Raw genomic sequence first — 56,761 nt, 5'->3', positions numbered from 1 at the left:
TCAATATGTAAAATCGGCTCAGTCATACAGCCTTCCTCCTTTTTCACAAAAAATAAACAGTGCCCGTACATAGGCACTGTCTGCATTATAACATTAGTCATATATTCGTGAAGAGCCGGAGCCGACGTTATGTCTTATCAGGAGCCGGTCCGTTTTTTTCCTTGTCCTCATTATTGACGACATCCAGAATATCAAGCAGGAACACAAAAATCGGAATTCCGATAATCAAGCCCCAAATGCCGAAGAAATGTTCTGAGAAAATCAGAACCGTAAAGGTAAAAAAGATTGGCAGTTCCGTTTTCGCTGACATCAGTTTCGGATTAAGGAAGTACGTCTCAATCGCATGGATGACGAAAATGACCAGCACGATGTAGATGACATACGCTGCGCCGCCCGTCGTATACGCGATGATGCTGAGCGGAATGAGCGAAATCACCACACCCGCAACGGGAATAAGCCCGAGGAAAAAGACCATGATGGACAGGCCGAACAGCTGCGGAAAATGCAGAATGGCCAATGCGATCAAGGTGAGGATACAGTTCACCAGCGCGATAATAAATTGGGCTTCAAGCACTTTGCCGAATGTTCTCGCAAATTTGCTGCCGAAATAAGCAAGTTCGTAGTAAAAAACAGACAGCTTGCTGTGCTGAAATTTTTTCATAAACTCCGTGAGCCGCTTTTTCTCGAACAGGAAAAACATGCTGAGAATCAGTGACATCACGACCTGCAAACCGAAAGTGCTGATATCGGCCAAGTATGTATACAGTACATTAAAACCTTCTTTTACATAGGAACCGATATTGATATCGCCGAACACGCTCGATATCTCATCATAAAACGGAATGACATCGGGATGATACGCGATGTGCTTGATCTGCTTAATCAGCTGTTCAATCTGCTTGGCAACAATCGGGTAAAAGACAAAGCCTCCGACAGTCGCCCCGACAGCCAGCGCAATATATAAAATGGTGATGACCACCCTCTGGCTGATCCGGAAAAAATGGTTCAACACATGCCGGATGACAGTCTCCAGCCGATCCATCAGAAAAGTAAAAATAAACGTAAGCAAAATCAAATTAATCATACTTCGGAATACAACTAACACCCCAGTCAAAACAAGAAAAACGGAAAAACGTCTGACACCCGGATGCTGAAAAAATTTAAAAATAGCCGCCATTTATACACTCCTGCTAGGACAAAAAGCCCTTAGATTTCATCTTTCACTCTCTAATTGTAAATTATATAACAAAATGACGCTAAGGTCTTTGTCCACCTCCTAATAAATTTAAACAAATTTATCTTTTTTACTCATGGCAGCCGAAAAAAAGAACGGCATGCCGGATGCATGCCGTTCCTTTCCTTTTATACCGCCGTTTTCATTTCTTTTACGGCCTGTGTGCTTTTCGCTTCGTCAAACTCATTTTCGCTCTTGGCTACGATGATGGTGGCGATTCCGTTTCCGATCAGGTTGACGATCGCCCTTCCTTCACTCATAAAGCGGTCAACGCCGAGGAGCAGCGCCAGTCCCTCCAGCGGAATAACCTGAAGCGCCGATAAAGTGGAGGCGAGCACGATAAATCCGCTTCCGGTTACGCCCGCCGCGCCTTTTGATGTCAGCATCAGCACGAGAATGATCGTAACCTGCTGGCCGATGGTAAGATCAACGCCGAACACCTGCGCCAGAAAAACCGTCGCCATGGACAGATAGATCGAGGTGCCGTCCAGGTTAAAAGAATATCCCGTCGGAATGACAAGGCCGACAACCGATTTGGAACAGCCGTAACGCTCCATTTTATCCATCATCCGCGGAAGGACGGACTCAGAAGAGCTTGTGCCGAGAACGATGAGCAGTTCATCTTTAATAAAACGGAGATAGTTCCACAAGCTGAAACCGAATAGTTTGCAAATGATATTCAAAGCGACAAATACAAACAGGAACATCGTAACGTATACAGACAGCATCAGACTCGCCAGCGGCTTGATGGAATCAAGGCCGAAGTGCCCGATCGTATAGGCCATGGCCCCGAATGCGCCGATCGGCGCCGCGCGCATGATGTAGCCGATGATTTTGAAAAAAACGTGCGACAGTTTATCGAAGAAATCAATAATGCTTTTGCCTCTTTCACCGAGCGCCGCCAGGCCGACACCGAATAAAACAGAAAAGAATAAGACCTGAAGAATGTCGCCTTTTGCGAAAGCGTCAACCATATTTGACGGAACGATGTGAGTGATAAATTCAATCCAGTCAATCCCCTGTCCCCCGTTTTGGGTGTACTGAGAGACATCCCCTTTTTCAAGCTTGCTGTAATCAAGGCCCTCACCGGGTTTCATGATATTGACGACCAGAAGCCCGATAATAAGGGCGATGGTGGTCACGACTTCAAAATAAATAAATGCTTTTCCCCCGACTTTGCCGACTTTTTTCATGTCTCCCATCTTGGCGATGCCAAGCACGATCGTCAGGAATATGATCGGTGCGATAATCATTTTTACCGCATTGATAAATGTATCGCCGAGCGGCTTCATCTGCTTCCCGGCCTCAGGCCAAACGAGTCCGACAATGACGCCGATGATCACCGCCGTGATGACCTGCACCGTAAGATTTTTGAAAATTTTCATCCCTACTCCCCCTTGCCTCTCGCTGCGTCTATACAAAAATGATAGCGTTTTCATACGAAGAGGGGAAGCTTATGATCATAACGGACATTTTGGTCTTTTTGGTCTCGGCTAGCGGACGAATTTGTAGCGGTTAACCGGCCGTCCCACTCCCCCGTATTGAATGTCGAGCTTAATCTGGCCGTCCTTCTCAAGAAAATCAAGATAACGCCGCGCCGTCACCCTTGCGATTCCGAGCGCTTTGGCGGCTTCTTCAGCTGAAAGCGGCTCCGTCTGCTGTTTTATATAGGTCAAAATTTCATTCATCGTAAAATGATTTAACCCCTTCGGCAGATCCCGGGACGGATTTTGCGGAATTTTAAGCAGCATGTCAAGCTGCTCTTGCGACATGGTGTCATGCTCTTCAATTTTCCGTTTATATTGTTTATAGTTTTCGAGCGCCTGCCTCATCCGCTCCAGCTTAAACGGCTTCAAAATATAGTCGGCCGCACCGTTTTGCAGCATAAGCTGGATTGTTTCTTTGTCTTTTGCGGCCGAGACGATGATGACGTCCACTTCGAGCTTTTGTTTTCTGATTTCCTGGAGTGTTTTAATTCCGTCTTTTTTCGGCATGTATACGTCTAATACCACGAGCCCGGGCCGCAGATCTTTTATAAGCCTGATTCCCTCGTCTCCGTCAGCGGCCGTGGCGATGACGCTGAACCCCGAAACACCGGTGATAAATTCTTTATTCACCTCCTGCACCATCGGATCATCTTCAATAAGCAGCACCTTGATGTCCATCGAATGATTCCTCCCCCTTCATCGGAAATAATATAGAAAATGCCGTTCCCTGTCCCTGCCGTGTGTCGACTTCAATCACGCCCATCCCTTTGTCGACGATTTGTTTGACGAGGTACAAGCCGTATCCCGTTCCTCCCGTTTTATTGACGGTAAACCCTTTGTCATAAAGGCGCGGGATGTGCTGATCGGAAATCCCGCTTCCGTTGTCTTCTATTAATATAGCAAGCACTTCATCATTTTGCTCGATACTGATGTCAATATGTTTGTCCTCCGTGTCCGCTGTTTCGAATGCGCCGAACGCATTTTCAATTAAATTGCCGAGCAGGACGACGATGTCATGCTGGTCGACATGCTCCGGAAATGCCGAGAAACTGCTGTTTTCATCAATTTTCACAGAAATGCCAAGCTCTTTTCCTCTTTTGATTTTGCTTAACAGCAGCCCCGCCGCAGCGTCATTCTGAATGGCCTGATGAAGAAAATCAGTGACGCTTTCTTGTTCTGATGATTCCTTAAAAGCAAGCTGGAGCGCTTTTTCTGATTTTCCGAGCTGAATCAGCCCCGCGATGGTGTGAAGCTTGTTCATATGTTCATGATTTTGGACTCTGAGCGCATCGACAAAATTTTTCACACCTGTCAGTTCTTCCGCCATTTTCGCCGCTTCCGTCCTGTCCTGAAAAATGGCGACGGCTCCGATGACCTTCTTTTTCATGACAATCGGAATTCTGCTGCTCATGATCACCTTTCCGCTGACTTGGATTTCTTCATTATATACGGCTCGGTTCCGCTCGACGATTTCAGGGAGCCGCGAATCTTTTAACACGTCCCAGATCAGCCTGCCGTCGGTCTCTTGTCGTACATTGAATATCTGCTTCGCTTTTTCATTAAAAATGGTGATGTGATGCTGATTATCGATCGCAATGACGCCCTCATTCATCGAATGAAACGTAGCTGTCCGTTCCTCATACATTCTCACGATCTCATGGGGCTCGAGCCAAAACATTTGTTTTTTGATGTGGCGGGCCAGCAAAAAGGAGCCGGCCAGTCCGAACCCGAGCGCCAGCAGAACGATAAACAGTATTTCATGTTTCAGCTGAAGAAGAATTTCACCGAATCCGGGCAGCGTTTTACCGGCAAGGACAACGCCGATCTGATTCAAATCCCGGTCTTTGATGGGATAAAAAGCGCGGACGGCGGTGCCGATCTCTCCCTTTGCTTCGGAAAAATAAATGTGCTCGGCGAACGCCGCGGCTTCGTCCTCACCCCTTGAACGCTTTCCGATCATTGTGCTGACGGGATGTGAATAGCGGATATGATCCATATCCATGACGACGATGTAGTCCGCTTCATTGATGATCCTTATTTCTTCGACCGCATGGCGCACGTCTTCCCTTTGTTTTTTCTGCTCCAGGGCGCGTTTGACATCGGTCATCTCAGATACCGTCCGCGCGGTATTCATCAGCCGTTTTTTCAGCTCGCGCTCCTCTGTATGCTGGATATTGCCGACCAGCACGATGCCGACGATCAAAAAGGTAAAAAGCACGACGATATAAGAAAGTATGGTGATTTTCCAGCGGATGGTAAGCTTTTTTTTCGTCATTGGCCTCTTCCTTTCCGTCTCTTTACGAAAACGGCCCGCCCGATTATGCTTGTTATAGAAAATGGCGGAGGGGGTTTTCGATGAAAAGCTTGCTGACTTGTCTCAGCCTGATGGTACTCGGTATCGGAACCGCTTTATTCATCGGCTTTCATGATCGTTTCTCAACGGAAGAACCGTATTATGATGACGAACAGGAAGGCCTGAAAGATCAAATGGTTTTCAAATTCAGCCATGTCGTGGCTGAAAACACGCCTAAAGGGCGGGCGGCGAATAAATTTGCCGACCTGGTCTATCAAAAGTCCGGCGGCACCATTAAAGTAGAGGTATTTCCAAACGGGAGCCTCTATTCAGATAATGAAGAAATAAACGCCCTCCAAAACGGGGACGTGCAATTCATCGCTCCCTCCACCTCAAAGCTCGGATCACTGTCTCCCGAATGGGGTGTTTTGGATCTGCCGTACGCGTTTACAAACTATAAAGCCGTGCAAGAAGGCCTCAACGGCAAAATCGGCACGCGCCTGTTCGCTTCTTTAGAAAAGCATCATTTGAAAGGACTGGCGTACTGGACGAACGGGTTTAAGCAGCTCACGTCAAATAAAGGGCCGATCTTCACTCCGGACGATTTGAAAGGGCAGGCGCTCAGGATCATGCCGAGCAGCGTGATCGAAGACCAGTACCGCCTGCTCGGCGCGCACCCGCGGCAGGATTCCTTTAATTCCACGTTTCAGCTTTTGGAAAGCAATCTCGTAGACGGAGAGGAAAATACGATTTCAAATATCTATTCTAAAAAATTTTATAATGTTCAAGATTATTTGACAATCAGCAATCACGGGTACCTCGGTTATGCCGTGATGACCGACGAGCATTTCTGGAATTCACAGACAGAAAAAACGAGAACCATCTTAACGGAGGCGATGAGAGAAACGACGGAATGGAACGAAGCCTCCGCTGAGAAAATGAATAAAGACCAGCTTGAAGAGATAAAGAAGAATTCATCCATTCATATTCATGTGCTGAGCAAAGCGGAAAAGAACACATGGATGAAACGCCTCGACCCGATTTACGGACAATATGAACAGGTGATCGGCCGCAGGCTTGTGCAGGATTTGTTATCCTTGCGCCGCGAGCCTTAGCAGGACCAATACGCCCATCTCCGTTTCATCCCTTTTCCCGCCGGGGAAGTAAATAGGGACAGAGCAAAAAAGGAGATGGAGACATGTTTACACATACGAAAAAACTGCAGCATCCGGCTAAACCGGATCGTCCTGACCCGCTGTTCGCAAAAAAGATGCAGGAAATTTTAGGGGGACAATACGGGGAAATATCCGTCGCCATGCAATATTTGTTCCAAGGATGGAATACACGGGGCAATGAAAAATATAAGGATCTTCTGATGGATACCGCGACGGAAGAAATCGGCCATGTCGAAATGATCGCGACGATGATTGCGAGACTGTTAGAAGACGCCCCGCTGGCAGAGCAGGAAAAAGCGGCTGATGATCCGGTCATCGGGTCCATTTTAGGCGGGATGAACCCGCATCATGCCATTGTCTCAGGACTCGGCGCAATGCCGGAGAGCAGCACGGGCGTTCCGTGGAGCGCAGGCTATATCGTCGCAAGCGGAAACCTTCTGGCAGACTTCCGCGCCAATCTGAACGCCGAATCACAAGGAAGGCTTCAAGTCGCACGCCTGTATGAAATGACCGATGATAAAGGCGTGAAAGATATGCTCAGCTTTTTATTGGCCCGCGATACCATGCATCAAAACCAATGGCTTGCGGCCATTAAAGAATTAGAAGAACAGGAAGGTCCGATCGTTCCTTCCACATTCCCGAAGGCGCTGGAAAAACAGTCATTCTCCCATAAGCTTATTCATTTCTCAGATGGAGCAGAAAGCGCTGAACAAAATTGGCTGAAGGAAACAGCGCCGGACGGAGAACCATTTGAATACGAAAAGGAACCGAAAGCGCACGGCGAAATAGCTAAGCTGGACCCCGTCCCGCCGTATGTCCACAACACGCTTCCCGGACGAAAATAAAAAAGCCTCTAAAGGGGCTTTTTTTATGTGCGCACAACTGTCCAGTCCGGTTCGTACCGGATGTCGGGGTGATGTAACAGCTCGTGAATGACAGGTTCATCCCCCTCGTACAGCATCACTTCTATTGAAAGAATCGCAGCCTTCTGCTCGTTTTCTTCGTATATGCGGTCATGTTCGTTCTCCATAAAATCATCATAGGCCTGTCTGTCCTCCCAAACGCTGATGATCTCTGCGATGAACAGGCCGTCTGCGTTTTTCCGCCAGCCGCCGGCCTGTCTGACGAAGCCATTTACACATGATAATGCTCCCCACCTTGACTGTGCTTGCGCAAATGCTTCAGCGTTTGCAGCGTCTGTTTCACATACAATCTTTTTGATCAGCATGACCGTTCCTCTGTGATGACTGTTTTCGCATGCGTATGCTCGACACAGAGATTCACGGTTCTGACGTAAGAGCGGGTGCGGTGAATCGTGCCTTTCGGGATGAGCAGGCTGTCATTTGCTTTGAGCACTGCGGTTTCTTTGTCCTTAAAATCGATCAGCAGCTCACCTTCCAGAACGATGAACCATTCATCTGAGTCAGGGTGATGGTGCCAGTCATATTCTCCCGTAAACACTGCGAGGCGCACACAGTGGTCATTGATCTCCGCGATTGAAAAATTGTCGTGTTTTTCTTTGACTTTATTGGCGATTGCGAGCAAATTCAGCATGTCAGACACGAGTGAAAAACCCCTTTTTCATTTTATTGTATCGTAACGGCGGCTCAGATCAAGATTTTCCCAAAATCAAAAGCGATCCGGCTGATGTGCCGGATCGCTTTTGATCTGCAGGTTGTCTGCCTTTTATGCTTTTATTAGCTGCTTCGTCTGTTTCCGCCTTTTTGGCCGATTTCTTTATAAAACTCTTTGTCATGATTTTTACTTGTAGCTTCTCCGCCTTTTTGGCCGATTTCCTGATAGAATTCCTTGTCATGGTTATTGCTTGTGGCTTCTCCGCCTTTTTCACCGATTTCCTGATAGAATTCTTTGTCGTGATTTTTGCTTGTGGCTTCTCCGCCTTTTTCACCGATTTCCTGATAGAATTCTTTGTCGTGATTTTTGCTTGTGGCTTCTCCGCCTTTTTGACCAATTTCCTGATAGAATTCTTTGTCATGGTTATTGCTTGTAGCTTCTCCGCCTTTTTTACCTGCTTCTTCTCTGCTCATTTTGTTATTATCTTGTGCCATTTTTGAATTCCTCCTTTAATTGGTGTTGGTTGTTGGTTTCCCGATTTCAGAACTGATAAACAAAGAAAACACATTGAATGTGTTTTCGGGTGTTTTTTTATCATTCTGTATCGTTCATGCGTTTTAGAATCCGGCGTTTTTTATAAAGCATGATGCCTGTTTCCGCGATGCTTTCTAAAGCTGAACGGTTGGCGGACGCGCCGAAGATGATGCCTGCGGCCGGAACCATTTGCAGCAGTTTTTTCGCGGCGAACGTATCGCGGTAGCTGTAAACGACTTCCCGCCAGCCTTGGATTTGCGAGGCGACGCGCTGATAGGTTTGGTCGTTTTGATCATATTGCCGTAAATCTTGCAGGATCGCTTTTTTTCCGATGACGTCACTGGATGCAAGCTGAAGCAATTTGACGATAAACACGCGTTCTTTTTTGTCTTTCGGATCAAAGCCGTAAGCAACCGCGATATCTTGCAGCGTCTTTAAGGACAGGCCGAGCATCGCCGGAATGTCTGCCGCAAGCGTAAACACGCCGCCGACTCCCGTTGCGGCTCCCTGCACCGTCGCGGCCTTTACGCTTGTACGCGCTATGGCTTCTGCGATTTCGTCCATGACGGCAAGCGGCGCATTGCGGATGTCGTGAAGCGTTTGACATGTACCGTGCGGCAGCCGTTTTTGAAACTTTTTCATGATGCGCTTTTCTGATGTAAGGTACTGTCCGCCTGACTGAATAAACGTTCCCGTTTCATCGAGTATGAGTCCGATTTTCCTCTTAATAAATTGCGGTGTCAGCTTGTCCAAAAGCTGAAACGGCAAGCGGGTGAATGTTTGCCAGAACATCGCCCTCTGCTGCGCCTTTTCCCATTTTTGAATGTCTCTCAGTTGTCTTTCCAGGTCTGTCCGCTCTTCTGTCACCCGTCCTGCACGTCCTTTCTGATTTCTTTCTACATAGTATACCTTTATGGCGTTTTCTTTTTACACCCGGCCGGACTTTTTATCCGGAAAACATTCCATTGTTTAATTTTCTTCAAATTCTATATATTGTATAATTTTGAATAATACGATTGAAGGAGAATGCTGTATGCAATGGATTTATTTAAGTTTAGCGATTATTTTTGAAGTATTGGGTACGGTCAGCATGAAATTATCAAATGGATTTACAAAACTTGTCCCAAGTATTTTATTGTTATTGTTTTATATCGGCAGCCTTTGTTTTCTTACTTTGACTTTGAAATATATAAGTGTCTCCATCGCGTATGCGGTCTGGTCGGGAATGGGGATCGTGCTGATTTCCATGATCGGAATTTTTTTCTTTCATGAACAGTTCTCTGTCATAAAAGCCGTCTCTGTTCTTCTGATCATCATCGGTGTCGTTTCCTTAAACTTTATTTCTGAAAGTGAAACGTCATCAAACGGCATCAGCGTTCATACGGACAGAAACAGATGATGAAAGGATTAAAGGTTCTCTTCTTCATTACAGATATTGGATTTATCGTTTATTGGATTGTTACTTTTTTTGAGTGGATTCCAAAAAACATGGTGTTTAAAGATTATGATAACGCCATGATAATGGCCTGGAACTGGTCATTCTTTCCCTTAGATATTTTCATTTCGATAACCGGGCTGTACAGCTTGTTTCTTTATAAACGGAAACATGCATTATGGCGCCCTTTCGCATTAATATCACTTGTGCTGACCTTTTGTTCAGGCCTGCAAGCGATTGCCTTTTGGGTATTTATCGGTGATTTTGATCTGATGTGGTGGGCATTCAATTTGTACTTGCTTCTTTATCCTTTATATTTTATTCGGAAATTGCTGGTCTCTCGTAAAAATAGCTGTCATTCTTTTTGATGAGGCGGTTTTCTTTTTCTTCAGGCGGGAAACACTTTTCATAAAGGAGTGATAGACATGCCTTGGTCTATGAAGGATTATCCGCAATCATGGAAGAATCTCGAGGAACCTGTGAAGAAAAAAGCGATCGAAATCGCGAATGCGATGGTAGATGAGGGTTATGAAGAAGGACGGGCTATTCCCATTGCGACAAGTCAGGTGAAAGAGTGGAAAAAAAGCGCTTCTAAGGAAGAAATCGATCAGCTGATGAAACACGATGATGAAACGAAACGCGGAAATTGAATCGGAATAAAGGAAAAACCCCGCTCTCAAGAGAACGAGGTTTTTCTGCTTATAAACCGTAATAATAAGATAATGTGGTGACTGAAACGTAGCCTGTCGCTCCTGCATACGTGACTTTCAGCCATTTATTAGAATTGGTGTAGTGGCCTTGAACATATTCTCCGGTGACCCAAGAACCTGTAATTTTTTTACCGCTTGAGAATGTTGTGATCGTTGAACAGCTGACCTTAGAGCATGAGCGCATATTAGCACCGTAAATACCGACTGTACCCCCGCTGGCTAAAATGGAAACGTCCGGTTCAGCTTTAGGTTTGAAAGCTGCTGCTGATGCAGAGCCGCCAAAAGCGAATAAAGAAACAGCAAAAATCATGGCTAAAGAAATGATCGACAAACGACGTACCAAGAAAATTCCCCCTCTTTTATCATATGGCTGGAAAGCTTTCCTGACGTTATTATACTTTTTTGCCCGGGAGACTGAAATAAGTCTAATGCTCCAACTTCTTTTCTTCGCAAGTGACCATGCCGATTCTTTATTTGATAAATAACAGCCGTTTATTGGACTGGAATCACTGATATATCGTTGATTCAAACGTTTATTCAGAGCAGCCGGAGTTTTTACGGAGGTCATTTGAATGGTACAGAAAGGTTTTATCTTCCAATGGAAAGAAACATTATTATTCTATTTACCCTGGAAAACGGAGGAAATACTGCGTCTTTTTCTCAGGATCAGTTGCACCGGACAGAAAGTTGTGAAGTGATATGAGCAAGTGTCCTCTTTTCACCTTTTTAAAAGAACGCTCAACGCATCCGCGCATGATCGGACGCGGAAACACGCTTTGCGAACGGCATCGCTTCTTTCCCGGAACGATGCCGTTTTCATTTTCGGACCTTTCTTCGGCGGGATACATACCATAGATAAAACAGGGCATCAATGTACCGGTTTATTGAACATAAAGAACTTGACATCTCATAATAGCGGATTTATGATGTAGATAAAATAATTTGCATCTAGGAAACTTTTTGTTATTTAGCTAAAAATCTATCAGAATTTAGGTGAGACATAATGAGCAAAGACATCTCAGCACAATCACTGCAAGCAAAAGCCGTGCAGGATGCACTTGACGGCAAAAGCAAGGGATTCAAGCGGCTTCTGCCTTTCTTAGGCCCAGCCTTTATCGCGGCGATTGCCTACATTGATCCGGGAAACTTCGCTACGAATATCTCAGCTGGTTCGAAATTTGGGTATATGCTGCTGTGGGTCATCCTCTTTTCAAACTTGATGGCTTTTTTAATCCAAGTTCTTTCCGCGAAGCTCGGCATTGCCACGGGCAAAAACCTTCCGGAAATCGCCAGAGACCGGTATCCGAAATGGGTATCCGCCGGGCTGTGGATACAGGGTGAACTGGTGATTATGGCAACTGATCTGGCAGAATTTATCGGGGCGGCGCTCGGGCTCAACCTGCTGTTCGGCATACCGATGGTTGAAGCGGCCATTATCGCGGCGATCGGATCATTCGCGATTTTAGAGCTTCAGCGCCGGGGTTACCGGGCGCTGGAAGCGGGCATCGCCGGACTTCTGTTTGTCGTGGTGATCGCCTTCGCTCTGCAAACCTTCTTTGCCAAACCTGACGCCGCCTCCGTTCTCGAAGGGCTGTTTATCCCGAAAATTGACGGAATGGACAGTGTGCTCTTGGCAACCGGTATACTCGGCGCAACCGTGATGCCGCATGCCATTTACTTACATTCCGCACTGACACAGCGCCGTGTCGTCGGAAAAACGGATAGTGAGCGGAAAAAGATTTTTAGATTTGAGACGATTGACATTCTGATCGCGATGGTGATCGCCGGGGCGATTAACGCAAGCATGCTCATCGTCGCTGCCGCGCTTTTCTTCAAGAACGGGCTGTATGTAGAAGATTTAGACGTGGCTTATCAGCAATTCGGCCACTATATCGGACCGGCTTCAGCCATTCTCTTCGGGATCGGGCTGCTGGCCGCAGGGCTTTCAAGCTCTTCTGTCGGCACATTGTCAGGCGATATTATCATGCAGGGCTTCATCCGTTACCGTATCCCGCTTTATTTGCGGCGTTTCATTACCATCATTCCTCCGATGATCATCATTATCTCGGGGGTCAACGCCACAGAAGCGCTCGTATGGAGCCAGGTCGTTCTTTCATTCGGCATCTCCTTTGCACTCGTGCCACTGATTATGTTTACAAGCAACAAACGCCTGATGGGCGCCCTGACGAACCGAAAATGGGTGACGGCTCTCGCCTGGCTGATTGCGGTTTTGGTGATCGCGCTTAATCTGTTTGTGATCTACGATTCATTCCGTTAGAAAAAAACCGGCCATAGCGGCCGGTTTTTCTTTTGGCACCGGGTGCCGTTCGTATCTTTTTCCGGGCGTTTTTGGTATGATAGAAGAAAAATCGGAGTTTTGCTTATGTCAGTATTTATCCTTTTTTATCTGTGGATTGTGCCGATTGTCATCGGTATCTTCTGTTCTCTTTTTGCTTATCGGACAACGGGTAAGAAACGTCTGGTTCCCGGCTTTGTGATGATCGCATTAAGTATCATTTCCTTAATCACGGGGCTTTGGATCGGCGGTGTGAACTATCATGTGTTCATCGGAGGCATGTTTTTATTCGGTACGTTATTGGCCGGTTCCGCCTTTCCGTTTTTCTTCGCTCTCTCACGCAAACGAAAATAAACAGGCATGCTGCCTGTTTATTTTTTTACCTAAGCCTGCATTATAAAAATCGCTCCGATAATGTGATTCCGCCTCAATCAGCCTATACATGCAGGCTCCAGCCCATGTTCTATTTCACGAAACTGCAGCTAAAATAAATCCTGCCAAAGAAGATTTTGAATTGCGAGAAAAATATCGTATTAAAATCCTATTTACCCAAAAAATACCTATTGATAGAATGGTATGTGAGAGGGAAAAATGTTCAAAGCGGATCATACAGGTCCCGCCTAAATACATAGTCTTTCATTTCTCTCTACACTACATTTCTAAAGGAGGATTTCCCATTAGACACGCAGCTAAAGGCATTCTGTTTGCCGCATCTTTAGCCCTTGTAACTACTACTTTTGCCCCCGCATCCTTAGCTAAAGAAAATCATAATAATACTGCCAATGCCACTGAAACGACAAAATCATTTTTTTATCAGACTGATACGCAATTTTCCTACGGACTAAAAGCACAAAGCGATGCATCTGTGTCAAAACCAGTCAAAGATGCAATCAGAGAGGTGCTGAAAAATAAAACAAAATTATTCAATCTTGTTGAAAAATTAGCAGGAAAGAAAATAAGAAATGAACTTGAATCCGTTTTCAATGAACACATAGAACCGGTTTTGAAGAAAATGCTGAACGAGTATGTCGCCTTAAGCTGGACTGATGTGGAAAAGAATCTTTATCTCTCACTTAAAAAGTCCGGACTTTCTGACAGCCAGGCTAAAAACCTCGCTCATTTGACAACTTTAGCAATGAAAGCATTTTAAACTCATTCATCAATGATCAGCAGGAAAATACGTATGAAGTAATGCAAAGTGCTGTTAGATTCACTCTAATAGCACTTTTTCATTGGAGATTTCACATGACTGTCTTTTTTACTGTTTTGCTCACTTTCTTATGCTGCCTTGTGATTTCATCTCTTATTTTTATGATTCTATTAAAAAAAGAGATCGCAGATACACCGCCAAACCGCTTAGCTCATACAGCATTCATAGGGCTTATTGGATTCTCCCTGTTCTTCGCTATAACTGTACCCAGCCTGATTATTTGTTTTGCAGCTGTAACAATACATCATTTTTTCGGAGATTACATCATATATGATTCTCTATCAGACTTATACATATTTTCTGTCGTCGTCAGTATTTTAGCTTTAGTTTATATGCTAATCCTTACGGCAATTGTTAAAGGAATGACTCATGTTTTGACATTGCCTGCTTGGTCAGCCTATATCCTTGAATTCATTTTTGCATGGGCTGCTGTTTACTTCTCAATTCAATACGTTTCCAATCATATCATTGAGAACATATCTATATTTCAAGGCGGAGAAGTGCTTCTTTCATTGTTCATCACTTTCTTATTTTCGGGATTGGATATCCTTTTTACTAATTTGGATAAGATTTCAAAAGAGAAATTAGGCTAATAAGGGGGCAATGGGTATGAAGAGCATTAAATATATATCCTATTTTTCTATTTCTTTAGTTTTGCAGGTGGTATGGCTGCTACTCATAAAAGAAACCTCTAATCTATCTCTGATAGATATGATTACGGTGTCCTTCTTATTCACTCTCTTTATGTTCATCTTGGATCAAATTTTCAAAAAAAAGCGGACAAATTAGGGTCTGTTTTTTTATAATCCTAGGGCTTCTCTTTCATTTTGAAATTGCTCCGGATTTGGGGATGTTGCGGGAACCGTTCATTAATGTTTAACACCGGCCTCTGTAAAATACTTCTCCTTTTATATAACATCCTGACTTCTCCGTCATATATTCAAACGAAAAAACGGCAAAAGGGAGTAATGAAACATGATATTGTTTATTGGCAAGTTCATGTTGCTCTTTTTATTCTGTTCGCTGGCATATTATTTGTTTAAAGTTGTTTATTACAATATAGGGAAGAACATTGCGCTTAAAACCCCGGAAGGGACAAAGACAAACCGGACGGCACGTATGTTTGTCAAAAATGGAACTACACTGAATGATGGAGATTACTTTATGATCGCTGTTGTGACCGCTCTCTGGCTGTTCTTCAGATGAAACCGCGCTGATCCATCACGAGTTTTTTGATCAGCCATCGCTCGCCAGCTGCGGCTTTTCACAATCTCCGTTTTCGTTTAGGACGGCTATATGCAAGCCAAGTCGCTCAACAAACAAAAAAATAAACAGGCATGCTGCCTGTTTATCAAGCTGTCGAGATCTTCTCGATAGCTCCTTTGTTTTTCCTTGAATTATTGAAGAAAGGCTTAAAAATGGACGGCGTTTTTCTCATGCATGCATCGTTCAAGAAATCATCACAGTAAAACGGAAAAGTGAACGCAATACAAGTAACGCTTAAGAACCTTATGAGGCTGCGTATGTTGATTACTGGATTAGAAAAAGAAATCCCCCAGTCTTAAAAGGTGGAGGTCAAAAATTGGAGAACACTTTAAATATTTATAGCTTTTTCAGCGATGTGGAAAGTTCCAGAAACACTCATTTCAGCAGTATAAACATTTGTTACACTTAATAATCCAGTAAAAAGAATACCGATTAAAGCGGAGCTGATTATAACCTTCTTCATTATATAGCCTCCGTAACCTTAAAGATTTGTGTTTGGGCATGTATAGTTTTCTTTAAAAAGGTTCTTCCCTCTGCATAGTTTCTCTTTTCAAAATGAAAGTCACCTAATTTTTCAGTCAGCTCTGCGAAATCAGACCAAAGGCGCTTCTCTTCTAAGTAGCGTCTATTGCCTTTTTAAAATTCTCTTCAGCGGCACTCAAACTTTCCCCTCTTAAATAAACTAAGCCTAAGTTATGAAAGATCACTCCGATAATTCTTTTCACTTTTTCCTCATCCAACCCACGGGCGATACTTAATGCTTCCCGATAAACCGGAGATAAATAGCTCCCCGTCATCATAGCCATCCACCTGAAAAATGTCGGCTCGGCACCTATTACAATAAACATAAATGTCAATGACAACGAATACAACAGCCATAATCCATACTTTTTTGAAGATGAGATACCCTAAAATCCCCAACAGAAAAGAAACTGCCGGAAAAATGATGAGAATAATATAAACAGGACTCAATGGCATGCTAATATAAACACCTTCAACTTATTTTAAAATTTCAAAACGTGCAATTTCCCACTCTTTTTTTGCTTTTAGCGGGATTGTTTTTACCTTTTTGCCTGATTTCAAATCATAAGACGTGATATCTCCAAGCTTGTTATCACGCTGGATATCAAAGTTTTTGAGTAAAACATACATCTCTTTGTCATTGAATTGAACATCATTCATTAATTTGTTATCATCCCCAGCATAAAAATCAAAAGATTTTTTCTTAACCATTTTTTTATCAAACACCTGCATCTTCCCATCAAAAGAAACAGCTAAGATGCTATCTTTTAATATTTTCAATTTTGCAGGATGAAACCCTTTCTCCATCTCGACTTCTTTTTTTACCTTAAGAGTCTCTCTGTCTATTAATATGAGCTTAGAATTCTCTTTCTCATTCACGTTATCATTAACTGCCAGTACAAATGTATTTTCATCTAGAGCTTGGAATGCATCCTTTTCATCCATGAAGTATATCCCTTTATTCGGTATGGATGCCTTGTTCTCTTGCTTTTTTGTCTCTGGGTTAATTGAAAGGATGGACATACTTTCTTCACCACTTGAAATGACATAAATTTTATTTTTGGCGACGATTGCTGATCCAAGTTCTCCGTCAAGCTTTATTTGTTTCTTGTTTTTTCGGCTGTTTCCCTTCCAATATACCAGTTCACTTTCCAGCCCTTTGTCTGTATATCCAACGTTAATGTCATGGATGATATAACCGTCAGAACTATTTATAAAGAAAGCACCTTCATCCTCAGTTGTTTTTGACAAACTCTTTTCATTTATTTTGTTTATTTTTCCGGTTTTATTGTCTATCATCAAGTGATTATTGCTTCTATTTGATGAGAAGAACGTATCGTTTTTGTTATATGAAGACATCGTGAAATTTATACCATCTTTCAATTCCAAGCTATCAATTTTAGTACCATCTTCACCGTAAACCCCAATCTCACTTCCCCTATCTAAAGTGTTAGAAAAACCAACAATAAATTTTGCATTGTCAATATCCTTTAATACAGTCTTTTTATTGCTGCTTCTTTCCTCTTTTTCATTCCCAGTTGGGATGAGACCGCAAGAGGTTGTGACTATCAGTATGCAAATGAAAATAAACAGGGTCTTAAGTCTATTCATATTTTCCTCCCTTTGAAATGACAAAACAACCGGTGCATCACCGATTGTTTTTGTCAATTTGTTTAACCCTTATGATAAAAGATTGTTGTGTTATTGGATTTTACAAGCTCCATTGGTGTTACAACGGTGTCCCATTTGACATTGTCAATATCAATACCTTGGTTTTTCCAAGAACGCCAAGCTAATTGAGAACAATAAAATTTAGCAGTTGTCTTTTTATTCAAAAAGTTGAAATTATATTTCTTTTTATTATTTGCTTGCTTTTCCGCATATTTTGCAGCGTTTATATACTTATTGTTATTCGATCCTTTAACCCATAGACCATAAACTTTCTTTTTACTTCCCCAGTTATTATTATATCTGCGAACTCCATCTTGGTTTATAGGGCTCCAGCTTTTCGCCCATGCTTCAACTGTTTTTGATTTGTTAGTTGAAACAATCGCAGCATGTCCTACACCAATAGACCAACTTCCAGAATTAATTTCATAGCTTGTAAGAACATCACCTTTTGTACCTAACGCTTTTGCTGCAATTTGGTTCTTGGGCTGATATTCAGGCTCCTTGTATTTAGGAAGAACTTCATCAATTTGACCAGAGGCTTTCAATTCTTTGATTTCTTTTTGGGAATCCTTATACAAGTCTTCTGCATGTTCTTGTACATACGCATACTCTTCTTTACTCATTTCATAGAATTTCTGTACTTCCTCACTTGTCATGCCGGCATCTTTCATTTCCTGTATTTCCGTTTGGACTTTTTCATTAGTAAGTTGCGGAAATCCTTCAGCATGTGCACTTTTCCCAAATCCCAATCCTAAACCGGAAATCAACATAGTTGTAGAGAACATGGTGGTAAGTAAAAATTTAATCTTTTTCACATCAGTATCCCCCTACTATTGAATAATTTTTCCTTCTATTCTAAGATATAGGATGTAAATAAGGTTGTAAACACCTTTTTTGAATTATTTGGGATATTTTAATCATTTCTATTGAGTGTATAATGTCACACAAAATCGGGACATGTAGTGCCAACTGAACTATAGGATTTGGGCTTTAAACAATGTTTACCAGGCAATGTGTTGTTTCACTATTTCTTCGTAAGGTTAACCTTCAAATTTTACATAAATTCACAAGCATTCAAAATATCTTTCTTAACAAACATATTCTACCATTAATGCGAACCGCAATTCTATATACTTCTTTATTTTTATGAAATATATAGAATTGTGGTACAGCCTTATTAAAGGGTTGTTTCATTTATTTCAGAAGAGGCAACATTTTTTCTTTCGTTTTTGGCCTGTAAATGCCGTTATCAGATAGGCCATACATGGACTGGAACCGTTTGACTGCATTTGCTTTCTTCGGTCCGTAATAGCCGTCTATTCTGTTGTTCTTTGCCCCTTTGTCCGGATAATAATAGAGAGCCGCTAACGCCGATTGAATTTGCTTTACGGACGTTCCCTTAGTTAAGGGGCTTTGTCACTTTAAAAATGTCTGGCGGCAGCGTGTAAGATGATGTCTTTTTACCGAATGGAGAGCTGGACGAGCCAGTCAGCTTTAATACTTGGCCAACTTTGATCAGGTTCGGATCCTTGATGCCATTCAATGCTTTGCAGGGTTGCCATGCTTACGCCTGACTCCTATGCAATGACGATAATATTCCACCTTTTTTGACAGTGGACGTCGTCACCGGTCCTTTTTCCTGTTTTTGCTGATCAGGGGGGCTGACGGCGCTAATGTGCGAACCACGTTTGGCAGGAACTGTCCTGGCCCTTCAAAAGCTTTTTTTATCAGCCATCGCTCGCTAGCTGCAGATTTTATGATCTCTGTTACCGTTTCAGCAAATTTGAATATGATAGACTTCCTGTGTCCAAGCGGGCTCGAACTGCTGACCTCTTCCTTACCATGGAAGAGGTCAGTAAAACTGATAAGAACTAATCTTCTCAATAAATCAAGGCAGACAGCGAATACTGGCTGAAGCCTTTTGCTTAGCCGTAGTGATTTTTCCCGGAAGCGGCGGCTCGTCGCCGATGACCGCGTCGATGATGGCCGGCTCATTTGAGTTAAGCGCTTCATGAGCATGATTCCGCCTTCTTATTTTTTCTTAGGCAACAAACCGGTTCAAAACCAATTTAAAGTATTGAATAATTTAGAATGTTTGTGTAAGTTTTGTATAACAAAAATTAAAAAAAGAGTGAGGAGGGAAACATTTGATAATCAGAAGCGCAGAACACTATGATGTAAAACAATTGACCGATTTAATGTATTTATATATCGTGGATTTTTATAAAAGACCTAAGCCACCGATTGAAAAGATACATCATTTGATTGAAATGTTATTTGAGAAGAACAGGGGTATTCAATTCGTTGCTGAACAAGATGGGGAACTTATTGGCTTTGCAACATTATATTTTAGTTTTAGTACGACGAAAGCAGATAAAATAACAATAATGAATGATTTATTCGTGGCAGAAAAAGCAAGAGGCACAGGAGCAGCCCAAGAACTGTTTAAAAGATGCGAAACTTTTACAAAAGAAAACGGGTATGCGCATATGTCATGGATAACTGCATCTGATAATTACCGTACACAAAAGTTCTATAAAAAGATGGGTGGCTCCCTTGGGAATTGGCTGACCTATTCCATATAACCCGGGAAGACCTTATTGAAGAAAAAACTAAAATAAAAAGCCGGGCTTTTACTATGGCTTATCTGGGTAAATAAATAAAAATAAACAGGCATGCTGCCTGTTTATTTTTTATAAGCGCCGGCTTCTTAAAACAGCCGTTTTAAGCTTTTCTTGAGTGACGGCATTTCGATTTTTTGGTTTTCAAAGAAGTTTTTCAGCATGTATTTGCTGAAGCCCTTCGCTTGGCCGTAAGTGATTTTTCCCGGAAGCGGCGGCTCGTCGCCGATGACGGCGTCGATGACGACCGGCTCATTTGAGTTGAGCGCTTCATGAAAAGCGGGAGCCAATTCCTCGTGTTTCGTCACTTTGATGCCTTTTGCTCCGCAGCTTTCTGCAAAAGCGGCGTAATCCATATTTTGCAGCTGGGTGACGTAGTCAATGTTGCCTTTGACCCGCTGTTCATATTCAATCATGCCTAAATTTTCGTTGTTTAATATGACAACCGTAATCGGCAGTTTATATTTAACAGCCGTCGGCAGATCCTGCATCACCATTGAAAATCCGCCGTCTCCGCAAATGGCGATGGACTGCCGCTCAGGTTCGGCAAGGCTTGCGGCAATCGCTCCCGGAAGCCCGCATCCCATTGTGGCGAGCCAGCTTGAGACGATAAAGTCCTGCTTCTTCATTTTAAAATGGCGGGCCATCCACACCGTAACCGTTCCGACATCCACTGACAGGACGGCGTCCTCTGCGGCGGCATCCTGAAGCCGGGCAATGACCTGCTGCGGCTTGAGCGGATGAGTCGCTTCGGTTTCATCCTTCTCGATTTCCTTCCACCAATGCTTCATGTGCTCGGTGCAGGCGTCTAAAAATCTTCTGTCTTCTTTATATTCAATGTATTCCGTCAGATCTTTCAGCCCCAGAGCCGCATCACTGACGATTCCCGCATTGACGGGATAGCGCTTGCCGATTTTCGCCGGATCCGAATCAAGCTGAATGGCAGGCGTATCGTCCGGGAGATAATCCCTGTATGGGAACGATGTGCCGAGCATGATCAGCAGATCGCATTCCTCCATGGCTTCGTAGGCGGGCTTTGTGCCGATTTGCCCGAGATTCCCGAGAAAGTGGGGATGGCTGTCAGGCACGACGCCTTTTGCCGGAAGGGTAATGACAATCGGGGCGGCCGCTTTATCGGCGAATGCGAGCAGCTCCTCTTTTGCCGATTTTAACCCTTGGCCGGCGAGAATGACCGGTTTTTTTGCGTTGTTAATATATTGCGCGCATGTGACGAGATGTTCTTTTTTCGGCTCTATATCGGCTTTGAGGTATATCGGCGATGTGTAAACCGGCTCCCGTTTGATTTTTTGCGCGAATAAATCATCAGAAACGGTTAAAACGGCAACGCCTTTTTTGCTGTAAGCCGTGCGGATCGCCTGATTCAGAAGATCGGGCAGCGCTTCTGCCGTATGTACTTGCTGGTTGAATACCGCCACGTCCTCAAACATTTGCTCTAATTTGATTTCCTGAAAGCTGTCACGGCCGATTTCATCGGAAGCCACCTGTCCCGCAATCGCCAGCACCGGAACGCCGTCCGCTTTGGCGTCGTATAAACCGTTCAGCAGATGAACGGCCCCCGGTCCTGCGATTGAAAGGCAGACACCAATCTGTCCGGTCAGTTTTGCCTCAGCCGCGGCAGCCAGGGCGGCGACTTCCTCGTGCCGGGTTTGGATGAATGTCAGGTTATTTCGTTCATGTCTCAGTTCTTCGATAAATTCATTAATGCTGTCTCCGGGAATGCCGTATATATGACCGACTCCCCATTGTTCAAGCAGCTCCGTCATTACGTGTCCTGCTGTTTTACTTGGCATACTGCATCCTCCTTTTACCTGTATTCATCCCCTTTTTCATACGGGTTGAAACACGGGCTATACTCTCAGCTTTTTTCTCAGCCGATCAAGGATGGATAACAAATTTCGGTCTTTAAGGACTGCCTTACGATTTGCCGCCCCATTGAGTCCGTCTTTTACTTGCCGTTTTCTGTTCGGCACCATGAACAGCGGCAGCCGGTTTGGGGAAAACCAGCGTAATGCGGCGGTTTCCGGCCCGTTCATCAGCGGTGTTCCTCCGGTAATGGCTCCGATGAATACATGCTGTGTATCTTCAAATGCCGGCCTTTCATACTCACCGGCTTTATGCAGGATGGTCACGTTATAACCGGTTTCTTCGAAGGCCTCTCTGACGGCTGCGGCTTCAGGTATTTCACCTTCTGCGATCCTGCCCCCGGGCAAATCCCATAAGGGAATGTCTTTTCGTTTTACGAGCAATATGTCCCGCTCCTCATTTTGTATGATGACAAACGCGCCTTGTGCCATGTCGTCCTCCTTTACAAAAAAGACCGCGGCATTTTAGCCTGCGGTCTTTACCGTTACTTTTTAAAATGATACGGCAGGGTGGCGACAATGATGTCCTTCTTCCAAAACAGCCGGACGCGGAGCAAGAAGGCTGATTGGTTGTGAAGGATGGTCTGCCAGCGTTTTTTCGTAATAAATTGCGGAAACAGCACCATCACGGAGAACTGTTCTTTTTTCGCTTTTTGTTCGACCGTTTCCAAAAACTTATCAAACGGGTGAACCAGACTGCGGTATGAGGAATGCAGGGTGACGAGGCGGACGCCGTTATGAAGCTCTTCCCAGCGCTTTTCCATCTTTTTTTCGTGTTCTCTGTCAAAGGAAACATGAACCGCAATGACCTGATCCGATAATGATTTCGCATACTGAATCGATTTTTGGACGACGGTGGTGACACCGGCGACAGGCACGATGACGACGGTTCCCTTGATTTCCTCAGGCTGCTGATCAACGACCCGCAGCTGTTCGCCGACCGCGGTGTAGTGATTTTTAATGACGAAAAACAGCATGACGACAGCAGGCATGAATAACAGCACCGGCCAGACAAGATTGAACTTCGTCGCGAATAAAATACACAGCACCATAAATGAAATGGCGGCGCCGCATGAGTTGATCAGCATTTTTACCGCCCAGCCCTTCGGCTTCTGCCTGATCCACTTGATGCACATTCCCGTCTGCGACAGCGTAAACGGAATGAACACGCCGACGGCATAAAGCGGAATTAAATGTTCCGTGCGGCCGCCGAATAAAAGAATGAGCAAGATGGACGCGATACCGAGAAAGATGATTCCGTTTGAAAATCCTAATCGGTCGCCTCGTACCGTAAACATTCTCGGCATATACTGATCGCGCGCTAAATTAAACGCCAGCTGCGGAAAAGCGGAAAAGCCCGTATTTGCCGCAAGCACGAGAATCAGGGATGTAACGCCTTGAATGAAATAGTACACCGTATGCCGTCCGAAAGTTTCCGCTGCGATTTGTGAAATAACGGTCTCGTTAGGCTTCGGACCCGTGCCGTAGCCGTACGCCAGCACCGTAATCCCCGTAAATAAGATCGCCAGCAGAATCCCCATCATGGCCAAAGTGCGGGCCGCGTTTTTCGCCGGAGGATTTTTAAAGGCCGGGATCGCGTTTGAAATGGCTTCCACACCGGTCAGTGCCGAGCAGCCGGATGAAAAGGCCTTCAGCAGCAAAAACAGCGTGATGCCCGCCACGGGTGTGCCGATCGGTGTATGCTCGGCCGGATGAACCTGCCCCGTCATGAGCTTAAACAGTCCGACGACGATCAAAAGGACAAGCGCCGCCACAAACAGATAGACGGGATACGCCAAAATGGACGCCGACTCTGACAGTCCTCTCAAATTTAAAATCATAATCAGAATCACAAGCAAAACAGCAATGAGCAAATGATACGGGTGCAAAGCCGGAAATGCCGATGTAATCGCATCAGTTCCGGCAGAAATGCTTACCGCCACCGTCAGAATATAATCAACAAGCAATGAGCCCCCCGCAATCAGGCCCGGCTTCTCACCAAGGTTTTCTTTTGACACCATATAAGCGCCCCCGCCTTGCGGATAAGCGTAAATAATCTGTCTGTAGGACAGAATCAAAGCAAGCAGCAAAATGAGAACACCTGCTGCGATCGGAATGGAATACCAAAACGCGGCCGCGCTTACCGCAGCCAAAATGATCAGAATCTGTTCCGTTCCGTAAGCAACTGATGACAGCGCGTCTGAAGAAAGCATGGCGAGCGCCTTGAGTTTCGTGAGTTTCTGCTCTCCGGCCGCCTGTGATTTCAGCGGTTTCCCAATCAAAAATCTTTTGATTGAATGGTACATTTTTTGTCTTCCCCTTTTTTTCATTTTCCGTTTGATTTACAAACCCTTACTGCTATGATGTCTCTGAATAACGATTGCATGCCATATTTCGGCACAGCAAAAAGACACAGAGGCAAACGGATGCCCCTGCGCCATAATCGTGCACAGGTTTCATTCATCTCCTCTCATGAACGCTTACGAGGTTAGCTGTCGGATTCGGGCTGATGAGAGTTGGCCCTACCTGAAAAAGGATTCACCCCAAGCGGCATGACGCGCCGCAAATTGGTTCCCCCGCTCTGATTACAGATTAAGCGATATAGATTATAAAAGAGATCATACTCCCGTCCCGTTCAGTTGTAAAGGGGCTTTTATGCTGTTTCAAAAATAAAAAAATCACCGCCAAAAATGGAAATAAAAATACAAAAAAAGAGGCCTGTTAACGGCCTCTTTTTCCTTCATTACTCTTCACTTTTTTCATTGTCCGCTTTTCTTTTTTTCCTTCTTGCCGTCAGCCAGATCAGACCGGCCGCAATAATTATAAGCGCCGCGAAAACAGCGATATACGTGACGTTCAGTGCTGCGGAACGGCTTTTCGTATCAGCCGCCGGACTGCTGTCATCGGATTTGATTTGCTGATGGTTTGAAAACAGCTGCTTGCCGGCCGTTTCGTTGACGACGGTTGCGGCATCGTTTGTGCTGTCTAAAAAGCTGATCAGCTCTTTTGTGACAGACGCGCCGCTGCCTGATAACGGAGCAAAAACAGCGATGCTCCGGCCGGAGTCCCAAGGTGATTCCTGTGTAAACGCGACTTGTTTCGTTGTCTCATTCAGCATCTGAAACGGAGAAACATCGTACGCGCCGCTGCGGTCTGACGGCACGAGAAGCTTAGAGGCGTTTGATTTCAAAAGCGGAATTTGCGGCAGGCCTCCGATAAACACAACATTCCGGCCTTTGGCATCCGCTTCCTTCATGTCTGATGCCGTCTTTACGGTAAAGCCGTTTCCGAATGAATCCGCCACCAGAGAAAGTTCTTTCAGTGTCTGTATGTTTACGTCATCCGGGATGACGATCACTGTTTTCTCTTTCACGCCGCCCGCAAACGGGAGCGGCCATTGCCCGAAATCCGCTTTCTGCGCCGCATCACTTACCGGATACGTCAGCATGCTGCTTTTATCAATATAGACCCATTTATTTTCGTCACGGTCGATACACGGGTTGTTATGTTTCAAACCTGACGTGACAAATTGCAGATCAATGTACCTGCTGCTTCGCAAAAGCTTCGGATCAATCGGGATTGAGACGTGGTAAAAGCCGTCTTTATCTTGATTGCCGAGATCGTCAAGACGCACCGCATTCGGCTGTCCGTTGACCATGACGTTCAGCTCCGCTCTCTCGGCGTCATTAGCTGAATCCGCCTTCGTCCGAATCGATTCCGACGTTTTTAATGTAAGTGAAAGCTTAACCTTACCGTCTTTATCAACAGCGGCCGCCGCAGGGTAAAAGAAGTGCTCTGACGCCGTTTTGTTTGATCCGACCGTTACATTTCCCGCGCCGAAGTCCTCTAATGTCAGTTTATTGCCTGTTTTTTCCGCAGCGGGCTGAAGGCGGCCGATTGTCAAAGTATCTCCGCCCAGCTGGCTTGAATAAGCGCTGTCTGTGATGACGCGGATTTTATCCGCCAGCGTTTTGTCTGAGTGCGCCGTGACAAACAGGACGGGCTGCCGTTTGTCCCCTGATGTCAGAACCCGTTCAGCGAGAAGGAGTTTGTTGTCTTCCGCTTTGAGGTTCCCGCGATCGAAAAGCTCTTTTATTTTCCCGTTCCAATGCTGATCAGCGCCGATGACAATTGACGGATTGCTGATTTTGCCGGCGTCGGATTCTTTTACATAGGATACCTTCAGCCTGCTGTCAGCCGTTTTCAGAAATCCTTCTGTTTTGACTGCGGCTTCAGCTTCAGCAGAGGTCGGTTTGTCAGGAAGGATAATATCGGTTTCTTCACCCGTATTGCCTGATTGGGCAAACGGATACGGGAAATGGCCGAGATCCGCTCCCTTTGACTTGCTTGCTTCTGAAAGCACAAGGCGGCTGTCCGGATAAATTTTTATCCAGTTGCCTGACGTATCCTGCCTGACGCAGACGCCCTCTTTTAATACGCCGTAAAACCGTAATGATACATTGTGATAGCCTTGGGCGGATTGGCTTTTGCTGAGATTGAGCTTCACCGTTTTCCGCTTGGAGCTGCCGTCAAGCTTTATGGATTTGACGGGTTCATCATCAATGGCGATGGTTAAAGAAGACGGGGCAATTAATAAGTTTGACGCCTCGTAATCAATCAGAAGCGACTGATCGGCATTCGAAGCTCCCGCAGGAATCTGATAGGTCAGCTCTGAGCTGTCTTTCGCCCCGTACAGTGTCATCAGATCGCCAGTCAGCGCCTGCTGCTCTTTTGCGCCGGCGCTTGTCCCGAGGGCGGAACCGTCCGTTTTCAGCTCCCGGGCCGCGGCCGCCTGCCCGTTATACATCAATAGCAAAAGGCCGGTTATCAATATGATCGCTTTTTTCAAAAAGGTCACCCGCTTTTATTTTGATTGTATCGCTCCGTTTTGTACCACTTGACTTCCTGCTTGAACAAGCGGTGCTTGATCTCTGTGAATAATGACCAGATGACGAGCACGATCCAAGCCTGGGAGTATGTAAAGTACATCAGAAATACGATAAAGAAGTTTTGTTTGTTCATTTCTGTTTTTTCAATGCTCAAAGTAATCATGACCTCAGTCATAAACAGGAAAAAGGCCAGTATCCACAAAATCATCGCCAAAAACCCGACTGCCAGATGCAGGTCGTAAAAAAGATTGATGATAAAAATCGTGTTTGACATGATCACACCGAAGAAAAACAAAAAATACGTAAAAAAGAAATAAAACAGATCGAAGATGATCCGCTTGCGTTTCAGCTTGAAAAATTGGGATAAAAACTTGAGAACGACGTATTGGTTGCCGCGCGCCCATCTTGTCCGCTGACGCCACCAGACCTTCCATGTCTCAGGCTCCTGCTCCCATGTCACAGCCGCCGGGAAAAAGCGGATATGATAGCCGAGATTATACACGCGGATGGTCAGCTCGGTATCCTCCGCCAGCGCCTTATCATCCCAGCCGCCGAGCTGTTCGATAATGCTCCGCCTGATCGCGAAGTTCGTTCCCGGGATGGTGGCGATTTTGAACCATTTCCATCTGCCGCCCTGCGCCATCCACTGAAAACAGATGGTTTCAATATTGATAAACTTCGTCAGGATCGTTTTGGCCGCATTGATAACACGGAATTTCCCGACAACCGCTCCCGCTTTCTCATCATTCATCAGACCGAGAACCAGGTAGTACACCGCCATTTTTTCCGGCGTATTGTCCGCATCATACACGCAGATCACGTCTCCGTTCGATTCCGCGAACCCTGAGTTCAGCGCCGAAGATTTTCCTTTTCCGGCGTTAGGGGGCTTTGTGATAACCATTTTAATGAAGTCATACTGACGGGAAAATTCATTGACGATATCTCCCGTCCGGTCGGAGGAATTATCATTAACGACAATGATCTCAAGCCTGTCTTTCGGATAATACAGGTTCACCATCGCCTTCAGCGTCTGCCTGATGACGACCTCCTCGTTATGCGCGGGAATGAGCACGCTGACCTTCGGGAGCTCCCCCATCTTTGCGCGCCATTTCGGAATGTTCCGTTCGAAGGTCATATAATGCCTGAATCCGCCCTGCATCAGAAACATGTGATAGAGAAGCATCACCCATATTAAACTTAATGAGATAAAAAACAGAATGTTACTCAAGGCTTCTTCTCTCCTTAAAGATTCGTTTTTTTAATGTGGCGCGCAAATAAAGAACGTAGCAGGCGAACATGATGATAAACAATAACACCACGCCGGAGAGAATCCAAAGCGCTTTTTCCAGAGGCGTCTGCTGATGGTGATTGAAAAAGGCCGTTACCGGATGAATCTTGTTTTCCACATGAATGGTTCCGTCTCCGTCCGTTTTGATCCTGACGCTGTCCGACGTTACCGTTTGCTTCGTTTTCTTCAGATCGAGCCACTCGCCGCCGGGAATCCGCTCCATCTGATTGACGAGCTCGGGAAGGTATTTCATGCCGAGATACGGATGGTAGAAACCGCCCGCCGTTCCGCCGCCGAAATCAATCATCTGCGAAATATGATTCTCCATATCTCCGAGCGGATTTTCCTTTGAGTTATCGGCATAACCGATTGTTTCAGGGTACAGCGTCATCCCGTCCAGCATAGCCGGCTTTGAGACGAACGGAGGGGCGCCCGAGGTTTTCCACGTCGTGCCGCTGAGCTGCACTTGTCCGAAAATGCTTGAGAAATAAGAAGATGCGATTTTGTAGCCTTCTTCAGACATCGTATAGTGCGGCGCTTCGAATGACAGCGGGTAAAGGCCGAGCTCTGTCAGATCGTCAATCGCCTGCTCCAGCTTCGTTCTCGTGTAGATGTTTTCTTTTTCACGGAAAGGCTTCACATACGCCCGGTACGCTTTTTCATTCGGAAAATCCTGTTCCTTTTCAAGCTTGACCGGAGTATCATCCGCATTTTCTGACGTAATCGGCTGATCCGCTTTGGCATCCCAAAATTCAAAGCCTTCTCCCGTTTCGCTGTATCGGTATGCGTGCGTGTAGCCGTGAATAATGATGCTGCCGCCCATTTGCTGAAGTTTTTTCAGGACGCGGACCATTTTCGGCTTGTCCGCCAGGTATACTTTTTCTCCGTTTTCCGGATTGAGATAGACCGGAATGACCGCCAGAATAAACGGAATGTGTCTTTTATGCAGGTAAGCGCCCGCTTCGTAAAGCAATGTTTCATCTGACATCGGACTGATGTCTTCAAGCCGCAAATAAAGGAGGGTGCCGCCCTCTGATTCTCCGAATGCGTTGCGCATCGCTTTCGCCGTCAGAAACGAATCATTTAACAGGCTCGTCACACCGAAATAATAGTCAGAGCGCGCCGTTTTCCACATAAAAGGGCGGGTGCTGCCGTCACCGGACCGGTATGTATAAAGGGACTTTCCTTTTACTCCCGATACGCCGAGCACGGACATCCCTTTTTCAAGCGGCATGTCTGTTTTTCCTTTCTTGCTGTAAATGCGGTATACCGTTTCTTTTTCTGTCAGGGACAACCCCGCAAATTGGCGGAACTGTCCGGCGTTATAGCCGATGCTGATAAGCTGCTGCGGCATGCTGCTGATCAGTGACACAAATGATGTGCTGAGCTTTTTTTTCGTGACACCGTAATAGATGACGCGCCGATTCTTTTTGAGGTCCGCGGCTGTGATGTCTCCGTCGCTTTTCACAGTCACGGCGGATGAGAAATGGCCCGCAGTCAGATCAAGCATTTTGACCTCAGCGGTTTCTTTGCCGTCCGTGCTTGTATAAATAATGAGAATGCCGTCCTTTTTGTCTTTTGCTTCCGCCGGACGGGGAACATAAACCGCCGAAATCATGAAGAGCGCCGAGAGTAAGAGACGTATCCATTTAGAGTTCATTCATCATCATCTCGTTTTCCAGTTCGTTTAAAAATTGCTCGGCCGTTTGTAAATCCTTTCGGTACGCCAAGTAACATACACGGAAGGTGATGGAGACGTATTTACCGTTTTGAAGCCGGTACGTATCCAATTCCTTTTTCAGCTTCGCCAGAACGGCCGGCATGTTTTCTTCAGGCGTATGGGTCAGCACGATGCCGAACCGTTCGGCGGACGGCCTGAATTTTTTGTCTGTTTCCCGAACGCTTGACCGGATTTGGCGGCTGATAAACGCCAGCAGCCGATCGGTCTCTTTTTCTCCGTACAGGGATTTGAATTCCTTGAAATAATGCATGTGCAGCAGCAAAAAGACGAAGGAATTGCCGTAGCGTTCCGCCCGCTTGATCTCCTCGGAAAGCTCCAGCTTCATCCGCAGATGGTTGTCAAAGCCTGTCACCCTGTCGACGGCGACAAAGCTCGTAATCTCTTCACGCAGCTGTTTCACTGAGCGCTCAAGCCCCTTCGCCAACTCGTGAATCCTTCCCGCTATGTAAGAAAAGAGCAGCAGCGCAATCCCCCAAATGACCAGCACCTGCAGACTTTCGGCACCGGCAGACGCCATAAAGCTCCCGGTCTGAAACCACAGGAGCAGGCTGCCGAGAACAAATAAGACGAGTAAGGTGATGACGAGCGCGTAGATTGCCCCGAACCATATGCCGGCTCCCGCAACAAGCAATGTGATGCAGGTTATCAGAAGCCCTGCGGATTGCTGAGACGCATAGTAAATAAAAAAAGACAGCAGCACCAGCATAACTGCTGTGTAGCTGCACAGTTTTTGTGATTCATTGAATGATATTTTCATTAAACAATTTCCTTTCAGCCAGAAGCGGCAGCAGGTTATCGAAAGAATGTGTATCGCTCCCGCTCATATAGCCGCCGTAATCGGGTTTCAGCGTGTCCAGTGTTTCAAATGAAGTCATTCTTTCATAAAGCGGCTTGATGACAGCCGGATCAGCTTTTTGTTCTGCTAAAAAAAGAACGGCCAGGGCGTAAACGGACGGTGATTCGTACTGAACCGCCGGCTCCTTCGTGTCTGCGCTGTATCGTCCGTACAGCTGTCCGCGCGACTTAAATTCCTCTATCATCCATTTTGACAGCGCGGCAGCCTTGCCATCCCCCCGCTTCAGATTCACGGCGGCGTACAGCTGGTCGATGACATTCACTTCGCTGTCATATTTGTATTCCTTTGTTTCGGTATTGAATGATTTCGGCAGAAAACCATTTTTCAGGGGCGCAAGATTGAGAACATCAAGGTTCCGGTTTTCCGTTTTCTCATCGATAATCCCCTTTTCTCTGAGCATCTGTAAGGCGCCGGGGTCAACATAGGACAACGTCACGGTCTTTGATGCGGCATTTGAAGCGGCATCATAATAATCCGTAAAATACCCGTCATTCGTATTGTATTTTTCCAGCGCCTTCCCGATCTGCACCGCTGTTTTCCCGTATTCACTGTTTCCCCACAGGGTTCCGGCCTCATTCAGACAGTTCATGATTCTGAAATCGTCAATTAAGGCATTGGTGCCGCTCGCTTTATTCCCGTCAATCTTCCACGACACGAGCCCGTTTTTCGTCAGAAACGAATCGGTGAGAAGCTGATATTGCGCTTGAAACTGCCGTTCATCTTTCCTGTTCAGCAAAAATGCCATCCATAGTCCGAGAGACTCAGATAAATATTCCGGCTCACCGGATATGTTCGTCCGGATCATCCCCCGCCCGTTCATCAATTTATGATAAATAAAATGCTCTGCGGGCTGAAGCGGTCCGGACGGTTCGGCCGCCGTCTGTTTTTCAGTGCCGGCCTCCGCGCACCCCGCAGTCAGAACGATCGAAATCAAAAGGATCATCAGACGAAAAACGAATTGCTTCACAGTCCATCCTCCTATTTTACAAATCCTTTTTTAGACCCATATCTTATTTTTTCACAAAGTATTTTTACTATAAAGGAAACGATAAAAGAATACTAGCATTTTTTCACATTGGAAAATTTTAAATGGAAGCGCCGCCTCTCACCTTTTCCCTCTTCACATGGATCGTATTCCCATTACAGTAAAAAACACAACAAAAGGCAGCATTTCTTTACAAATGCTGCCTTTCTCTGATCTATTTATCCAGGCCGAGTTTTTTCAGCTGTTCTGCCAGCGCGTTGTTCATCGGCTCCTCTTTGTTTTGGCTTTTCATATAAGAGTTGATGTCCCGCTTGGATGCGCGTCCGGATTTATCTTTCGCCTTCCGCTTTTCAAAGACGGACAGTTTCTCCCGGTGGCCGCATACACATGCGAAGGTTTGGCCTTCGCCCTGGCCGCGAAGCTCCATTTTCTTATGACAGTTCGGACAGCGGGCGTTTGTTTTTCTTGCCAGCGTTTTCCGGCTGCCGCACTCACGATCCTGACATACGAGCATCGTGCCGCGTTTGCCGTTGACTTTAAGCATCATTTTGCCGCAATCAGGGCAGGCGGTGCCTGAAATGTTGTCATGTCTGAAAGTCTGGCTGCTGTTTTTGATTTCCTTCACCGTTTTGCCCGCATATGTTTTCATGTCTTTAATGAACACGGCGGATTTCAGTTTGCCCGCTGCGATGGCGGAGAGCTTTTGCTCCCACTCAGCGGTTAAGGCCGGCGATTTTAAATCTTCCGGGACGAGCTGTAAGAGCTGCTTCCCTTTTGACGTAATGAAAATATCTTTTTCTTTTTTCTCGATCAAGAAACTGTTGAACAGTTTTTCAATGATATCAGCGCGGGTGGCGACTGTTCCGAGTCCGCCGGTTTCACCCAATGTTTTCACAAGGTTCTTCTCTTCTCCCTGCATAAAGGCGCTTGGGTTCTCCATCGCGGATAACAGCGTGCCTTCATTAAAGCGCGCCGGCGGTTTCGTCTGTCCGCTCGTTTCTTTCAATGATGAGACAGTGAGGCGCTGACCCTGCTGAAGATCCGGGAGCGTCTGGTCTTTGTCTTCCTCATGATCGTCGTCATCCTCGTACATATCATACACGGCTTTCCAGCCAGGCGATTGAACCGTTTTCCCTTTTGCGGTAAATGTTTCGCCGCCGATATCGGCTGTGACCTTTGTTTCTTCGTATTCGAACGCCGGCATTAACACGGCGAGAAAACGTTTGGCAATCAGATCGTAAAGCTTTCGTTCTTTGTCGCTGAGGCTTGAAAGGATCAGCGGCTCCTCTGTCGGAATGATGGCATGGTGATCCGATACTTTCGCATCATTGACGAATCCTTTATGCGCTTTGACGCCCCGCTTCAGTATTTGATTGACGTACTGGGCGTACGGCTTAACTTCCATGCCGTTTAAACGGTCTTTTAAAGTCGGCACGATGTCTGCGGAAAGGAATCTGGAATCCGTCCGCGGGTAAGTGACAAGCTTATGCTGTTCATACAGCTTTTGAAGCACGGACAGCGTCTCTTTTGCGGAGAAACCGAAGCGCTTATGAGCGTCCCGCTGCAATTCCGTCAAGTCGTAAAGACCGGGAGCGAAGCTTTTCTTCGCCGTTTTTTTCAATTCTGAAATGACTGCCGGCTTTCCTTGCAGGTCTTTTGCCAAACGGCCGGTCACCGTCTGATCGAACGTTCTTGTCTGTTTTGTTTTTTTATCCTGCCATGTCAGCGTCATCTGATCAGACGCCGCGCGGAGACCGTAATAAGGAACGGGTTTGAACGCCTGAATATCCGCTTCGCGTTTGGCGATCATCGCCAGTGTCGGAGTCTGGACGCGTCCGCATGACAGCTGCGCGTTAAATTTCGTGGTCAGGGCGCGGGTCGCGTTGATGCCGACGATCCAATCCGCTTCCGCTCTGGCAACGGCGGAATGATACAGGTTTTCGTACTCTTTGCCGCTGCGGAGCTTTTGAAATCCTTCTTTAATCGCCTTATCCGTCACAGAGGAAATCCACAGCCGCTTAATCGGTTTGCGGACGTTTGCCTTTTCGATAATCCAGCGGGCCACAAGTTCCCCTTCCCGTCCTGCGTCTGTAGCGATTACGATCTGGCTGACGTCTTTTCGGGCAAGCTGAGCTTTGACCGCATTGAACTGTTTTCCTGTTTTTTTAATGACGACGAGCTTTAAAGGCTCCGGAATAATCGGCAGATCCTCAAGCCGCCATGATTGAAATTCTTTGCCGTATCCTTCAGGGTCAGCGAGCGTTACCAGATGCCCGAGCGCCCATGTGACGATGTAGCGGTCGCCTTCAAGATATCCGTTTCCTTTTTTATGACATTTCAGAACGCGGGCCAAGTCCCGGCCGACTGAAGGTTTTTCAGCTAATACAACTGTTTTTGACATGCTTTTCACTTCTCTTTCTTTCACACTCATCCTGTTATTATAACAGACTTCCTCACGCTCTCTCTAATCGAGGACGTTTTTTGTGTCAATTTCTGAGAAAATGACGTGGGTCACGGTTTGGGCATACGGAGAGGTGCGGTTGATGAAGTGTTCGATGGTTTCCAGACTGTCCGCGTTAATCTTCAGCATATAACACGCCGCCCCGGCGACCCGAAAACAAAATTCAATGTTGGGAATGGATTGAATGTAGGTTTTGAATTGATCGTATTTTCCGTTTTTCACCGTCGCTTCGACAATGCAGGAGACGGGGAGCCCGATCTTTTTTTGATCAATGTCCAATGTATAGCGCTTAATAACGCCGAAGGATTCAAGCTGTCTGACACGCTCTGTGACGGACGGGGCTGACAATTTGATTTTTCTGCCCAGCTCCCGCATGGACAGGCGGCTGTCCCGCTGCAGCTCTTTAATGATGCTCAGATCCACATTATCTAGTTTCATGACTGTAGTCCTTCCTTACCCTTTTGGCTATATTATCAAGAGAAATCCGAAAAATGACAAGAACAACAGGCTGAAATCATGAAGGTTTTTTCAGGAACAGACGCGAAATGGTCATATTAGGACTGCCCTTTGCTTATAGTATAGAGGAAAAAAGATGTCCGACAGGAGGGAGCTGTATGTTACACACGCCGATCGGCAGACTTCGCACGATGGGGTTTATTGAAGGAATGTCGCTTTTGGTGCTGCTGTTTATCGCGATGCCGCTGAAGTATTGGGCTCATCATCCGCTCGCCGTCACCATTGCCGGTTCCATTCACGGCGGTTTGTTTATCATTTATCTGGCGGTGCTGGCGTATGCGGCGTTTACTGTCAAATGGCATGTGAAATGGTCAGCCGCCGGTTTTATCGCGGCCTTTATTCCGTTCGGTAATTTTATTTATGATCGCGGCCTGAGAAATTATCAATAATAAAGCTCCTCTTCTGCAGAGGAGCTTTTTTCATGCGTTACATCCATTTCGTCACCCAGGCGATATAATAAGCGCCGGGGATGAATACGAGCTGGGCGAGAAGCGTGCCCGCGACCCTTGATGTGACCATCGTCAATGAGGTCCATTTTAAGGAGACGTAGCTGCGCTTGCCCTTCGCCACATCGTCTGCCAGTACGGAGACTTTCGGGTCAACAAACACGGCCAGCAGCATAGTCGCAACGCCGTTGATTAAGCCTGATGCCATCACGGCGGTCGTGCTGTGCTCAGGCGCCAGAAGGCCGGCGTACAGAGCGGACAGAACACCGATCGTGTAAATAGACGTAATGACCATATTAATGACAAACAAGCGTTTCGGGATCATTCGGAATTGAAGCCCCTTTAAATAGGAGACTGACGGCAGTCTGATATAAGAACGCGCATGCTTCAGCCCGTTCAGTGAAAATCCTTTTTTAAATACCTGCATGACGGAGCCTCCTCCGTCCGCCAAGTGTATAATCGCCCTGGAGAATAACGCGACGAATGTCGGCAAAAGACAGATGCCGAGCATCGTTCCGACCGTGGAGCCGAATATTAAAAATCGAAACTGGGCGCCCACAACAGACAGAGCGTTTGATCCGGCGGCATCAATCAGATGTCCGGTAAACGGCTGCTGAACCATGTTTGACATGCGCGACACGATAACCATGACATTAAATAATGACAGCGCGGACGCGATAAATCCGACTCTCGCGCCGGAAAGCCGTGTTGCATAGGCAAGCGTTTCAATCGAATGTATCAGCAGCAGAAAACAGAAGATAAACAGTACTTGTGAAGTAATAACGTGCAATGTATGATTCCTCCAAATCTTTTCATACTGATTAGACTCTGCAGACTGCGGCAAGGTTTCGGCCGTTTACATAAAAAAACCGCCCGGATGTCCGGCGCGGTTTTGTCTTATTCTTTTCTTACGCAAATAAATAATATATGGTTGCCCGCCTTAGCCCGCGGGTGATTCGTATTAACAGTTCCGACAGAATCATTCTTCGAAAGTAAACACCATGGAAGTTCTTGAACACAAGACAACGAAAGCCCTACCTCTCAATCGTCACTGCGGCTCCGAAGCCGCGCCGGTGTGAATTGTAAAACAAAAAGTCTTTTTTCCATCTCTTCGTTAGGGGCGAATATCAGAAGGAAAAGAATAAGCTCAGCTTTTTTTCAAGCTGTCCGTTGAAGCATGAAGCTTCTATATCAAAACAGAAAAAAGAAGTTTACTTTCTTTTTTATTTGCATGTTGTCACTTAGCAGTTAAGTATAACAGATTGCCCCTGAATAATCAAATGATTTATTAAAGTTCCAGCTCGGCCGGCGTTTTTTCACCCGCGTTCATGAGCTTGATCTGCTTCGGTTCAATTTCAAGAATCACCAGGTTCGGATCGTCTTTTCCGTCAAACCAGCGTTCCAGTTTCGGATCCCACAGCTTTTCTTTTAAATCTGCTGAGTTGTTCAGTTTGGCGGTTCCGGCCACTTCCACATAAGCGTCACCGAATCCTTCACAGTCATACCCTAACAGAATATGAACATTCGGATTGTTTTCAATTTCTTCCGCTTTATGAGTGTCTTTGCTCGTCGGCGTGTAAATCGTTAAGCCGTCATGGAAAAATGTCATGTAGCGTGAATGCGGTTTGCCTTGCTCTACCGTCGCAAGCGAACCGACTTTATGATGATCCAGTACTTCAAGCACTTTTTCTTTGATTTCATTTTGATTCATGAAGAATCACTCCTTTTTAACGTCTCCGCTGTTACTTTTCCACATTGGGGAGACATTTAAACCAAGAAATGTGCTCTTCTGCCGATCTTCGCTCCATTCCCGCTTCAGCATGCTGTAGTTCACCGTGTCATGATAGGCGCCCTGTACGAAAATGCCTTCTCTCGTCAGTCCTTCTTTCTGAAATCCGAGCCGTTCCGCCACCGCCCTGCTTTTCATGTTTTTTTCAGCCGCGCTGATCATGATGCGGTTCAGCCCGAGGTCCTGAAATGCATGGGTGATGACCGCCCGGCAGCTTGCGGTGATAATGCCGAATCCTTCATGCTCTCGATCCAGCCAGTAGCCGATCTCTGCTTTTTGATTGACTGTATCGACATTATGGATGCTGATCATGCCGCAAAACCGGCCCTTCACAAAAATTCCGGCGTCAAACCCATTCTCTTCCGCATATTTATAGCGCCATTCGGGGATGATCACATCGCGGTACGTATCGATGTCAGCCAGTTCTTCCGCCCAGCTGAGCCATTCGCTGAGATGGTTTTGATTTCGCTTCATAACAGAATACAATTCGTCCGTATCTTCTTTGGCAAGCAATCTGATCGTCAGATGTTCCCGGATTTGACAGGAAAACACGACCGCACCTTCTTTCCTTTATTAGCCATTATACAGGTAAATTTATTTTTTTCCATACAAAAAAGATGAGGCGTGCAGCCTCATCCTTAAATGCGCGGATCGGTGAAAACATCGTGATCATCCGTGCTTGTCGATGACATTTCCGTAACGACCGCCCCTTCTTCTCCCGCTTGAAACCAATGCTTCGTATCCGGCGGAATGGTGTATTGTCCGCCCGGCTCAAGCACAATCTCATGCCAGACGGTGTAGTACTCCTTGTCTTCTTCCGGCGGGAGGACGCTTGGGTTCTCTGTCTTTTCGCCTTCCACGTAGAGATACACCTTCCCCCAGCGGCAGCGGAATGTCTCTTGTTTTCCCTTCTCGCCGCCGACCGGCGGATGGCGGTGTTCCGGACACGTCTGGCGCGGGAAGAGCACCAATTCTTTCGAACAGTAGCGGTCGGTATTCACGTAAATAAACAGCTGAAGCCCGGTTTCCTCAAGCTTGCCTAAGCCGTAATCCATGATTTGAATGTCTTCGACTTCATCATCAGTCAGAACGATTCCCGCTTTTTGATAGTATGCATTCACGTCATGTTTCGATATCGTCATGCTTCAGCCTCCTTATGTGGTCACAAATCTGCCGCCGTTGACATGCAGCGTCTGTCCGGTCATATAAGAGGATTCGTCTGAGGCCAAGAGCACATAGCAGCCGACATGCTCAACAGGCTGGCCTGCCCGGCCCATCGGCGTATCCTGACCGAAGGAAGCGACCGTTTCTTCTGAGAATGTCGCCGGGATAAGCGGTGTCCAGATCGGCCCCGGCGCCACGGCGTTGACACGGATACCATCGTTGACGAGCGCTTGCGCCATGGATCTCGTAAAACCGTTAATCGCGCCTTTCGTAGCCGTGTAGTCAATCAGCTGCGGATTGCCTGTGTAAGGATTAATGGATGTCGTATTGATGATTGCGCTGCCCGGCTTCATGTAATCAATCGCTTTTTTAGTCAAATAAAATTGTGAGTAAAAGTTTGTCTTAAAGGTTCTGTGAAGCTGCTCGCTTGTGATGTCTTTAATGCTTTCTTTCGGATGCTGTTCCGCGGCGTTATTCACGAGAATATCAAGACGCCCGAATTCTTCAACCGTTTTTTCAACGGCTTCATTGCAAAAGTCTTCCTCACCGACATCGCCGGGGATTAACAGACATTTTACGCCTTCTTCTTCCACTCGTTTTTTTGTATCTTCCGCATCATCGTGTTCATCAAAATAGACGATCGCGACATTTGCGCCTTCCTTCGCGTAAGCAACCGCAACGGCGCGTCCGATACCGCTGTCGCCCCCTGTGATGAGCGCGGTTTTCCCTTTTAATTTGTCAGCGCCTTTATATTCTTTGTATTCGTAAACAGGCGTCGGATTCATTTCGCTTTCAATGCCCGGCTGGCGGTTTTGTGATTCCGCCGGGAATTCCTTCGGATAGTTTTCCATGTCAAGTTCCTCCTTCTGGTTCGTTGTCATATTTCTTGTCTACCTCGGCTGTCTTCCGGATAAACATGATTGAGACAGTTCAAAACGTTTTCGGAGAAAAATGTTTCACATGGAACGCAAGAAAAAAACCCGGCTGGCAGCCGGGTTTTTGTTCACTATTATGAACGTACCGCTTGTTTGCGGAGCACGTCTTTTCTCACTTTTCCAAGGTTGTTTTTCGGAAGTTCGCTGACGAACTCAATGTCCGGAATTTTAAAGGCAGCAAGACGTTCTTGCAGGAATCGGGTCACTTCTTCTTCTGTCAGGTCTTCTCTGCCGTTTGTCACGATGAACGCTTTCGGCTTTTCGCCGTAAAGCGGATCAGGGATACCGACAACCGCTGTTTCGAGAATTCCCGGCACTTGCTGAATGACTTCTTCAATCTGGTCAGGATAAATATTATCGCCGCCGTAGATGATGACATCTTTATAACGTCCGGTGATAAAGATAAATCCGTCTTCATCCACATAGCCGGAATCGCCGGTATGGAACCAGCCGTCTTTCAGCACTTTTCGTGTCGCTTCTTCGTTACCTTCGTAGCCTTTAAATAAAAACGGACTTGTCACAACGACTTCTCCAATTGAGCCTTGCGGAAGGACTTCACCTGTTTCCGGATCTACAACGCGGACGTCCACTTCTTCCATCGGTTTACCTGCGGAAGCGGCTTTATCCATTCCCATTTGCGGATTCCAAGAGCTGATGCCCCACGCTTCCGTGCTTCCGTATCCGTGCATGAGCGGGATGCCGATGTCGAGATACTGCTGGATCAGGCTGCTTGGCACCTTTGTGCCTCCTGTCATCATATAAACGATAGAAGACATGTCAGTCTGGTGCGTTTCCCATGCTTTCAGCAGGTATGTGAAATAGACTGGCAGCGCCATGATGGTTTGAATTTTTTCTTTTTCGATGAGCTTCAAGTTTTCCACAGGGTCCTGATTGTCTGTCATAATGAATGTCGTTCCGCTCATCGTGCCGACCATCTGGCAGATAATCGCGCTCGTATGGTAATTCGGATGGCATGCTAAGAAGCGGACATGCTGCATTCTCCCCGTGTAAGCCAATGTCGCGTTTACGTAGTTGTATATGCCGCCGTGAGTGATCATGCAGCGTTTCGGATTGCCGGTTGTACCTGAAGTAAACATCAGCAATGCCGTATCGTTTTCAGACACCGTTTCGACATCCGGTGTATCACCGGAGCCTGTCAATAAAGCGTCAAACTCAGGCGTTGTCTCCGCAGCTGTTCCTGTCTCGACCTTCAGTTTAAGAGAAGATACCAGCGCAGGAAGAACTTCTTCCATAATCTCTTTAAATTCAGTGCCGAAAAAGACAGCTTTCGGTTCACAGGCTGCTAAAATGCCTTTCATTTCGTAAGGTGTTAATTGCCAGCTGACCGGCACAACAACCGCGCCGATTTCGAGTGCCGCAAACATGACAATGGATGACGCGTGGCCGTTTTTGCAAAGCATCGCCACTCTGTCGCCTTTTTTTATTCCTTTATCAAGAAGCGCTTGTGCAAGCTGGTTGATTCGTTTTCGATATTCCGCGTAGGTCAGGGTATGCGCACCGCTTTTTACAGCTTCGATCTCTTCGCTATTTGAAATGTCATGCAGAATCAGATGCTGTAATGTCTCCATATTTTCATCTCCCATAATCATAAATCACAAAAAACTCTGTCAGATTTTCTTCCTCACGCAACCCATTTTAAACCAAAAAATATAACTTGTAAAACAATTTTGTTTTAGAACTATTCCATTCGTGAATGATACAATAGTCCCATGTTTTTAGTTTCTTCCCTTCCCCTTACCCTCATACATGCAGAAAAAAACACACCCCATATGAGGTGTGCGCTTTCTGTTTACCGCTGTCCTTTCTCCTGAATGAAATGATAAAACAGCTTGTTTAAACGTTTGTATAAATCGGCTTCATCCTCCGTCTGGAAGGCTTTTATACTGTCTTCGGACTCGATGATGGCGGAGCTGACCGCACTTAGTATTTCCGACCCTTCAGCGGGCATATCAGCCGGCGCCATCATCACCAAAGCGCGGCCGACGGTCAGGGAATTTCCGTCCATGCCTTTGACACTGCATGGAGCCGTCAAATCATAAATTTTGAAAAAAGGCGTGACAATTTCTTCATTTTTGAGATGGTACAGCGCCATCGCCGTTCCCGGAATGCCGAGTCCGCCCTGTCGTTCACGCTCTGCAAGGCGCTGTGCGGTTTGTTTGGCATTACGGACAAATCCTTCTTGCTCAAGCATGGCAAACAAACGATTCAAAAACAGTTCGTACGCCGTGTTTGACTCAATGGATTTGACCGAAAAGTTCCGCAGCACGCTTTGGATAACCGCCGCATAATGTGCCATACGGCCGGCCGCTTCCAGCATATCAGGCGTCTCCGGCTGCTTCTCTTCTCTTTTACCGTTTCTTTTTTTGTCAAGAATCAGCGGAATTTTTCTTTTGATGTACTGCTTCACCTGATCAGCGTCTTCTTCGTTTAAAAGCGGACTGACCATGACGTAATCAATGTTTCCATACGGGATCGGAACGGTGGATACGATCATGTCATACGCGGTGATGTCTCGGTCCTTCAGTTCGATGAGGGAAGACATATCAAAGGAACGGATTTCCGGAAGCTCCTTTTTCAGTCTGGATGCGAGCATTTTGGACGACCCGATGCCGCTGGAACAGACGATCAGCGCCTTGATCTTCGCTTCTTCCCGTTTGATTTCCAGAGCGGAGCCGAAGTGAAGAACGATGAAAGCGATCTCATCATCAGAGAAAAGAAGCCCCGGAAAGAATTTTTCCATTCCTTCTTCTACGGCCATGTACAGCAGAAAGTAGTCGCGTTTAATTTGCTCGGTCATCGGGTTGTACATGTCGATATTTTCTTTCACCCGGTTGATCGCAGGCTCCAGATGGGCGATTAAACCGTCGTATAAAGAACCGTTTTCCGTCAGATCAATTTTGATTTTTTCAGAAATGAATCCGATCAGCTGCTTCGTTTGCAAGGCCGTTTCAACTTCAATGTTTTCCGGTTTGAATTCCGTTTTGTATTGGCGGTTGGCGCTCCGCAAATGAATGGTGATATAACCGATCTCAGCTTCCGGAATTGAAACGCCGAACGCTTTTTCAAGCTCTTTAGCCATTTCCAGCGCAGAGCCGTACTCCTTCGTCTGCTGCAGCGCTTTTAGTTCCGAAGCCTCCATCGTGATGGTTTCTCCGAGCCTGATCCGGTCCATCGCAAAGGTTAAATGAACCGCAAGCGCCATGTATGAGCTGTCAGATAAGGCGATCGCGATTTTTTCCTTGAGCTGAATCAAGAGCCGGTCCATTTTCAAAAGTTCCGCTTTATTTACGACGCCGAACATTTTTTCAGCATCGTCCGGTTTTCCTTTAATATTGAATTCAACCGCTTCCAAAAAACTCTGAATATCAAGCCGGTTGACGATGAGATTGCCGACGATTTTCCGTTTCGCATTTTCCGGCCCCGTCAGCTGAATGCCGAAGCCCCTTTTTCGGATCAGCGTCAAGCCGAAGGGCGCAATCCAAGTCTCCAGCTCATCCAGATCATAACTGATTGTCGCGTTTGTCACTTGCAATTCGTTCGCCAGACTGTAGAGCTTGATCGGCTCTTGCGACTCTAATAGAGAACATAGAATTAAAAGTTTCCGCTCCTCAGCGCTGTATTCATGCTGTTCATAGGACAGGTCTGACAGGAGTTTTTGTTTGTCCTCCGGGTTTCCTACCGCTTTCAGTCCTTTGCCGGGCTGTTTATCAAGTGCCAGACCGAATGATTCCATTATCGGTTTGATTGTTTTTAACTCGCGGTGAACGGTTCTTGTGCTGACTTGTAAAGCTTCTGCCAGTTCATGCACTGTCTCGTAACGGTTCTGCAGTAATAGATGTTTCATTAATTTTTGTTCTCTCGCTGTCATATACATGAAACGCGCCTCCAGATTTTCTAGTTGTGAGAAGTATGGCATATGGGGAGTGCTGCCGGGGAAAGTGGTGTAAATTATAATATAAAACGCTTTCAATGATTATTCAACCATTTTCAAATGGCAATTTGGCACTGGGCCGTGTGACAGTATTGAAAAAGAAAAATGTGTCAGATAATATGCCATGACGCTTGTTACTCTTGATCCGCACGGCTATACTTCAAAGTGACCTTACTTGTTTTTAGACATTGCACACCACATAAACAAACGCCCGGAAGATACCTTCCGGGCGTTTGTTCTGTTTATGGAATATCGCAGCCTTGGACACCGGTATAAATCCGGAACCACTGATCATGGCTGAGTTTGTATGCGGATGCACGCACCGCGGCGGAAATGCGGTTCTCTTTTCCGCTGCCGACAATCGGCATGATGTCTGCCGGGTGGGTGAACAGCCATGCGTACATGACTTCGTCAATGGAAGCGGCGCCGATTTCTTCCTGTACGGAACGAAGCGCGGCACGGATTCGGAGGTCCTTATCTGATTGTCCTGTAAAGACGCTCCCGCCCGCAAGCGGTGACCACGCCATCGGCGGAATGCGTTTTTCCTGACAGAAATCCAGCGTGCCGTCATGAATATTTTCCAGCTTGTACGCCGATATTTCAATTTGGTTTGTGATGAGCGGATCATCCAAATAGGATTCGAGCATTCTGTACTGGTGCGCTTTAAAGTTCGATACCCCGAAATATCTGACCTTGCCCGAGCTTTTCAGCGCGTGAAACGCTTCAGCCACAGCCTCCGGATCCATAAGCGGGTCCGGTCTGTGAATGAGCAGCACATCCAGATAATCCGTATTCAGATTCAAAAGCGACTGCTCCGCCGACGCTAAGATGTGAGACTTCGACGTATTATAATGATGCGACTTGTTTCCTGGCCGCTCCGGTGATTCAATGACAATCCCGCATTTTGTGACGATTTCGATTCGCTCCCTTATTGAAGGCGAAAGGGACAAAGCGCCGCCGAACAGCTTTTCACACGTATAACCGCCGTATATATCGGCATGATCGAAGGTGGTGATGCCTTGGCTGATACACCATTCAATCAGATTCAGCAGCTCTCCGTCTGAAACATTCCATTCGTTCAGACGCCAAAGCCCGTGTATCACTCTTGAAAATTCCAGGTCTTCAGCCAATTGAATGCGCTGCATGTGAAATCCCCCTTTTTCTTAGAGCCTCTTGTATCTCTGTTTTCAGGAATTGCCCATGCTGTTTCATTCTGCTTCGGCGGCCGATTTTCCTTTCAGCCCGCAAAAATCGTCATTTAATGATTCTGAAACTGCTTTTTCGCTTTTTCAACGACGTAATGGCTTCCGCCGCGTTTTTTGACGTCTTGAATCATCATCGCGATCAAGAGGTCTTTCTTTTTATAATCGTAACCGACAAACCAGCCGTTTTCTTTGCCGTCTTTATCTTCTTTAGACGTTTTCAGCTCGGCTGTACCGGTTTTTCCGGCTACGGTAATGCCGCTTACGGCCGGCTGATATGCAGAGCCGCGCGGATCTTCAACGACGCCTCTCAGCCCTTTTGTGATTTCTTCGGCATTGGCTTTTGACACCACTTGCTTATGCCAGATTTGCGGTGTTTTTTCTCCGTCTTTGATCAATGTCGGTTTGACGAGATTTCCGTCTGTTACAAATGCGGTATAGTCAGCCGCTAAGTGCAGCGGAGACATCAGCATCTGCCCCTGGCCGTAGCCCGTATCTCCGAGAAGAATCTCGGAATCAAGCTTGCCGTTAGCGATTGAGGACTTTTCAATCGGAAATTGGTACGGAATCTCTTCATCAAAGCCAAATGTTTTTAATCCTTTTGTAAACGCGTCCGCTCCGGCATCTATGGCATTTTGCGCAAAGTAGATGTTGTCCGATGTGATCAGCGCGTTTTCGAGATCCACTTCATTCAGGCGCTCTGATACGCGTGTGACATGGTAACCGCCCCAGCTCGAATCTTTCTGCCACTCTTTACCGGTGATTTTTTTCTTTTCCGACGCTTTCAATGTGCCGTTTGTCAGGCCGACTGCCGCGGCAATCGGTTTAATCGTTGATCCCGGCGCATAAAGTTTGTTGAATTTCGCTGAAAACGGATTGTTTTTATCTTCATTCAGCTTTTTCCACTCTTTTCCGCTCCAGCCGAAAAGAAAGCCGTTCGGGTCATAAGACGGTGCGCTGACGAGCGCGAGGGTCTCTCCCGTTTGCGGTTCGAGGGCGACTGCCGCTCCGCTGTCGTCTTTCATAGAATCATACAGCTTCGTCTGCGTTTTCATGTCAATCGTTACATGAATATCCCGCCCGCTTTCGGCTTTCTTTTCAGCAATGACCTCACCTGTTTGCGGGACGTAAATTTTCCAGCCGGTCGTGCCGCGCAGCTTGTCTTCATATACATTCTCAAGGCCGGCGATGCCGATTTTGGAAGTATCGCTGTATTGGCCGTCTTTCGCTTTTTTCAGCTGCTCCGCTGTGATGGTTTTAATATAGCCGGTCAGATGGGCCGCTTTTTCGCCGTACGGATAGTAGCGGGAGCTGACTTTCGTTTTCGTCACGCCGTCTAGTGCGAGCAGGCTTTTGACCTTGCTTTCATCATCCGGTCTGATTTTTTGAATCGGGACATAGGAGTCGTCTTTTACCCAGCCCTGGTTCAGTTTGCTTTTGATATCGTCTTCAGAAAGGTCCAGTTTTTCAGACAGTTTTTTGATCACGCTGTCTTTATCCTTGCCGAGTTTTCCAGGAATAATGCCGATTTCCGGCACCTCGGTATTCACGGCGAGACCTTTTCCGTCTTTGTCGTAAATTTGTCCGCGCTTCGGTTCCTCATTTGCGATCTGCACGGTTTTGTCATCGGAAAGCTGTTTGAAAATAAAAGAAGGATTCCAGTCAATGTTCCATGATTCGCCATCGTCTGTTTTCTCTTTTTTCAGGACGGCCGTGTTTTCAAAAGCGACCTTCCCTGCTTTTGTATCCATGCTGACTTTATAATCGATGTGCTGGAGGTCATCTTTTTTCTTATCGTCTTCGTCCTGTTTTTCGGCAGTGACTTTCAGATTTTTGACCCCTGCTTGTTCATAAATGGTTTCATATCGTTTTACAAAATCCTTTTTGGATCGTTTTTTCTTTTCATCTTGGGTGAGGCTTTGGTACATCTTATCGTAATGACCGCCGTTCCAGTCTTTTACGAAATCTTTCATTCTGTCTTCGGCCGATTCCGTTTTCGAGCAGCCGATCAAACCTATGATTCCTGCGAGTAAAAGTAATAGGTATAACCCTTTTTTCACTGTCTATTCCCCTGCCTTCCAACTGTTATTTTCTCCTAAACCAAATCAGGCTGGCAAGGATTTTTTTCTCAGAGCGTTTAAAATTTTTTTGTTTTTTCGGCCGTCACGGGCCATATTCTTATACAATGTATCTATTAAAAAAAGGAGGAATTTCAGATGATCAGAGAAGCAGCCATGCTGTATGTAAAAGAAGGCCTTGAGGGGGAATTCGAAGAGGCATTCCGCCGGGCGGAGCCGATTATCGCGGGCATGAAAGGTTATCTGTCCCATTCCTTGTCCAAATGTATGGAAAAGACGCATAAATATTTGCTGCTTGTGGAATGGGAGACTTTAGAAGATCATACAAAAGGCTTTCGCGGATCGCCGGAATATCAGGAATGGAAAGCCTTACTGCACCGTTTTTATTCACCATTTCCCGTTGTGGAGCATTTTCAGGATCTATCAGACTCAGATCGCGTGAAGCGTAAAACCGATTAAGGAGATCGACCATACAAAAACGGCGGTATAGATATTGAATTTCCCGGAGCCGTCGTTTTCTTTCCGTTTTTCCTCCAGCCCCTGAATGAACATGACCGCACCGAGAAACACGAGCATAACCGGCTGTATGACGGAGGTATGTTCCGCATACGTAAATGCGGCGGCCGCAAGTATAATAATCAGCATCGCGAGTGACAGTTTTAAGGCGCGCAGCAAAGCAATCCATCCTTTCTATTATCATTTTTTGAACACAATTCTATTTCTGTCTTTATCCCCCATTATTCTAGCGTACTTTTTGTGCGGATAGAACGAAAGTCGGACAATTTTAAGTTTGTTTTAAGGAGCACGAAAAGCGCGCTCCCCATGAAAAGGAGCGCGCGGTTATGAGCGGGCGAGGCTTCCGTATCCGAGCCCCCGCAGGACGCATGCCATGACTTCATACCCCTTGCTGTTGGGGTGTACGCGGTCATGAGAAAGATATTCATTCATTTTTCCTTTGAAAGCGCTGTGGACGTCGGCAATTTTGACGTGCGGCGCCGATGCGAGCGTGCTGAGGTGCGCATTATAAGAGGATATCCATTTTTCTGCAATGGAGATGCCCGGGAAAGGATTGTATAAATTGAAGACGCGGATCTCATAAGGAGACGGGTGCGGTCCTTTTAAGGCAGCAATCTTGGCTATCATCTTTTCAAAGTTCTCATGGCAGTGACTGGACACGCTGGTGAATACCGAAGCATCCGATGTTTGCTGATATGCCTGAACCGAATCAATCAAATCGTTGCCGCAGCCTGTAATCGTAATCATATCAGCAGCCTGAATCCGCCTCTGAATATACGGTAAGGACATAAGCCCGAGAATTTCTCCAGTCTCAAGGCCTGATTTGGCAAAGATGGATACGTCGGTTTTTGTCTGTAAATCTTCTGCCATCATGCGCCCGAACCGCTGGACAAAACCGGCGGAAAACGGTCCGGATCCCCTCCCCGTCGTCAAAGAATCCCCCAGCGCCGTATAAACAAGTCCCATTTACTTTCCTCCACTCGTTACTATCGATATTGTAATGTACGCGAGTGAAGAAAAATTGGCTCGGTCAATAACCTAATTTCTCAGAAATATGCTGTGCGGCGTTTTTGACCTTTTCGGTTAAATACGGCAGCCTGTCCTCTGAAAACCGGGCTTCGAAGCCGGCGATGCTGATTCCGGCAGCCACCTTACCTTCGTGATTGAAAATCGGCGCCCCGATCGCCGCCGTATAATCTTCTAATTCCGAATAGCTGATCGTATAACCTGATTGCAAGGATCTTTCAATGGAGTGAAGCAGTTCAGCCCGATCCGTCATCGTGCCTGAGGCGATTGCGGCAAGCTTTGTCTTCTGAATGTATGTGTCAATCTCCTCTTCCGGCAGAAACGATAAAATGCTTCTGGCGCACGCTCCCGCGTACAGCGGCGACCGGCGGCCGATTGCCGTATACAGGCGGACGGTTTGGGTGCCTTCAATTTTTTCGACGTAAATGGCTTCATCCCCGTCCCTCATGATCAGCTGAACGGCCTCATCCACTTCGCTGCACAGCTCTTCCATAATCGGTTTGGCTATTTTCCTGATATCCAGACGTTCAGAGACGAGCTGGCCGAATTGTAAAAAGATCAGGCCAAGCTGATAACGGCCGTCCGCTGCCCGGGTGAGAAATCCCGTTTCTTCCAGTGAGCTTGCCATCCGGTGAACCGAAGTCTTCGGCATTTCCGATAGAGAAACCAGCTCATTTAAGCTCAGGCTCGGTTCAGTCAGAAACAAATGAAGCAGTTCCATTGATTTGATGACGGTTTTGTTTTTGTTTTCCATGGTCTTTAGCCCCTTTGTCAGATCACCCATTCCATTTTGAGCCTTGCTTTCAGCTCCTTCAGCTGCTGTTCCTTCTCCAAAAGCAGCATTTCCGCTTCCTCCAGCGAAACGGCCCGGAACGTAATATGTTCCCCCGGCATCGTTTGGGCGACGAGAGGAAGATCGGCGGATATGATATGCGCCATCCGCGGATAGCCCCCCGTCGTCTGTCTGTCAGCCAGCAGAATAATCGGATTGCCGTCCGGCGGCACCTGCACCGTTCCGAACGTCACGGCCTCAGATACCATTTCCAGCGGCTCCCGCAATTCAAGCGGAGCGCCCTTCAGCCGGTAGCCCATTCGGTCGGATTGAGGCGTGACCGTATATGACTCTTGATAAAAACGTAATTTTGCTTCTTCTGTAAAAGCGTGAAATTGAGCGCCTTCAAGCACTCGTATGACCGGATTTTTTTTCAGCGGCAGAAATCCTCTGCTGCTGACAGACCAATCAGGCGCTGAGAAACCATGCTGTCCGAAAGAATCGCTCAGACGGTACGCGATTGATTCCGAACATGGCGTCATACGGCCGAGCGGCAGCTCATCATCTTTTTGCAGCGCTCTTCCGCAAAAGCCGCCGATCCCCGCTCTGACATACGTGCTTTTGCTTTCCATGACGGCGGGCACGTCAAATCCCCCCGCGACGGCGAGATAAGCGCGGCTCCCCATCTTGCACGGCCCGAATGAGACGACGCTGTTTTCCTTTATCAAAACCGGTTTCCACAGAGGGGCGGGCTCCCCATTAATATGAAAGGCGAAATCCGCTCCCGTAACGGCAATAACCGCGGGTTCTGAGAACTCAAAGGAAGGCCCTGGCCCCATAAGCGTAACTTCAAGCCCCGCCTCTTTTTCTTGATTTCCGGCAAGAAGATTGGCGATGCGCAGAGAGATCGTATCCATTGCGCCGCTTCCCAATACACCGTATTTTTGATATCCCGTCCGTCCCGTGTCCTGAACCGTCGTCAAGAGACCGGGTTTTACCACTTTCATACTCATTCGGCTCCCTCCTTGATGCGGCTGTACTCCTCTGCTGTGATCCGGACGAATTTCACCGTATCGCCCGCTCTCAAAAGACTCGGCGGATGTTCTTCCGGCCTGAAAAGCCGGAGCGGGGTGCTGCCGATCAGCTGCCAGCCGCCGGGAGTGGATATCGGATACACACCGGTCTGCATTCCCGCGATTCCTACTGAACCGGCCGGGATGGACGGCCTTGGCGACGCCTTTCTCGGCGCTCTGATCCGCTCAGACATTCCTCCTAAAAACGGAAACCCCGGCGCAAATCCGAGCATATAAACGAGATATTCGCCTTCAGTATGAATGCGGATGACGTCTTCCGGGGTCAGATCGTTCATCTCAGCGACCTCTTCTAAATCGGGACCGAAATCACCGCCGTAGCAAACGGGGATTTCCATCATCCGGCGCTCTTCTTTGCGGCCGGTCATTATATGACTGAGACGTTCTGTCACTTCTTTCTTGACCAGAGCAAAAGGAGAGACGCCTTTTTTTATGTTTGAGACGGCATACACGTCATAAAAGATCGTTAAGCTTGTGAATGCCGGAATACATTCAACGAAGCCCGGAAACGGCCGTTCTTCCATACAGGCTGCCGCCGCATGCACCCGGCTGTTGACCTCTTCGCTGATGTGCCCGCCAAAGCGGATGATAACGGCGGAATCACCGTACGGCTGTATATCAAGCGCTGTATTTCCGCTATACTGCATCATTGTCATCACCTCGTTGTATTCTTTCTCACTTACAGGACAGCAAGCGATTCATTTCGTATATCGGTGATCAGCATATGCCCCGGTGAATGTGTTATTACGATATCAGGCTTTGCTTCCATGATCACCGCCTGGGGTGTAACGCCGCAGGCCCAGAATACGGGAACTTCACCTTCCCGCACCGTTACGGCATCTCCGAAATCCGGCTGATGCAAATCGCTGATGCCGATGCTTTGCGGATTTCCGATGCGGACGGGGGCGCCGTGCACGGCGGGAAAACGTGACGTGACCTGCGCCGCGCGGACTGCAAGCCCTTCCGGAATCGGTCTCATACTGACGACCATCTTTCCTGAAAACGGGCCCGCCGGAACACAGTCAATATTTGTTTTATACATGGGAACGTTCACGCCTTCATCAATGTGCCTGATTGGAATGTGCTGATTGATAAGGGCCTGCTCGAATGAAAAACTGCAGCCGATCAAAAACCCGATATAATCATCCTTCCAATACGGTGTAATATCCGTTACCTCTTCAGTAAGCACGCCATGCCGATAAATCCTGTATTTCGGAAAGTCCGTCCGGATATCAGCTCCCGGCGCCGCTATTGCCGGAACAGGCGAACCCGCATCCGTCACATCAAGCACCGGACAAGGCTTTTGATTGCGCTGGCAGAATAAAAGAAAATCAAAGGCAAGATCCTTTTGCAAAACGACGAGATTGGCTTGTGCGTAAGAAGCGGCCAACCCCGCCGTCGGCCCGGTCATCTGCCCTTTCCTGATAAGCTGTCTGACTTCTTCGGGACTCGTATCACTCATATGGTTTTTCATATCATCAGCTCCATAGCTGCGGCATTTGCGAGAATAATGTATAGATGCCCATAACCGCCATGACAACCACTACGATCGCCCCTGCAATCGTGAGCCAGATCGGATGCTTGTAATCGCCGACGATTTTTTTCTTATAAGCGCCCAACAGAATCATCGCTAATGCAAGCGGCAGAATTAAGCCGTTAAGCGAACCGACCGCGACCAGAATTTTGGCAGGCTGGCCGATCGTGACAAAAATAAGAGTGGATACGATGATAAAACCGATAATTACGCCATGTGAGTGCTTTTCGATTTTTGCCGAAAACGATTTGAAGAATGACACCGATGTATAGGCGGCGCCGATGACAGACGTGATAGCGGCAGACCACATGATGACGCCGAAAATTTTATAGCCGACATTTCCCGCCGCAAGCTTGAACACAGAAGCCGCGGGATTATCAGGATCGATGCGCAGGCCCTTTGAGACGACGCCGAGCACGGCGAGAAACAGGGCAATCCGCATAATAGATGTAATCAAGACGCCTGTGATGGAGCTTTTCGTGACCTGAGGAATGACTTCCTTCCCTTGGATGCCTGAATCAAGCAAGCGGTGGCCGCCGGCAAATGTAATGTATCCGCCGACCGTGCCGCCGACAAGCGTCACGATTGCCAGCACACTGATATGATCAGGCATAAAAGTTTTCACAACTGCGTGTCCGACCGGCGGAGCCGTCGTTACGGCAACATACACAGTCAATACGATCATGACGATTCCGGCGATCTGCATAAAACGGTCCATGACTTTTCCGGCTTCCTTTATGACGAAAATCAGAACCGCAATCGCAGCGCTGATTAAAGCGCCGATCTCCGGTTTGATTCCGAATAATACTTGAAGACCGAGACCCGCGCCGCCGATGTTTCCGATATTAAACGCAAGTCCGCCGAGCACGACCAGAAAAGCAATGGCATAACCAGCGCCCGGAAGCACCATATTGGCAATCTCTTGGCCGCGCTTTCCGGAAACCGCGATAATCCGCCATACATTGGTTTGCGCGAAGATGTCCAAAATAATAGAGATTAAAATGATAAAGCCGAAGCTTGCCGCCAATGTATTGGTAAACGTGGCCGTTTGCGTCAGAAAGCCGGGCCCGATTGATGATGTCGCCATCAAAAATGTCGCGCCTAAAAGAAGCGACCATTTGCCGGAAGCCTTTCCGGCTGTTTTTTTCTTTTGCTCCATGCTGTCTTCCTCCCTCTGCTGCTCAGTCTTTTGCAAGCGCACTGATTTGAATGTCTGCCGCTTTTAATTCGTTTCTGATCGTTTTTGCGAATGTCAGCGCGTGGGCGCCGTCTCCGTGAATGCAGACCGTGTCCGCTTTCAGGCTTACAGCTTGTCCCTTACGTGATGTCACCGTGCTGTCTTTCACCATTTGAATCACTTGACCGACCGCTTTTTTGTCATCCTGAATCAGCGCATCCGGCTCTGAACGCGGCGTCAGCGTGCCGTCTTCCTGATAGGTGCGGTCCGCAAACACTTCGCTTGCCGTCCTCAGTCCGATTCGATCTCCCGCTTTAATCAGCTCGCTTCCGGAAAGCCCGAAAAGAATGAGTCCGGGATCAAAATGAAAGACCGCCTGAGCGATGGCTTCTGACAAGCCGGGATTGACGGCGGCCATATTATATAAAGCGCCGTGCGGCTTCACATGCTGCATCTCGACACCTTCCGCTTTTAAAAACCCTGACAGCGCGCCGATTTGATACAGCGTCAGATCATACGCTTCCTCGGGCGTAATCGCGATCTGCCTCCGCCCGAATCCCTGCAGATCAAACAGTCCCGGATGAGCGCCGATTTTCACGCCTTTTTCCGCCGCAAGCGCAACCGTTTTGCGCATCACGCTGGGATCACCCGCATGAAAGCCGCAGGCGATGTTTGCAGATGTCACATAATCCAAAATCTCTTCATCCAGTCCGATTTTATAAGCACCGAAACTCTCTCCTAAATCACAATTGATGTCAATCTGAAACATAAGCTCCCTCCTGTATTGTAAACGTTTTATTTTATTATCATTCCGATATTCGGAACGATTATTCCGAATTGTTGAATTTCTCTTCATTATATTTAATTCTGACAGGTTTGAACATCCTTTTGTCAGAAAACCTACCATAGACCTAGTCACAAATCTGACAAAACAAAAAAAGAGAGCCTCATGCTGAGACTCTCTCTTTTTTCTATTATAACACCCAGTGGCGGATCGCTTTGGCGACCCCGTTTTCCGTGTTGACATCAGTCACCCAGTCAGCTGTTTCTTTCACGATGTCCTGCGCGTTCCCCATGGCGACGCCGACACCCGCTTTTTCGATCATGGCAATGTCATTCAGACTGTCACCCATGGCCATCACATTTTCCATCGTGAAGCCGAGTTTTTCCGATACCTTCGCCAGCGCAGCCGCTTTGTTGATACCGAGGGCATTGACTTCGATGTTGATCGGACTTGAGTTTGTGATTTCGAGCTCCTTGTATTCCTTGAGCTCTTTCAGCACCTCATTCCGCACTTCGTCATCCTCGATTTCGAACCCGAACTTGAGCCACTGATGATCCGTAATCGTTTCCGGGAATTCCCCTCTCCACACTCTATCGACGGTAGAAGCCCAGAAATTCGTGTTGTGCTTATTCCTCAGATCCCATAATTTTTGAATATGATCGGTATGAAGAAGCTTGCGCTCAACCAGCTCAAAGTTGGAATCCCAGATTTCGCTGCCGTTTGCCGTGATTAAAAAGGATGACAGCTCGAGAGACTCAGCCAGTTCGCGGCAGGTCATCAGCGTGCGTCCTGTGCTGATGACGACGTGAATTCCTTTCGCCTCCGCTTCCTTGATCGCCCGCCGGTTTTCCTCCGGGATGAGCTGCTCGTCATTGAGCAGGGTTCCGTCCATATCAATCGCGATCAGTTTAATATCTGCGTCTTCTCTTTGTATCGGCATATATGTACCTCACTTTTTATATTGTAGTCGTCTCTATTTTAATACATATGACCCACAGGAACAAAAAACCGCTTCCTGCGTTTGGCGGGGCGAGCGTTGAGGAAAAGAAATATTGAGGTGATGGAGGATGAAAGAAAGAAAACAAAAGAACAAACCGAATGAAAATCCTGAACATCATGATTTAACGGATCCGATTCCGCTAGAAGAGCTGAAGGAAAACGCCAATGACGAAAAACACAAACATGACCAGAGGGACAATTCACAAAGTGAGAGAGATTATGATACAAAATAACACGCTTGTCCGAAAGCCGCCGGTGGAGGCGGCTTTTTTTACGATGGCTGGATAAATATGCTGAGCTCCGCTTCCGCCACAGGCTTCCCGGCAACGGACGCTTTCGCCCGGCCGAACACAAAACCGCGTCTGATTCGCGTGACCTCAAAAAAAAGATCCAGACGGTCTCCCGGCAAAGCGGCACCTAACCTTTCCGCTTTCTTCACCGCGGATAAGAGACCGAGACCGTCACCGCCGGTAATTCCCGCGCAAGCCGCCGTTTGGGCCATTGCTTCAACGACGAGCGAAAATGGCATCTCTTTTTGGGATTCAGTTATAAACCAGTCATTTTCACTGATGTTTTTGTAAGCACCCGCCCATTTTCCGGCTTCACTGTTCGTCGTGCCGTCAATCAAAAGAAACGGAAAACGATGGGGCAATAGCGTCTGATTCATCACGCAGCCTCCCTTCCCTCTCATTATAACGCAAGAAAAAACCCGCGTCCCCCCCGACGCAGGTTCATTTTTATTGATTGAGCTTTTTGAGCACGATGCCATGCAGCGGTTCATGCGGCTGAATACCGCAAATGTCTTGAAGAACGCCGCTCGTGCCTTTTTCCGCGATAAGCTTTTGCAGCTCAACCGCTTCCGGATCATCCTGATAGTCAAAGCGCAGGGCGGCGGCGATACCTTCTGCCAGCGCGTTCGGTTCTTTTATTTTTTTGGCCGGCCCTACTAATCTGTCATTCGCTCCGAGTTTTCTGAGCGGTGATCTGGCGACTCTTGTCACATCATCCGTGATGTATTCATTTTCAAAGCGGCCGATGATTTTTTTCATGTACTGCTCGTGTTCGGATTGCTTAAAGCCGTACGCTTTCACCAAGTACTCGCCCGTTTCTGAAAGTGCATCGTACACGACACGCCGGATTTCAGGATGGCCGATGGCCTCTTTGACGGTTTTTAATCCGCGCTGATAGCCGACATACGCCGTGACGGCATGCCCGGTATTGACGGTAAACAGCTTTCTCTCAATGAAAGGCGTAAGATCATCCGTAAACAACGCGCCTTTAAGTACCGGCTGATCGCCGGCAAAGCCGGTTCTGTCTATGACCCATTCAAAAAACGGTTCTACGGATACTTTCAGCGGATCTTCATGGTGCTGAATCGGCACGATCCGATCTACCGCAGAATCCGGGAAGCCGACTGTCCGGTTCACGAGTTCCCGCTCCGCTTCCGTCAAATGTCCGAAAACTTCTTTTTTCAGAAAACTGCTGCCGCCGATCATATTTTCACAGGCAATGATATTGAGAGGCTCAGAGGACGTTCTGCGCTTCAGACCTTCCGCGATGGACGAGGCAATGAGTCTGAGAACGTTCGGGCCCACCGCCGTCGTAATGATCGCCGCTTCATTAATCAGCCCGTACAGCTCTTGTTCTTGCACCGCGCTGTTGATGGCTGAAACGGGGCCGATGATTTCTGTCCGCCTGCCGCCGTCGGCAAGCTCCACGGTATATTCCTTCTTTTCATTGAGAAGGCTGACCATCGTTTCATTCACATCAGCGAAAACTACGTCATAGCCGGAATGATGGAGCAGGGCGCCGATAAAGCCCCGCCCGATGTTTCCCGCTCCGAAATGAAGGGCAATCATGTCAGTTCACCTCGCTGAAAATAGCGGCCAGTTCTTCTTCCGTCTTTGCACTGATCAGCCGTTCGATGTTTTCTCCCTCTGAGCAGATGATGGCGATGTTTGACAGGATGTCTAAGTGTTCATTGTTTTTTCCGGCGATACCGAAAACGACCTTTGCCGTATTGCCTTCACCATATTCCACACCGTTCGGAATCTGGATGACGGAAATGCCTGAATGAAGCACCTCATCCTTCGCATCTTCCGTTCCGTGCGGGATCGCAATGAAATTCCCCATAAACGTGGATGATGTTTCTTCACGTTCGAACATTTTTTCCACATAGCCGTTCTTCACGTAACCGTTATCAATCAACGTCTGTCCCGCCAGGCGGATGGCATCCTCTTTTGAGTTCACTGTCTGGTTCAGTTTGATGTTCGCTTTAGCCAATACTTCCATGATGAAGATCCCTCTTTCTGTTTGATTAGTTTTTAAGCTTTTCAATCAGTTCATCGTATTTCGGGCTGTTTAAGAAATTATCAACCGAAATGTGCACCGCCTGCGGCAGCTTCGCTTTCGCGCGGTCAGTCAGGTCCTTATGCGTAATGACGATATCCGCGTCATTCGGAAGATTATTGATCGACGTATTTGTCACATCAATATCCAGGTCTGCTTTTTTCACTTTGTTTCTTAAAATGGAGGCGCCCATTGCGCTCGATCCCATACCCGCGTCACATGCGAAGATAATGCGGCTGACTTGGTCAGCGGAAATATCAGCGGCGCTGTTTTCCGGCTCTTCCTCTTTGTCTGCCAAT

The 56,761-nt window shown here is 46.9% G+C and carries 59 protein-coding genes, 4 pseudogenes and 1 riboswitch (2 of these 64 only partly in view); of the genes and pseudogenes, 14 read left to right on the top strand and 49 right to left on the bottom strand.

The features are described from left to right. The 5 genes from ACWJJ4_RS13000 to ACWJJ4_RS12980 all read right to left on the bottom strand — a co-directional run. Positions 1-26 carry the start of an ABC transporter ATP-binding protein gene (locus ACWJJ4_RS13000; RefSeq protein ID WP_069013422.1) on the bottom strand. It extends 901 nt beyond the left edge of the window, so only the first 26 of its 927 coding nucleotides appear in the window; it begins with the start codon at positions 24-26; its stop codon lies beyond the left edge, outside the window. A 101-nt stretch (positions 27-127) separates the two neighbouring features. Then, positions 128-1,177 (bottom strand): AI-2E family transporter, encoded by a 1,050-nt coding sequence (locus ACWJJ4_RS12995; RefSeq protein WP_058906577.1) that lies wholly within the window; start codon positions 1,175-1,177, stop codon positions 128-130. Between the two features lie 185 nt (positions 1,178-1,362). Further along, positions 1,363-2,619 (bottom strand): C4-dicarboxylate transporter DctP, encoded by a 1,257-nt coding sequence (gene dctP, locus ACWJJ4_RS12990; RefSeq protein WP_012116859.1) that lies wholly within the window; start codon positions 2,617-2,619, stop codon positions 1,363-1,365. Positions 2,620-2,727: 108 nt separating this feature from the next. Next, positions 2,728-3,399 carry a response regulator gene (locus tag ACWJJ4_RS12985; protein WP_106067987.1) on the bottom strand — a complete coding sequence of 224 codons (672 nt, stop codon included), beginning with the start codon at positions 3,397-3,399 and terminating at the stop codon, positions 2,728-2,730. Beyond that, positions 3,374-4,996 (bottom strand): ATP-binding protein, encoded by a 1,623-nt coding sequence (locus ACWJJ4_RS12980; protein WP_278269455.1) that lies wholly within the window; start codon positions 4,994-4,996, stop codon positions 3,374-3,376. Before ACWJJ4_RS12980 ends, ACWJJ4_RS12985 begins: the two co-directional genes overlap by 26 nt. Before the next feature lie 80 nt (positions 4,997-5,076). Between ACWJJ4_RS12980 and ACWJJ4_RS12975 the strand changes: the two genes are divergently transcribed. Together ACWJJ4_RS12975 and ACWJJ4_RS12970 are read left to right on the top strand one after the other, a co-directional pair. Beyond that, positions 5,077-6,129 (top strand): TRAP transporter substrate-binding protein, encoded by a 1,053-nt coding sequence (locus tag ACWJJ4_RS12975; RefSeq protein WP_182069752.1) that lies wholly within the window; start codon positions 5,077-5,079, stop codon positions 6,127-6,129. A gap of 83 nt (positions 6,130-6,212) precedes the next feature. After that, positions 6,213-7,034: a manganese catalase family protein gene (locus ACWJJ4_RS12970; protein ID WP_003156225.1), complete on the top strand. Its 822-nt coding sequence runs from the start codon at positions 6,213-6,215 to the stop codon at positions 7,032-7,034. Positions 7,035-7,057: 23 nt separating this feature from the next. Here ACWJJ4_RS12970 and ACWJJ4_RS12965 read toward each other — a convergent pair whose 3' ends face one another. The 4 genes from ACWJJ4_RS12965 to ACWJJ4_RS12950 all read right to left on the bottom strand — a co-directional run bounded on the left by ACWJJ4_RS12965 (position 7,058) and on the right by ACWJJ4_RS12950 (position 9,165). Beyond that, positions 7,058-7,417, bottom strand: coding sequence for a DUF4937 domain-containing protein (locus tag ACWJJ4_RS12965; protein ID WP_014304388.1), 360 nt, complete (start codon positions 7,415-7,417; stop codon positions 7,058-7,060). After that, positions 7,411-7,752, bottom strand: coding sequence for a cupin domain-containing protein (locus tag ACWJJ4_RS12960; protein ID WP_014304387.1), 342 nt, complete (start codon positions 7,750-7,752; stop codon positions 7,411-7,413). The genes ACWJJ4_RS12965 and ACWJJ4_RS12960 overlap by 7 nt, the downstream gene beginning before the upstream one ends. 134 nt (positions 7,753-7,886) lie before the next feature. Further along, positions 7,887-8,258, bottom strand: a complete 372-nt coding sequence (gsiB, locus tag ACWJJ4_RS12955) for a glucose starvation-inducible protein GsiB (RefSeq protein WP_003156229.1) — start codon at positions 8,256-8,258, stop codon at positions 7,887-7,889. A 100-nt stretch (positions 8,259-8,358) separates the two neighbouring features. After that, complete coding sequence (locus ACWJJ4_RS12950) at positions 8,359-9,165, bottom strand: EcsC family protein (protein ID WP_128574973.1); 807 nt, start codon at positions 9,163-9,165, stop codon at positions 8,359-8,361. Between the two features lie 166 nt (positions 9,166-9,331). Between ACWJJ4_RS12950 and ACWJJ4_RS12945 the strand changes: the two genes are divergently transcribed. From ACWJJ4_RS12945 to ACWJJ4_RS12935, 3 genes and pseudogenes are all read left to right on the top strand, one after another. Next, on the top strand, positions 9,332-9,697 hold the full coding sequence (locus ACWJJ4_RS12945; protein WP_017419236.1) for a DMT family transporter: 366 nt from the start codon (positions 9,332-9,334) through the stop codon (positions 9,695-9,697). Continuing rightward, positions 9,694-10,101 carry a DUF5360 family protein gene (locus ACWJJ4_RS12940; RefSeq protein WP_070081391.1) on the top strand — a complete coding sequence of 136 codons (408 nt, stop codon included), beginning with the start codon at positions 9,694-9,696 and terminating at the stop codon, positions 10,099-10,101. Before ACWJJ4_RS12945 ends, ACWJJ4_RS12940 begins: the two co-directional genes overlap by 4 nt. A gap of 57 nt (positions 10,102-10,158) precedes the next feature. Further along, a pseudogene (locus tag ACWJJ4_RS12935) lies at positions 10,159-10,374 on the top strand (DUF2188 domain-containing protein); the annotation flags it as partial. 58 nt (positions 10,375-10,432) lie between these two features. Here the strand turns inward: ACWJJ4_RS12935 and ACWJJ4_RS12930 are convergent. Next, positions 10,433-10,786, bottom strand: coding sequence for a hypothetical protein (locus ACWJJ4_RS12930; protein ID WP_007410203.1), 354 nt, complete (start codon positions 10,784-10,786; stop codon positions 10,433-10,435). Between the two features lie 657 nt (positions 10,787-11,443). Between ACWJJ4_RS12930 and ACWJJ4_RS12925 the strand changes: the two genes are divergently transcribed. The 5 genes from ACWJJ4_RS12925 to ACWJJ4_RS12905 all read left to right on the top strand — a co-directional run bounded on the left by ACWJJ4_RS12925 (position 11,444) and on the right by ACWJJ4_RS12905 (position 15,155). Beyond that, complete coding sequence (locus tag ACWJJ4_RS12925) at positions 11,444-12,721, top strand: Nramp family divalent metal transporter (RefSeq protein WP_088005335.1); 1,278 nt, start codon at positions 11,444-11,446, stop codon at positions 12,719-12,721. A 105-nt stretch (positions 12,722-12,826) separates the two neighbouring features. Next, a complete protein-coding gene (locus tag ACWJJ4_RS12920) occupies positions 12,827-13,093 on the top strand; it encodes a hypothetical protein (protein ID WP_063174391.1) in 267 nt (88 codons plus the stop codon). A gap of 88 nt (positions 13,094-13,181) precedes the next feature. Next, complete coding sequence (locus ACWJJ4_RS12915; protein ID WP_238703870.1) at positions 13,182-13,889, top strand: hypothetical protein; 708 nt, start codon at positions 13,182-13,184, stop codon at positions 13,887-13,889. Positions 13,890-13,984: 95 nt separating this feature from the next. Beyond that, positions 13,985-14,542, top strand: a complete 558-nt coding sequence (locus tag ACWJJ4_RS12910) for a hypothetical protein (RefSeq protein WP_146283812.1) — start codon at positions 13,985-13,987, stop codon at positions 14,540-14,542. A 382-nt stretch (positions 14,543-14,924) separates the two neighbouring features. Next, the gene (locus ACWJJ4_RS12905; RefSeq protein WP_146283813.1) at positions 14,925-15,155 is read left to right on the top strand and encodes a hypothetical protein; all 231 of its coding nucleotides are present in this window, start codon (positions 14,925-14,927) and stop codon (positions 15,153-15,155) included. 388 nt (positions 15,156-15,543) lie between these two features. Here the strand turns inward: ACWJJ4_RS12905 and ACWJJ4_RS12900 are convergent, their stop codons facing one another. From ACWJJ4_RS12900 to ACWJJ4_RS12870, 7 genes and pseudogenes are all read right to left on the bottom strand, one after another. Then, positions 15,544-15,678: a hypothetical protein gene (locus tag ACWJJ4_RS12900; RefSeq protein ID WP_257997176.1), complete on the bottom strand. Its 135-nt coding sequence runs from the start codon at positions 15,676-15,678 to the stop codon at positions 15,544-15,546. Between the two features lie 151 nt (positions 15,679-15,829). Further along, positions 15,830-16,021, bottom strand: a complete 192-nt coding sequence (locus ACWJJ4_RS12895) for a hypothetical protein (protein WP_223883521.1) — start codon at positions 16,019-16,021, stop codon at positions 15,830-15,832. After that, a pseudogene (locus tag ACWJJ4_RS12890) lies at positions 16,001-16,193 on the bottom strand (DUF2651 family protein); the annotation flags it as partial. The gene ACWJJ4_RS12895 and the pseudogene ACWJJ4_RS12890, both read right to left, overlap by 21 nt. A gap of 21 nt (positions 16,194-16,214) precedes the next feature. Beyond that, a complete protein-coding gene (locus tag ACWJJ4_RS12885) occupies positions 16,215-17,348 on the bottom strand; it encodes a hypothetical protein (RefSeq protein WP_070081387.1) in 1,134 nt (377 codons plus the stop codon). Between the two features lie 62 nt (positions 17,349-17,410). Beyond that, entirely contained in the window at positions 17,411-18,178 is a 768-nt protein-coding gene (locus tag ACWJJ4_RS12880; protein WP_079898242.1) for a YiiX/YebB-like N1pC/P60 family cysteine hydrolase, read from the bottom strand. A gap of 424 nt (positions 18,179-18,602) precedes the next feature. Beyond that, positions 18,603-18,858, bottom strand: a pseudogene (locus ACWJJ4_RS12875) (peptidoglycan-binding domain-containing protein); the annotation flags it as partial. A gap of 448 nt (positions 18,859-19,306) precedes the next feature. Continuing rightward, positions 19,307-19,422 (bottom strand): annotated as a pseudogene (locus tag ACWJJ4_RS12870) (hypothetical protein); the annotation flags it as partial. 133 nt (positions 19,423-19,555) lie between these two features. On the opposite strand from ACWJJ4_RS12870, the gene ACWJJ4_RS12865 reads away from it, so the two are divergent. Further along, entirely contained in the window at positions 19,556-19,993 is a 438-nt protein-coding gene (locus tag ACWJJ4_RS12865; RefSeq protein WP_094247226.1) for a GNAT family N-acetyltransferase, read from the top strand. Between the two features lie 125 nt (positions 19,994-20,118). Here the strand turns inward: ACWJJ4_RS12865 and ACWJJ4_RS12860 are convergent, their stop codons facing one another. The 10 genes from ACWJJ4_RS12860 to ACWJJ4_RS12815 all read right to left on the bottom strand — a co-directional run bounded on the left by ACWJJ4_RS12860 (position 20,119) and on the right by ACWJJ4_RS12815 (position 34,570). Continuing rightward, positions 20,119-21,840 carry a pyruvate oxidase gene (locus tag ACWJJ4_RS12860; RefSeq protein WP_454021683.1) on the bottom strand — a complete coding sequence of 574 codons (1,722 nt, stop codon included), beginning with the start codon at positions 21,838-21,840 and terminating at the stop codon, positions 20,119-20,121. A 57-nt stretch (positions 21,841-21,897) separates the two neighbouring features. Then, entirely contained in the window at positions 21,898-22,344 is a 447-nt protein-coding gene (locus ACWJJ4_RS12855; protein ID WP_369614640.1) for an NUDIX hydrolase, read from the bottom strand. Positions 22,345-22,397: 53 nt separating this feature from the next. Then, positions 22,398-24,218, bottom strand: coding sequence for an APC family permease (locus tag ACWJJ4_RS12850; RefSeq protein WP_014304368.1), 1,821 nt, complete (start codon positions 24,216-24,218; stop codon positions 22,398-22,400). 156 nt (positions 24,219-24,374) lie between these two features. Beyond that, a riboswitch (cyclic di-AMP (ydaO/yuaA leader) is annotated at positions 24,375-24,521 on the bottom strand. A gap of 134 nt (positions 24,522-24,655) precedes the next feature. Continuing rightward, a complete protein-coding gene (locus ACWJJ4_RS12845; protein WP_146283815.1) occupies positions 24,656-26,761 on the bottom strand; it encodes a cellulose biosynthesis cyclic di-GMP-binding regulatory protein BcsB in 2,106 nt (701 codons plus the stop codon). Between the two features lie 5 nt (positions 26,762-26,766). Beyond that, complete coding sequence (locus ACWJJ4_RS12840) at positions 26,767-28,029, bottom strand: glycosyltransferase family 2 protein (RefSeq protein WP_017419244.1); 1,263 nt, start codon at positions 28,027-28,029, stop codon at positions 26,767-26,769. Next, positions 28,022-29,749 (bottom strand): DUF2334 domain-containing protein, encoded by a 1,728-nt coding sequence (locus ACWJJ4_RS12835; RefSeq protein ID WP_146283816.1) that lies wholly within the window; start codon positions 29,747-29,749, stop codon positions 28,022-28,024. Before ACWJJ4_RS12835 ends, ACWJJ4_RS12840 begins: the two co-directional genes overlap by 8 nt. Beyond that, the gene (locus ACWJJ4_RS12830) at positions 29,739-30,587 is read right to left on the bottom strand and encodes a diguanylate cyclase domain-containing protein (protein WP_003156258.1); all 849 of its coding nucleotides are present in this window, start codon (positions 30,585-30,587) and stop codon (positions 29,739-29,741) included. The genes ACWJJ4_RS12835 and ACWJJ4_RS12830 overlap by 11 nt, the downstream gene beginning before the upstream one ends. After that, a complete protein-coding gene (locus tag ACWJJ4_RS12825) occupies positions 30,568-31,653 on the bottom strand; it encodes a hypothetical protein (protein WP_044053280.1) in 1,086 nt (361 codons plus the stop codon). Before ACWJJ4_RS12825 ends, ACWJJ4_RS12830 begins: the two co-directional genes overlap by 20 nt. A 232-nt stretch (positions 31,654-31,885) precedes the next feature. Next, positions 31,886-34,072 (bottom strand): DNA topoisomerase III, encoded by a 2,187-nt coding sequence (locus ACWJJ4_RS12820; RefSeq protein ID WP_106080143.1) that lies wholly within the window; start codon positions 34,070-34,072, stop codon positions 31,886-31,888. A 63-nt stretch (positions 34,073-34,135) separates the two neighbouring features. Next, positions 34,136-34,570: an Lrp/AsnC family transcriptional regulator gene (locus ACWJJ4_RS12815; RefSeq protein ID WP_003156263.1), complete on the bottom strand. Its 435-nt coding sequence runs from the start codon at positions 34,568-34,570 to the stop codon at positions 34,136-34,138. A gap of 176 nt (positions 34,571-34,746) precedes the next feature. On the opposite strand from ACWJJ4_RS12815, the gene ACWJJ4_RS12810 reads away from it, so the two are divergent. After that, complete coding sequence (locus tag ACWJJ4_RS12810) at positions 34,747-35,037, top strand: DUF3817 domain-containing protein (protein ID WP_003156265.1); 291 nt, start codon at positions 34,747-34,749, stop codon at positions 35,035-35,037. 37 nt (positions 35,038-35,074) lie between these two features. Here ACWJJ4_RS12810 and ACWJJ4_RS12805 read toward each other — a convergent pair whose 3' ends face one another. The 9 genes from ACWJJ4_RS12805 to ACWJJ4_RS12765 form a co-directional block, all read right to left on the bottom strand. Beyond that, positions 35,075-35,884, bottom strand: coding sequence for a lipid II flippase Amj family protein (locus tag ACWJJ4_RS12805; RefSeq protein ID WP_014304362.1), 810 nt, complete (start codon positions 35,882-35,884; stop codon positions 35,075-35,077). Positions 35,885-36,382: 498 nt separating this feature from the next. Then, a complete protein-coding gene (locus ACWJJ4_RS12800; RefSeq protein WP_003156270.1) occupies positions 36,383-36,805 on the bottom strand; it encodes a pyridoxamine 5'-phosphate oxidase family protein in 423 nt (140 codons plus the stop codon). Between the two features lie 6 nt (positions 36,806-36,811). Beyond that, a complete protein-coding gene (locus tag ACWJJ4_RS12795; RefSeq protein WP_070081378.1) occupies positions 36,812-37,435 on the bottom strand; it encodes a GNAT family N-acetyltransferase in 624 nt (207 codons plus the stop codon). A gap of 86 nt (positions 37,436-37,521) precedes the next feature. Further along, positions 37,522-38,025, bottom strand: coding sequence for a D-lyxose/D-mannose family sugar isomerase (locus tag ACWJJ4_RS12790; RefSeq protein WP_014304360.1), 504 nt, complete (start codon positions 38,023-38,025; stop codon positions 37,522-37,524). A 12-nt stretch (positions 38,026-38,037) separates the two neighbouring features. Further along, entirely contained in the window at positions 38,038-38,898 is an 861-nt protein-coding gene (locus tag ACWJJ4_RS12785; RefSeq protein WP_134986384.1) for an SDR family oxidoreductase, read from the bottom strand. Positions 38,899-39,056: 158 nt separating this feature from the next. Further along, positions 39,057-40,571: a class I adenylate-forming enzyme family protein gene (locus tag ACWJJ4_RS12780; RefSeq protein WP_063174392.1), complete on the bottom strand. Its 1,515-nt coding sequence runs from the start codon at positions 40,569-40,571 to the stop codon at positions 39,057-39,059. A gap of 221 nt (positions 40,572-40,792) precedes the next feature. Further along, positions 40,793-42,877: a BglG family transcription antiterminator gene (locus ACWJJ4_RS12775; RefSeq protein WP_454021682.1), complete on the bottom strand. Its 2,085-nt coding sequence runs from the start codon at positions 42,875-42,877 to the stop codon at positions 40,793-40,795. A gap of 299 nt (positions 42,878-43,176) precedes the next feature. After that, positions 43,177-44,079 (bottom strand): aldo/keto reductase, encoded by a 903-nt coding sequence (locus ACWJJ4_RS12770; protein ID WP_232213356.1) that lies wholly within the window; start codon positions 44,077-44,079, stop codon positions 43,177-43,179. A 113-nt stretch (positions 44,080-44,192) separates the two neighbouring features. Beyond that, positions 44,193-46,196 (bottom strand): penicillin-binding transpeptidase domain-containing protein, encoded by a 2,004-nt coding sequence (locus tag ACWJJ4_RS12765; protein WP_077721815.1) that lies wholly within the window; start codon positions 46,194-46,196, stop codon positions 44,193-44,195. A 156-nt stretch (positions 46,197-46,352) separates the two neighbouring features. Here ACWJJ4_RS12765 and ACWJJ4_RS12760 point away from each other — a divergent pair, with 156 nt between their 5' ends. Beyond that, positions 46,353-46,673, top strand: coding sequence for an antibiotic biosynthesis monooxygenase family protein (locus ACWJJ4_RS12760; protein WP_003156282.1), 321 nt, complete (start codon positions 46,353-46,355; stop codon positions 46,671-46,673). Here ACWJJ4_RS12760 and ACWJJ4_RS12755 read toward each other — a convergent pair. The 9 genes from ACWJJ4_RS12755 to ACWJJ4_RS12715 form a co-directional block, all read right to left on the bottom strand. Then, positions 46,644-46,859: a YczI family protein gene (locus ACWJJ4_RS12755; RefSeq protein WP_369719110.1), complete on the bottom strand. Its 216-nt coding sequence runs from the start codon at positions 46,857-46,859 to the stop codon at positions 46,644-46,646. The genes ACWJJ4_RS12760 and ACWJJ4_RS12755 overlap by 30 nt on opposite strands. A 195-nt stretch (positions 46,860-47,054) precedes the next feature. After that, complete coding sequence (locus tag ACWJJ4_RS12750; protein WP_063174372.1) at positions 47,055-47,696, bottom strand: GDSL-type esterase/lipase family protein; 642 nt, start codon at positions 47,694-47,696, stop codon at positions 47,055-47,057. A 64-nt stretch (positions 47,697-47,760) separates the two neighbouring features. Next, a complete protein-coding gene (locus ACWJJ4_RS12745) occupies positions 47,761-48,510 on the bottom strand; it encodes an IclR family transcriptional regulator (RefSeq protein ID WP_003156285.1) in 750 nt (249 codons plus the stop codon). Positions 48,511-48,527: 17 nt separating this feature from the next. Then, complete coding sequence (locus ACWJJ4_RS12740; RefSeq protein ID WP_094247900.1) at positions 48,528-49,535, bottom strand: 5-oxoprolinase subunit C family protein; 1,008 nt, start codon at positions 49,533-49,535, stop codon at positions 48,528-48,530. 2 nt (positions 49,536-49,537) lie between these two features. Then, on the bottom strand, positions 49,538-50,269 hold the full coding sequence (gene pxpB / locus ACWJJ4_RS12735) for a 5-oxoprolinase subunit PxpB (RefSeq protein WP_454021681.1): 732 nt from the start codon (positions 50,267-50,269) through the stop codon (positions 49,538-49,540). A 29-nt stretch (positions 50,270-50,298) separates the two neighbouring features. Next, entirely contained in the window at positions 50,299-51,093 is a 795-nt protein-coding gene (locus tag ACWJJ4_RS12730) for a putative hydro-lyase (protein WP_063174371.1), read from the bottom strand. A gap of 4 nt (positions 51,094-51,097) precedes the next feature. Further along, positions 51,098-52,312: an NRAMP family divalent metal transporter gene (locus tag ACWJJ4_RS12725; RefSeq protein ID WP_044053272.1), complete on the bottom strand. Its 1,215-nt coding sequence runs from the start codon at positions 52,310-52,312 to the stop codon at positions 51,098-51,100. 22 nt (positions 52,313-52,334) lie between these two features. After that, positions 52,335-53,099, bottom strand: coding sequence for a 5-oxoprolinase subunit PxpA (locus ACWJJ4_RS12720; RefSeq protein WP_146283825.1), 765 nt, complete (start codon positions 53,097-53,099; stop codon positions 52,335-52,337). 205 nt (positions 53,100-53,304) lie between these two features. Continuing rightward, positions 53,305-54,054: a Cof-type HAD-IIB family hydrolase gene (locus ACWJJ4_RS12715; RefSeq protein ID WP_003156292.1), complete on the bottom strand. Its 750-nt coding sequence runs from the start codon at positions 54,052-54,054 to the stop codon at positions 53,305-53,307. 127 nt (positions 54,055-54,181) lie between these two features. Between ACWJJ4_RS12715 and ACWJJ4_RS12710 the strand changes: the two genes are divergently transcribed. Next, positions 54,182-54,346 (top strand): hypothetical protein, encoded by a 165-nt coding sequence (locus ACWJJ4_RS12710; protein WP_003156294.1) that lies wholly within the window; start codon positions 54,182-54,184, stop codon positions 54,344-54,346. A gap of 38 nt (positions 54,347-54,384) precedes the next feature. On the opposite strand, the gene ACWJJ4_RS12705 is transcribed toward ACWJJ4_RS12710, so the two are convergent. The 4 genes from ACWJJ4_RS12705 to ACWJJ4_RS12690 all read right to left on the bottom strand — a co-directional run. Continuing rightward, the gene (locus ACWJJ4_RS12705; RefSeq protein WP_070081372.1) at positions 54,385-54,780 is read right to left on the bottom strand and encodes a 3-hydroxyacyl-ACP dehydratase FabZ family protein; all 396 of its coding nucleotides are present in this window, start codon (positions 54,778-54,780) and stop codon (positions 54,385-54,387) included. A gap of 70 nt (positions 54,781-54,850) precedes the next feature. Next, positions 54,851-55,972, bottom strand: a complete 1,122-nt coding sequence (locus tag ACWJJ4_RS12700) for a mannitol-1-phosphate 5-dehydrogenase (RefSeq protein ID WP_070081371.1) — start codon at positions 55,970-55,972, stop codon at positions 54,851-54,853. A gap of 1 nt (position 55,973) precedes the next feature. Beyond that, the gene (locus tag ACWJJ4_RS12695) at positions 55,974-56,405 is read right to left on the bottom strand and encodes a PTS sugar transporter subunit IIA (RefSeq protein ID WP_070081370.1); all 432 of its coding nucleotides are present in this window, start codon (positions 56,403-56,405) and stop codon (positions 55,974-55,976) included. A 25-nt stretch (positions 56,406-56,430) separates the two neighbouring features. Then, on the bottom strand, positions 56,431-56,761 hold the 3' portion of the coding sequence (locus tag ACWJJ4_RS12690; protein WP_014720723.1) for a PTS mannitol transporter subunit IICB. Its footprint extends 1,109 nt past the window's final position; only the last 331 of its 1,440 coding nucleotides appear in the window; its start codon lies off the right edge, out of view — the gene reads right to left on this strand; it ends in the stop codon at positions 56,431-56,433.

It is taken from the genome of Bacillus sp. JK62 (assembly GCF_053663455.1).
Note: the sequence above shows the minus strand (reverse complement) of the source record. Positions and strands in the feature narration are given on the sequence as shown.

Coding starts and splice junctions, on each gene's coding strand:
- ACWJJ4_RS12750 (WP_063174372.1), bottom strand. CDS start 47,696: ATGGGACTTGTTTATACGGCGCTGGGGGATTCTTTGACGACGGGGAGG.
- ACWJJ4_RS12980 (WP_278269455.1), bottom strand. CDS start 4,996: ATGACGAAAAAAAAGCTTACCATCCGCTGGAAAATCACCATACTTTCT.
- ACWJJ4_RS12895 (WP_223883521.1), bottom strand. CDS start 16,021: ATGGCTATGATGACGGGGAGCTATTTATCTCCGGTTTATCGGGAAGCA.
- ACWJJ4_RS12780 (WP_063174392.1), bottom strand. CDS start 40,571: ATGGAGACATTACAGCATCTGATTCTGCATGACATTTCAAATAGCGAA.
- ACWJJ4_RS12860 (WP_454021683.1), bottom strand. CDS start 21,840: ATGCCAAGTAAAACAGCAGGACACGTAATGACGGAGCTGCTTGAACAA.
- ACWJJ4_RS12720 (WP_146283825.1), bottom strand. CDS start 53,099: ATGTTTCAGATTGACATCAATTGTGATTTAGGAGAGAGTTTCGGTGCT.
- ACWJJ4_RS12905 (WP_146283813.1), top strand. CDS start 14,925: ATGATATTGTTTATTGGCAAGTTCATGTTGCTCTTTTTATTCTGTTCG.
- ACWJJ4_RS12830 (WP_003156258.1), bottom strand. CDS start 30,587: ATGAAAATATCATTCAATGAATCACAAAAACTGTGCAGCTACACAGCA.
- dctP (WP_012116859.1), bottom strand. CDS start 2,619: ATGAAAATTTTCAAAAATCTTACGGTGCAGGTCATCACGGCGGTGATC.
- ACWJJ4_RS12965 (WP_014304388.1), bottom strand. CDS start 7,417: ATGCTGATCAAAAAGATTGTATGTGAAACAGACGCTGCAAACGCTGAA.
- ACWJJ4_RS12920 (WP_063174391.1), top strand. CDS start 12,827: ATGTCAGTATTTATCCTTTTTTATCTGTGGATTGTGCCGATTGTCATC.
- gsiB (WP_003156229.1), bottom strand. CDS start 8,258: ATGGCACAAGATAATAACAAAATGAGCAGAGAAGAAGCAGGTAAAAAA.
- ACWJJ4_RS12760 (WP_003156282.1), top strand. CDS start 46,353: ATGATCAGAGAAGCAGCCATGCTGTATGTAAAAGAAGGCCTTGAGGGG.
- ACWJJ4_RS12810 (WP_003156265.1), top strand. CDS start 34,747: ATGTTACACACGCCGATCGGCAGACTTCGCACGATGGGGTTTATTGAA.
- ACWJJ4_RS12740 (WP_094247900.1), bottom strand. CDS start 49,535: ATGAAAGTGGTAAAACCCGGTCTCTTGACGACGGTTCAGGACACGGGA.
- pxpB (WP_454021681.1), bottom strand. CDS start 50,269: ATGATGCAGTATAGCGGAAATACAGCGCTTGATATACAGCCGTACGGT.
- ACWJJ4_RS12885 (WP_070081387.1), bottom strand. CDS start 17,348: ATGAATAGACTTAAGACCCTGTTTATTTTCATTTGCATACTGATAGTC.
- ACWJJ4_RS12900 (WP_257997176.1), bottom strand. CDS start 15,678: ATGAAGAAGGTTATAATCAGCTCCGCTTTAATCGGTATTCTTTTTACT.
- ACWJJ4_RS12815 (WP_003156263.1), bottom strand. CDS start 34,570: ATGAAACTAGATAATGTGGATCTGAGCATCATTAAAGAGCTGCAGCGG.
- ACWJJ4_RS12835 (WP_146283816.1), bottom strand. CDS start 29,749: ATGAACTCTAAATGGATACGTCTCTTACTCTCGGCGCTCTTCATGATT.
- ACWJJ4_RS12975 (WP_182069752.1), top strand. CDS start 5,077: ATGAAAAGCTTGCTGACTTGTCTCAGCCTGATGGTACTCGGTATCGGA.
- ACWJJ4_RS12695 (WP_070081370.1), bottom strand. CDS start 56,405: ATGGAAGTATTGGCTAAAGCGAACATCAAACTGAACCAGACAGTGAAC.
- ACWJJ4_RS12745 (WP_003156285.1), bottom strand. CDS start 48,510: ATGGAAAACAAAAACAAAACCGTCATCAAATCAATGGAACTGCTTCAT.
- ACWJJ4_RS12710 (WP_003156294.1), top strand. CDS start 54,182: ATGAAAGAAAGAAAACAAAAGAACAAACCGAATGAAAATCCTGAACAT.
- ACWJJ4_RS12855 (WP_369614640.1), bottom strand. CDS start 22,344: ATGGCACAAGGCGCGTTTGTCATCATACAAAATGAGGAGCGGGACATA.
- ACWJJ4_RS12770 (WP_232213356.1), bottom strand. CDS start 44,079: ATGCAGCGCATTCAATTGGCTGAAGACCTGGAATTTTCAAGAGTGATA.
- ACWJJ4_RS12715 (WP_003156292.1), bottom strand. CDS start 54,054: ATGCCGATACAAAGAGAAGACGCAGATATTAAACTGATCGCGATTGAT.
- ACWJJ4_RS12800 (WP_003156270.1), bottom strand. CDS start 36,805: ATGAATCAAAATGAAATCAAAGAAAAAGTGCTTGAAGTACTGGATCAT.
- ACWJJ4_RS12775 (WP_454021682.1), bottom strand. CDS start 42,877: ATGTATATGACAGCGAGAGAACAAAAATTAATGAAACATCTATTACTG.
- ACWJJ4_RS12850 (WP_014304368.1), bottom strand. CDS start 24,218: ATGTACCATTCAATCAAAAGATTTTTGATTGGGAAACCGCTGAAATCA.
- ACWJJ4_RS12910 (WP_146283812.1), top strand. CDS start 13,985: ATGACTGTCTTTTTTACTGTTTTGCTCACTTTCTTATGCTGCCTTGTG.
- ACWJJ4_RS12985 (WP_106067987.1), bottom strand. CDS start 3,399: ATGGACATCAAGGTGCTGCTTATTGAAGATGATCCGATGGTGCAGGAG.
- ACWJJ4_RS12755 (WP_369719110.1), bottom strand. CDS start 46,859: ATGCTGATTATTATACTTGCGGCCGCCGCATTTACGTATGCGGAACAT.
- ACWJJ4_RS12790 (WP_014304360.1), bottom strand. CDS start 38,025: ATGACGATATCGAAACATGACGTGAATGCATACTATCAAAAAGCGGGA.
- ACWJJ4_RS12940 (WP_070081391.1), top strand. CDS start 9,694: ATGATGAAAGGATTAAAGGTTCTCTTCTTCATTACAGATATTGGATTT.
- ACWJJ4_RS12995 (WP_058906577.1), bottom strand. CDS start 1,177: ATGGCGGCTATTTTTAAATTTTTTCAGCATCCGGGTGTCAGACGTTTT.
- ACWJJ4_RS12785 (WP_134986384.1), bottom strand. CDS start 38,898: ATGGAAAACTATCCGAAGGAATTCCCGGCGGAATCACAAAACCGCCAG.
- ACWJJ4_RS12725 (WP_044053272.1), bottom strand. CDS start 52,312: ATGGAGCAAAAGAAAAAAACAGCCGGAAAGGCTTCCGGCAAATGGTCG.
- ACWJJ4_RS12730 (WP_063174371.1), bottom strand. CDS start 51,093: ATGAAAAACCATATGAGTGATACGAGTCCCGAAGAAGTCAGACAGCTT.
- ACWJJ4_RS12945 (WP_017419236.1), top strand. CDS start 9,332: ATGCAATGGATTTATTTAAGTTTAGCGATTATTTTTGAAGTATTGGGT.
- ACWJJ4_RS12700 (WP_070081371.1), bottom strand. CDS start 55,972: ATGATTGCCCTTCATTTCGGAGCGGGAAACATCGGGCGGGGCTTTATC.
- ACWJJ4_RS12880 (WP_079898242.1), bottom strand. CDS start 18,178: ATGTTGATTTCCGGTTTAGGATTGGGATTTGGGAAAAGTGCACATGCT.
- ACWJJ4_RS12970 (WP_003156225.1), top strand. CDS start 6,213: ATGTTTACACATACGAAAAAACTGCAGCATCCGGCTAAACCGGATCGT.
- ACWJJ4_RS12820 (WP_106080143.1), bottom strand. CDS start 34,072: ATGTCAAAAACAGTTGTATTAGCTGAAAAACCTTCAGTCGGCCGGGAC.
- ACWJJ4_RS12915 (WP_238703870.1), top strand. CDS start 13,182: ATGCAGGCTCCAGCCCATGTTCTATTTCACGAAACTGCAGCTAAAATA.
- ACWJJ4_RS12705 (WP_070081372.1), bottom strand. CDS start 54,780: ATGAATCAGACGCTATTGCCCCATCGTTTTCCGTTTCTTTTGATTGAC.